Source organism: Endozoicomonas sp. ALB032 (assembly GCF_049310125.1).
Taxonomy (GTDB): Bacteria; Pseudomonadota; Gammaproteobacteria; order Pseudomonadales; family Endozoicomonadaceae; genus Endozoicomonas_A.
This window is the reverse complement of sequence record NZ_JBLYNW010000001.1, coordinates 1,948,186-2,005,856: the sequence shown is the minus strand read 5'-3', so window position 1 is coordinate 2,005,856 and position 57,671 is coordinate 1,948,186. Positions and strand designations below refer to the sequence as shown.

General features: G+C 45.7%; 53 protein-coding genes and 2 pseudogenes (1 of these 55 running past the window's edge). 33 read left to right on the top strand and 22 right to left on the bottom strand.

Annotation, left to right across the window (positions count from 1 at the left end):
* Positions 1–102: 102 nt before the first annotated feature.
* The 3 genes from ACO6VG_RS07065 to rpoZ form a co-directional block, all read right to left on the bottom strand.
* A complete protein-coding gene (locus ACO6VG_RS07065) occupies positions 103–489 on the bottom strand; it encodes a RidA family protein (RefSeq protein ID WP_317144337.1) in 387 nt (128 codons plus the stop codon).
* Between the two features lie 92 nt (positions 490–581).
* Positions 582–2,735, bottom strand: a complete 2,154-nt coding sequence (gene spoT, locus ACO6VG_RS07060; protein ID WP_422136274.1) for a bifunctional GTP diphosphokinase/guanosine-3',5'-bis pyrophosphate 3'-pyrophosphohydrolase — start codon at positions 2,733–2,735, stop codon at positions 582–584.
* A 39-nt stretch (positions 2,736–2,774) separates the two neighbouring features.
* Positions 2,775–3,026, bottom strand: coding sequence for a DNA-directed RNA polymerase subunit omega (rpoZ, locus tag ACO6VG_RS07055; RefSeq protein WP_252177852.1), 252 nt, complete (start codon positions 3,024–3,026; stop codon positions 2,775–2,777).
* 459 nt (positions 3,027–3,485) lie between these two features.
* Here rpoZ and ACO6VG_RS07050 point away from each other — a divergent pair, with 459 nt between their 5' ends.
* Positions 3,486–5,282 carry an aminopeptidase P family protein gene (locus tag ACO6VG_RS07050; RefSeq protein ID WP_422136273.1) on the top strand — a complete coding sequence of 599 codons (1,797 nt, stop codon included), beginning with the start codon at positions 3,486–3,488 and terminating at the stop codon, positions 5,280–5,282.
* Between the two features lie 58 nt (positions 5,283–5,340).
* Here ACO6VG_RS07050 and gmk read toward each other — a convergent pair whose 3' ends face one another.
* Positions 5,341–5,958, bottom strand: coding sequence for a guanylate kinase (gmk, locus tag ACO6VG_RS07045; RefSeq protein ID WP_422136272.1), 618 nt, complete (start codon positions 5,956–5,958; stop codon positions 5,341–5,343).
* A 168-nt stretch (positions 5,959–6,126) separates the two neighbouring features.
* Between gmk and ACO6VG_RS07040 the strand changes: the two genes are divergently transcribed.
* Positions 6,127–8,142, top strand: a complete 2,016-nt coding sequence (locus ACO6VG_RS07040; protein ID WP_422473273.1) for an EAL domain-containing protein — start codon at positions 6,127–6,129, stop codon at positions 8,140–8,142.
* 93 nt (positions 8,143–8,235) lie between these two features.
* On the opposite strand, the gene ACO6VG_RS07035 is transcribed toward ACO6VG_RS07040, so the two are convergent.
* Together ACO6VG_RS07035 and ACO6VG_RS07030 are read right to left on the bottom strand one after the other, a co-directional pair.
* The gene (locus ACO6VG_RS07035; RefSeq protein WP_422136270.1) at positions 8,236–8,526 is read right to left on the bottom strand and encodes a HigA family addiction module antitoxin; all 291 of its coding nucleotides are present in this window, start codon (positions 8,524–8,526) and stop codon (positions 8,236–8,238) included.
* Complete coding sequence (locus ACO6VG_RS07030) at positions 8,526–8,804, bottom strand: type II toxin-antitoxin system RelE/ParE family toxin (RefSeq protein WP_422136269.1); 279 nt, start codon at positions 8,802–8,804, stop codon at positions 8,526–8,528. Before ACO6VG_RS07030 ends, ACO6VG_RS07035 begins: the two co-directional genes overlap by 1 nt.
* Positions 8,805–8,848: 44 nt before the next feature.
* Between ACO6VG_RS07030 and ACO6VG_RS07025 the strand changes: the two genes are divergently transcribed.
* From ACO6VG_RS07025 to ACO6VG_RS06985, 9 genes are all read left to right on the top strand, one after another.
* The gene (locus tag ACO6VG_RS07025; protein ID WP_422473271.1) at positions 8,849–9,112 is read left to right on the top strand and encodes a hypothetical protein; all 264 of its coding nucleotides are present in this window, start codon (positions 8,849–8,851) and stop codon (positions 9,110–9,112) included.
* A 39-nt stretch (positions 9,113–9,151) separates the two neighbouring features.
* The gene (locus ACO6VG_RS07020; RefSeq protein WP_422136267.1) at positions 9,152–9,346 is read left to right on the top strand and encodes a type II toxin-antitoxin system VapB family antitoxin; all 195 of its coding nucleotides are present in this window, start codon (positions 9,152–9,154) and stop codon (positions 9,344–9,346) included.
* Positions 9,343–9,738, top strand: a complete 396-nt coding sequence (gene vapC, locus ACO6VG_RS07015) for a type II toxin-antitoxin system VapC family toxin (RefSeq protein ID WP_422136266.1) — start codon at positions 9,343–9,345, stop codon at positions 9,736–9,738. Before ACO6VG_RS07020 ends, vapC begins: the two co-directional genes overlap by 4 nt.
* A 677-nt stretch (positions 9,739–10,415) precedes the next feature.
* Positions 10,416–10,724, top strand: a complete 309-nt coding sequence (locus ACO6VG_RS07010) for a hypothetical protein (RefSeq protein WP_422136265.1) — start codon at positions 10,416–10,418, stop codon at positions 10,722–10,724.
* A 426-nt stretch (positions 10,725–11,150) separates the two neighbouring features.
* Complete coding sequence (locus ACO6VG_RS07005; RefSeq protein WP_422412405.1) at positions 11,151–11,420, top strand: hypothetical protein; 270 nt, start codon at positions 11,151–11,153, stop codon at positions 11,418–11,420.
* A 30-nt stretch (positions 11,421–11,450) separates the two neighbouring features.
* Entirely contained in the window at positions 11,451–11,978 is a 528-nt protein-coding gene (locus tag ACO6VG_RS07000; RefSeq protein WP_422412403.1) for a hypothetical protein, read from the top strand.
* 68 nt (positions 11,979–12,046) lie between these two features.
* Positions 12,047–12,352, top strand: a complete 306-nt coding sequence (locus ACO6VG_RS06995) for a hypothetical protein (protein ID WP_422139500.1) — start codon at positions 12,047–12,049, stop codon at positions 12,350–12,352.
* 40 nt (positions 12,353–12,392) lie between these two features.
* Positions 12,393–12,875 (top strand): nucleotidyl transferase AbiEii/AbiGii toxin family protein, encoded by a 483-nt coding sequence (locus ACO6VG_RS06990; RefSeq protein ID WP_422136261.1) that lies wholly within the window; start codon positions 12,393–12,395, stop codon positions 12,873–12,875.
* Positions 12,876–12,913: 38 nt separating this feature from the next.
* Positions 12,914–13,516 carry a hypothetical protein gene (locus ACO6VG_RS06985; RefSeq protein WP_422412401.1) on the top strand — a complete coding sequence of 201 codons (603 nt, stop codon included), beginning with the start codon at positions 12,914–12,916 and terminating at the stop codon, positions 13,514–13,516.
* Positions 13,517–13,556: 40 nt separating this feature from the next.
* On the opposite strand, the gene serB is transcribed toward ACO6VG_RS06985, so the two are convergent.
* On the bottom strand, positions 13,557–14,783 hold the full coding sequence (gene serB, locus ACO6VG_RS06980) for a phosphoserine phosphatase SerB (protein WP_422442056.1): 1,227 nt from the start codon (positions 14,781–14,783) through the stop codon (positions 13,557–13,559).
* Positions 14,784–15,204: 421 nt separating this feature from the next.
* On the opposite strand from serB, the gene ACO6VG_RS06975 reads away from it, so the two are divergent.
* Positions 15,205–16,521, top strand: a complete 1,317-nt coding sequence (locus ACO6VG_RS06975; RefSeq protein ID WP_422473269.1) for a hypothetical protein — start codon at positions 15,205–15,207, stop codon at positions 16,519–16,521.
* 101 nt (positions 16,522–16,622) lie between these two features.
* On the opposite strand, the gene ACO6VG_RS06970 is transcribed toward ACO6VG_RS06975, so the two are convergent.
* Both ACO6VG_RS06970 and ACO6VG_RS06965 read right to left on the bottom strand, forming a co-directional pair.
* Positions 16,623–17,324: a hypothetical protein gene (locus tag ACO6VG_RS06970; protein ID WP_422139498.1), complete on the bottom strand. Its 702-nt coding sequence runs from the start codon at positions 17,322–17,324 to the stop codon at positions 16,623–16,625.
* A 545-nt stretch (positions 17,325–17,869) separates the two neighbouring features.
* A complete protein-coding gene (locus ACO6VG_RS06965) occupies positions 17,870–18,598 on the bottom strand; it encodes a hypothetical protein (protein ID WP_422139497.1) in 729 nt (242 codons plus the stop codon).
* 266 nt (positions 18,599–18,864) lie between these two features.
* On the opposite strand from ACO6VG_RS06965, the gene ACO6VG_RS06960 reads away from it, so the two are divergent.
* On the top strand, positions 18,865–19,065 hold the full coding sequence (locus ACO6VG_RS06960) for a hypothetical protein (protein WP_422442055.1): 201 nt from the start codon (positions 18,865–18,867) through the stop codon (positions 19,063–19,065).
* 372 nt (positions 19,066–19,437) lie between these two features.
* On the opposite strand, the gene ACO6VG_RS06955 is transcribed toward ACO6VG_RS06960, so the two are convergent.
* Positions 19,438–20,145 (bottom strand): hypothetical protein, encoded by a 708-nt coding sequence (locus ACO6VG_RS06955; protein ID WP_422473267.1) that lies wholly within the window; start codon positions 20,143–20,145, stop codon positions 19,438–19,440.
* Positions 20,146–20,535: 390 nt separating this feature from the next.
* Between ACO6VG_RS06955 and ACO6VG_RS06950 the strand changes: the two genes are divergently transcribed.
* The 11 genes and pseudogenes from ACO6VG_RS06950 (at position 20,536) to ACO6VG_RS06900 (ending at position 29,117) form a co-directional block, all read left to right on the top strand.
* Complete coding sequence (locus ACO6VG_RS06950; RefSeq protein ID WP_422411934.1) at positions 20,536–20,808, top strand: N-6 DNA methylase; 273 nt, start codon at positions 20,536–20,538, stop codon at positions 20,806–20,808.
* Between the two features lie 61 nt (positions 20,809–20,869).
* The gene (locus ACO6VG_RS06945) at positions 20,870–21,910 is read left to right on the top strand and encodes a virulence RhuM family protein (protein WP_422136251.1); all 1,041 of its coding nucleotides are present in this window, start codon (positions 20,870–20,872) and stop codon (positions 21,908–21,910) included.
* Positions 21,907–22,017, top strand: a pseudogene (locus ACO6VG_RS06940) (cell filamentation protein Fic); the annotation flags it as partial. The gene ACO6VG_RS06945 and the pseudogene ACO6VG_RS06940, both read left to right, overlap by 4 nt.
* On the top strand, positions 22,016–22,150 hold the full coding sequence (locus ACO6VG_RS06935) for a hypothetical protein (RefSeq protein WP_422139493.1): 135 nt from the start codon (positions 22,016–22,018) through the stop codon (positions 22,148–22,150). The pseudogene ACO6VG_RS06940 and the gene ACO6VG_RS06935, both read left to right, overlap by 2 nt.
* Positions 22,151–22,279: 129 nt before the next feature.
* Positions 22,280–22,405 carry a hypothetical protein gene (locus ACO6VG_RS06930; RefSeq protein WP_422136249.1) on the top strand — a complete coding sequence of 42 codons (126 nt, stop codon included), beginning with the start codon at positions 22,280–22,282 and terminating at the stop codon, positions 22,403–22,405.
* Between the two features lie 72 nt (positions 22,406–22,477).
* Positions 22,478–22,828, top strand: a pseudogene (rhuM, locus tag ACO6VG_RS06925) (RhuM family protein); the annotation flags it as partial.
* Positions 22,829–22,991: 163 nt separating this feature from the next.
* Positions 22,992–24,269: an AhpA/YtjB family protein gene (locus ACO6VG_RS06920; RefSeq protein WP_422136248.1), complete on the top strand. Its 1,278-nt coding sequence runs from the start codon at positions 22,992–22,994 to the stop codon at positions 24,267–24,269.
* 91 nt (positions 24,270–24,360) lie between these two features.
* On the top strand, positions 24,361–25,149 hold the full coding sequence (locus ACO6VG_RS06915) for a hypothetical protein (protein ID WP_422411931.1): 789 nt from the start codon (positions 24,361–24,363) through the stop codon (positions 25,147–25,149).
* Entirely contained in the window at positions 25,055–26,956 is a 1,902-nt protein-coding gene (locus tag ACO6VG_RS06910) for a TrlF family AAA-like ATPase (RefSeq protein WP_422473265.1), read from the top strand. The genes ACO6VG_RS06915 and ACO6VG_RS06910 overlap by 95 nt, the downstream gene beginning before the upstream one ends.
* Positions 26,935–28,089 carry an RNA-binding domain-containing protein gene (locus tag ACO6VG_RS06905; protein WP_422473263.1) on the top strand — a complete coding sequence of 385 codons (1,155 nt, stop codon included), beginning with the start codon at positions 26,935–26,937 and terminating at the stop codon, positions 28,087–28,089. The genes ACO6VG_RS06910 and ACO6VG_RS06905 overlap by 22 nt, the downstream gene beginning before the upstream one ends.
* A 17-nt stretch (positions 28,090–28,106) precedes the next feature.
* Entirely contained in the window at positions 28,107–29,117 is a 1,011-nt protein-coding gene (locus ACO6VG_RS06900; RefSeq protein WP_422136245.1) for a hypothetical protein, read from the top strand.
* A 50-nt stretch (positions 29,118–29,167) separates the two neighbouring features.
* Here ACO6VG_RS06900 and hisF read toward each other — a convergent pair whose 3' ends face one another.
* The 5 genes from hisF to ACO6VG_RS06875 form a co-directional block, all read right to left on the bottom strand.
* A complete protein-coding gene (gene hisF / locus ACO6VG_RS06895) occupies positions 29,168–29,941 on the bottom strand; it encodes an imidazole glycerol phosphate synthase subunit HisF (RefSeq protein WP_422139488.1) in 774 nt (257 codons plus the stop codon).
* A gap of 41 nt (positions 29,942–29,982) precedes the next feature.
* Positions 29,983–30,339, bottom strand: a complete 357-nt coding sequence (locus ACO6VG_RS06890; RefSeq protein ID WP_422136243.1) for a DUF4870 domain-containing protein — start codon at positions 30,337–30,339, stop codon at positions 29,983–29,985.
* 66 nt (positions 30,340–30,405) lie between these two features.
* The gene (hisH, locus tag ACO6VG_RS06885) at positions 30,406–31,050 is read right to left on the bottom strand and encodes an imidazole glycerol phosphate synthase subunit HisH (RefSeq protein WP_422136242.1); all 645 of its coding nucleotides are present in this window, start codon (positions 31,048–31,050) and stop codon (positions 30,406–30,408) included.
* 113 nt (positions 31,051–31,163) lie between these two features.
* The gene (hisB, locus tag ACO6VG_RS06880) at positions 31,164–31,757 is read right to left on the bottom strand and encodes an imidazoleglycerol-phosphate dehydratase HisB (RefSeq protein WP_422136241.1); all 594 of its coding nucleotides are present in this window, start codon (positions 31,755–31,757) and stop codon (positions 31,164–31,166) included.
* Between the two features lie 146 nt (positions 31,758–31,903).
* On the bottom strand, positions 31,904–32,647 hold the full coding sequence (locus ACO6VG_RS06875) for a hypothetical protein (protein WP_422473261.1): 744 nt from the start codon (positions 32,645–32,647) through the stop codon (positions 31,904–31,906).
* A gap of 248 nt (positions 32,648–32,895) precedes the next feature.
* Between ACO6VG_RS06875 and ACO6VG_RS06870 the strand changes: the two genes are divergently transcribed.
* The 5 genes from ACO6VG_RS06870 to ACO6VG_RS06850 all read left to right on the top strand — a co-directional run bounded on the left by ACO6VG_RS06870 (position 32,896) and on the right by ACO6VG_RS06850 (position 39,969).
* Entirely contained in the window at positions 32,896–34,638 is a 1,743-nt protein-coding gene (locus tag ACO6VG_RS06870) for an SPOR domain-containing protein (protein ID WP_422411924.1), read from the top strand.
* Positions 34,639–34,746: 108 nt separating this feature from the next.
* Positions 34,747–36,840: an AsmA family protein gene (locus tag ACO6VG_RS06865; protein WP_422473259.1), complete on the top strand. Its 2,094-nt coding sequence runs from the start codon at positions 34,747–34,749 to the stop codon at positions 36,838–36,840.
* A 219-nt stretch (positions 36,841–37,059) separates the two neighbouring features.
* Positions 37,060–38,298: a hypothetical protein gene (locus ACO6VG_RS06860; RefSeq protein WP_422473257.1), complete on the top strand. Its 1,239-nt coding sequence runs from the start codon at positions 37,060–37,062 to the stop codon at positions 38,296–38,298.
* Positions 38,282–39,196 (top strand): metal ABC transporter substrate-binding protein, encoded by a 915-nt coding sequence (locus tag ACO6VG_RS06855; RefSeq protein ID WP_422473255.1) that lies wholly within the window; start codon positions 38,282–38,284, stop codon positions 39,194–39,196. Before ACO6VG_RS06860 ends, ACO6VG_RS06855 begins: the two co-directional genes overlap by 17 nt.
* Positions 39,196–39,969 carry a metal ABC transporter permease gene (locus ACO6VG_RS06850; RefSeq protein WP_422473253.1) on the top strand — a complete coding sequence of 258 codons (774 nt, stop codon included), beginning with the start codon at positions 39,196–39,198 and terminating at the stop codon, positions 39,967–39,969. Before ACO6VG_RS06855 ends, ACO6VG_RS06850 begins: the two co-directional genes overlap by 1 nt.
* 87 nt (positions 39,970–40,056) lie before the next feature.
* Here the strand turns inward: ACO6VG_RS06850 and ACO6VG_RS06845 are convergent, their stop codons facing one another.
* Positions 40,057–42,111, bottom strand: a complete 2,055-nt coding sequence (locus ACO6VG_RS06845; RefSeq protein WP_422473251.1) for a hypothetical protein — start codon at positions 42,109–42,111, stop codon at positions 40,057–40,059.
* A 452-nt stretch (positions 42,112–42,563) separates the two neighbouring features.
* A complete protein-coding gene (gene tnpA, locus ACO6VG_RS06840) occupies positions 42,564–42,968 on the bottom strand; it encodes an IS200/IS605 family transposase (protein ID WP_422136233.1) in 405 nt (134 codons plus the stop codon).
* Positions 42,969–43,083: 115 nt separating this feature from the next.
* Between tnpA and ACO6VG_RS06835 the strand changes: the two genes are divergently transcribed.
* Together ACO6VG_RS06835 and ACO6VG_RS06830 are read left to right on the top strand one after the other, a co-directional pair.
* Positions 43,084–43,977, top strand: coding sequence for an IS110 family transposase (locus ACO6VG_RS06835; RefSeq protein WP_422136232.1), 894 nt, complete (start codon positions 43,084–43,086; stop codon positions 43,975–43,977).
* A gap of 360 nt (positions 43,978–44,337) precedes the next feature.
* Positions 44,338–44,820 (top strand): hypothetical protein, encoded by a 483-nt coding sequence (locus ACO6VG_RS06830; RefSeq protein WP_422139481.1) that lies wholly within the window; start codon positions 44,338–44,340, stop codon positions 44,818–44,820.
* Positions 44,821–45,204: 384 nt separating this feature from the next.
* Here the strand turns inward: ACO6VG_RS06830 and ACO6VG_RS06825 are convergent, their stop codons facing one another.
* The 5 genes from ACO6VG_RS06825 to ACO6VG_RS06805 all read right to left on the bottom strand — a co-directional run bounded on the left by ACO6VG_RS06825 (position 45,205) and on the right by ACO6VG_RS06805 (position 55,735).
* Entirely contained in the window at positions 45,205–46,950 is a 1,746-nt protein-coding gene (locus tag ACO6VG_RS06825) for a hypothetical protein (protein ID WP_422473248.1), read from the bottom strand.
* Positions 46,951–47,486: 536 nt separating this feature from the next.
* Positions 47,487–49,559: a hypothetical protein gene (locus ACO6VG_RS06820; protein WP_422473246.1), complete on the bottom strand. Its 2,073-nt coding sequence runs from the start codon at positions 49,557–49,559 to the stop codon at positions 47,487–47,489.
* Positions 49,560–49,793: 234 nt separating this feature from the next.
* A complete protein-coding gene (locus ACO6VG_RS06815; RefSeq protein ID WP_422473244.1) occupies positions 49,794–51,890 on the bottom strand; it encodes a hypothetical protein in 2,097 nt (698 codons plus the stop codon).
* A gap of 554 nt (positions 51,891–52,444) precedes the next feature.
* Positions 52,445–54,529, bottom strand: a complete 2,085-nt coding sequence (locus ACO6VG_RS06810) for a hypothetical protein (RefSeq protein ID WP_422473242.1) — start codon at positions 54,527–54,529, stop codon at positions 52,445–52,447.
* A 222-nt stretch (positions 54,530–54,751) separates the two neighbouring features.
* Positions 54,752–55,735 carry a TDT family transporter gene (locus ACO6VG_RS06805; RefSeq protein ID WP_422136226.1) on the bottom strand — a complete coding sequence of 328 codons (984 nt, stop codon included), beginning with the start codon at positions 55,733–55,735 and terminating at the stop codon, positions 54,752–54,754.
* Positions 55,736–56,028: 293 nt separating this feature from the next.
* Between ACO6VG_RS06805 and mutY the strand changes: the two genes are divergently transcribed.
* Together mutY and ACO6VG_RS06795 are read left to right on the top strand one after the other, a co-directional pair.
* Positions 56,029–57,129, top strand: coding sequence for an A/G-specific adenine glycosylase (mutY, locus tag ACO6VG_RS06800; RefSeq protein ID WP_422473240.1), 1,101 nt, complete (start codon positions 56,029–56,031; stop codon positions 57,127–57,129).
* 91 nt (positions 57,130–57,220) lie between these two features.
* Positions 57,221–57,671: the beginning of an acyltransferase gene (locus tag ACO6VG_RS06795; RefSeq protein WP_422136224.1), read on the top strand. Its footprint extends 464 nt past the window's final position; the window shows 451 of its 915 coding nt (coding positions 1–451); its start codon is at positions 57,221–57,223; the stop codon falls past the right edge of the window.

Genomic DNA, 57,671 nt, shown 5'->3' with positions numbered 1-57,671 from the left:
TATTTTTAACTGCGAGCGAAAAAAGCCTGCACAGAAAAAAATACCTCAATACTCGATGGAGAGATTCCCTGAGTATAATCCCCCCGGATAGCTATTAAAAAATCACCTCAACTCCAGAATGGCATCAATCTCGACCGGAACACCTTTGGGTAACTCTTTGACGCCAATAGCAGCACGGGCAGGGTAGGGCTGAGTGAAATACTCGGCCATAACCTCATTGACCGCATTAAAATTGCTGAGGTCGGTCAGGAAAATGCCCACTTTTGCCGCATCCTGAAGTTCTCCGCCAGCAGCTTCGGCAATGGCTTTCAGATTTTCAAAGCAGCGTCGGGTCTGCGCCTTGAAGTCTCCCTGCTCCAGTTCCATGGTCTCCGGAATCAGAGGAATCTGGCCGGAAACATAAACGGTCGTTCCCGCCTTAACCGCCTGAGAATAGGTCCCAATGGCCTGAGGCGCATTCTCAGTGTTTATGGTCTGTCTGTTACTCATTATGCGCTCGCTTCTAAACAGAAAAGAGCCAAATAGTAAGGGACAACACGTATTTTTCAAGTCCCTCTGAAGTTTTCGCCCATAAAAGGCTCCTAGGCTTCTCTGCGACGGTTAATGGAGTGAACGCCCTTGATCACACGAAGGCGTTTAATGATTCGGGCCAGATGGAGACGATCCCTTACCTTGATCACCAGCTGAACCATGCAGAAGCTGGCATCACGCTCTTCCATGCTGATTTTTTCGATGTTGCCCTCCACTGCAGTGACACTGGTTGCCAAAGAAGCAATCATGCCTCGGTGGTGCTCCAGCTCTACCAACAACTCGACTGTGAATTCGCCGGAAACATCTTTGTCCCAATCCACCTCCAGTACTTTTTCAGGGCTATGACGAATATCAGCAATGTTTTTACAGCTTTCGGTATGAATCACGATGCCACGGCCTGAGCTGACGTGCCCGACAACCGGGTCACCCGGAATCGGGTAGCAGCACTTGGCAAAGCTGATCACCATGCCTTCCGTGCCCCGGATCGACAGTGGTTTCTCTGAGTCAGAAGTATCGATCTGGTTTTTTTCTGCTTCCACACTGCCAGGCTCCATCAGCATACGTGCAACGACGTATGCCATGCGGTTGCCTAAGCCTATATCTTCCAGAAGGTCATCCACAGTATCGAATTTCAGCGCTTCAATCTGACCTTTCAGAACCTGGTCGTCCATATCATCAAGATGACTCTCGAAGCTGACCAGAGCCTTGTTCAACAGTCGACGACCAAGGGCAATGGATTCATTGCGCCGCTGATTCTTGAGGAAGTGACGTATATTCGATCGGGCTTTTCCGGTCACAACAAAATTCAACCAGGCGACATTAGGTCTTGCACCGGGCGCTGTGACCACTTCTACCGTCTGCCCACTCTGCAATGGTTGACTCAGGGAAGCCAGACGACGGTCAATGCGACAGGCTACACAAGTGTTACCCACATCAGTATGCACGGTGTAGGCAAAATCAACGGGAGTGGCACCCTTGGGTAATTCAAGAATATGCCCCTTGGGTGTAAAGACGTAAACTTCGTCCGGGAACAGGTCGATCTTAACGTTCTCAATAAACTCCAGTGAATCACCGGCATTCTTTTGCAGTTCCAGAACACCTTTAAGCCACTGACGTGTTCGGGCATGACTGCCGGACAGCGCTTCATCTCCGGATTTATAGAGCCAATGAGCAGCAATGCCATTATTGGCCATATCCTCCATTTCCTGGGTACGGATCTGGATCTCAATGGGAACGCCATGCATACCAAAAAGACTGGTATGAAGTGACTGATAGCCGTTGGCCTTGGGGATAGCAATGTAGTCTTTGAAACGCCCCGGAATAGGCTTGTAAAGATTATGGACCATGCCTAACGCACGGTAACAGGAGTCGGCACTTTCAACTATGATACGGAATGCGAACATGTCCATGATTTCGGCAAAGGACTTGCTCTGGTTACGCATCTTTCGATAGATACTGTAAAGGTGCTTTTCCCGTCCTACCACCCGGCCCATCAGGCCGACTTCTTCAAGGCGGGCAGCAATGGCTCTCTGAACCTGACCGACAAGATCCTTGCGATTACCCCGAGCCTCTTTTACTGCCTGACGTATCATTCGGGATCTCATGGGATACATGGCCTGAAAGCCGAGATCTTCAAGTTCAATCCGCAGATTGTGCATACCCAACCGGTTGGCAATCGGCACGTAAATGTCGAGGGTTTCTCTGGCAATCCGACGACGCTTGTCGGGTCTGAGAACACCCAGAGTACGCATATTGTGAAGTCGGTCTGACAGCTTGACCAGAATGACCCGGATGTCCCGTGCCATGGCCAGAGCCATTTTCTGGAAGTTTTCGGCCTGGGCCAGAGTCTTGTTTTCAAACTGCATGTGCGTCAGTTTGCTGACTCCGTCAACCAGATCGGCTACCACTTCACCGAACTGTTCGTGAATGGCAGATTTTTCAATTCCGGTATCTTCGATAACATCATGCAGCATGGCGGCCATCAGACTATGATGGTCCATGTGCATGTCTGCAAGAATCGCAGCTACTTCGAGGGGGTGGGTAATATAAGGCTCACCACTACGCCGGGTCTGACCGTCGTGCGCCTGTTCAGCGTAATAGTAAGCCCTACGAACAAGATTCACCTGTTCGGGATTCAGGTAGGACTTCAAGCGGCCGGCAAACTCTTCAATAGTCAGCAAAGCCCGCTCCTCCTGTGCAGCCATCCAGCCATCCAGAACATCTCCGGGAGAGATCTGGAGGTATTAACCCTCAACGCCAGCCAGAAACATGGCTGCTTCGTCTTCGTCTACCACTTTTTCTTCAACAGACAAAGGGGTTACCAGACCTTCTGCAATTTCGCGTAGCGCCATAACGGTGGGCTTGTCGTTTTCCCACTCCAATTTGGGGTCCTTACCACCAATCGCCAGCTGACGGGCACGCTTGGAAGCGACCATAACCAGCTCAAAGCGATTATCAACATTGTCCAGACAGTCTTCTACGGTTACTCGAGCCACTGCTCACCTCTCAAATTTGATCACTGTGGAAATGCCCTTTCCTATTCGCCCGACCGGGGTTAATGTTCTGCCTCTTTTCGGTCAGACTCCCTGGAAAGAGCACTTTTGTTCCATGGCTGAAACAGCCTGTTTTCCGACCTTACAGTTTACTTTACGACCCGAGTCCAAACAAGCCCGTGACGGGTCAGCAGCCATACTACGGAAGGTCAGTTCATCAGTCATTGGTTATTTATCGGCAACTGATTTGATTGCGTCAGATCAATAGGTCTTTCCGAAGCACATCCTTATAATGACACATCCGCTCTTTTTACTGGACAGCCACGAGACTATGACAAAGGCTAAAGAAGTAGAGATTTTCTACCTTTCGGACTTCCCTTAGAGGTAGTTATGCAGTTATTTATATAGTATCGCCGTCACCTGACATTATTATTTTGCCACCGACAAATCAGAACAAAACTTATGACAATCACGGTTAATCAGCTGACGACTCCGGAAAAGCTGGCAGCATTGCAATCAGTAATGAAAAGCCAGAACATTCACGCGTGGATTATTCCAAGCTCCGATCCACACCAGAGCGAATACGTGGCCGATCGCTGGAATGGTCGTGCCTGGCTGTCCGGGTTTGATGGCTCAGCAGGTACCCTTGTGGTACTTCAGGAGCGGGCGGCCTTATGGACCGATGGCCGTTATTTCCTTCAGGCTGAAGAACAACTGGCGGGCAGCGGCATTGAACTGATGAAACAGGGGCAGACTGATGTGCCGCCAATCAACAGATGGATAGCAGATAACCTTGAAGAAGGTCAGGTCGTTGGCTTTGATGGCAAGGTTGTCAGCCTCAGGTTCGTCAGAAATCTCAAAGGGTCGTTTGATAGCAAAAGCCTCTCCCTTAAAACCGATCTTGACCTGCTGAGTGATATCTGGAAAGACCGCCCAGCCATGCCTGCTGAGTCCGTTTTCCTCCACAGCAATGAGATGGCAGGAAAAACTCGTGAAGAAAAGCTGGCTGAAGTACGGAAAGAAATGACAGCAGCCGGAGCCGATCATGTTCTGCTCACAGCCCTGGACGACATCGCCTGGCTGTTCAACCTGCGTGGTTCTGACGTTGAATGCAACCCGGTTTTTCTTGCTTATGCTCATATTACCAAAAACTCGGCACAGCTCTTTATTGACGAGAGTCGTATAGATAAAAACGCTCTGGGAGCACTGAAAGCCTCATCTGTAGAGTTGAGAGCTTATTCAGCGATTGCAGACAGTCTGTTGTCACTCGACAATGTTGCACTGTTGATTGATCCCGCGACTACCTCTCAGTCGCTGTTTGAGGCTATTGCAGACAGCGTCGATGTTATTGAGACCACCAGCCCGGCCAGAAACCTCAAAGCGATTAAGAATCCCTTTGAAATCAAACGCATGAATGACTGCCATCGTCGTGATGGTATCGCCATGGTGCGCTTTATGCGCTGGCTTGAAGGCCAGATTTCCACGGGAACCCTGACCGAAGTTACCCTGGATGAAAACCTTCAGGCATTTCGGGCAATGGCTCCTGAATTTAAGGGACCAAGCTTTTCGACCATTGCCGGATATGGGCCTAATGGTGCGGTCATTCACTATCGGGCTGAAAAAGACACCTGCCTTACAGTTCAGCCAAAGGGGCTTCTGCTGGTTGATTCGGGAGGCCAATACCCGGATGGCACCACAGACATTACCCGCACCTTTGCCTGCGGTGAAATGACCGAAGAGGAGAAGAAAGACTACACTCTGGTGCTCAGGTGTCATATTAACCTGGCACGGGCTCGTTTCCTGCGAGGTACCCGTGGCATCCAGCTGGACATGCTGGCAAGGCAACCGGCATGGGCTGAAGGTCAGAATTACAATCACGGTACCGGTCATGGTGTAGGATATTTCCTGAATGTTCATGAAGGCCCGCACAGTGTCAGCCAATACTTCCTGGATGTGGCTCTGAAGCCGGGTATGCTGATTACCAATGAGCCAGGTATGTATCGTAATGGCAAGCACGGTATCCGGATCGAAAATATCATGCTGGTTGAAGAAGATATCAAAACCGAATTCGGCGATTTCTACAAACTGACAGACCTGACTCTGGCACCGATTGATACCCGTCCACTGTTGCTCGATAAGCTCAACAGTGGGGAGATTGAGTGGCTGAACAACTATCACGCCAGAGTGAGGCGTGAACTGTCTCCACTTTTGGAAGGGGAAGATCTGAAGTGGCTGACCAACGCCACGGAATCAGTCTGACCAGAGGCAACTATAGAATAAAACGGCAGCCCGATGGCTGTCGTTTTGCTCCTTATGTTCAGTTCAACAAACCTTCAATCAGGCCGGACTTGTAGTGCTGCATCCAGCCAATAGACAAGCGACGGCTCCTGATGATCGTTTGCAGGTCACGCAAAGCCAGATCAAACTCATCATTGATAACCAGGTAATCAAACTCTGCATAGTGAGACATCTCATTCACAGCCTGATTCATACGACGTTCAATCACCTCTAAGTCATCGGTGCCTCGACCGATCAAACGCTCACGAAGCGCTTCCTTGGAAGGAGGCAGAATAAAGATGCTGACGGCTTCTGGCATCAGCTTGCGCACCTGCTCGGCACCCTGCCAGTCAATTTCAAGAATAACGTCTTCGCCGGTATCCAGCTGTTCCCGTACCCAGGCTTCAGAGGTGCCATAGTAATTCCCGAAGACTTCTGCGTGTTCCAGGAACCGGTCCTGGTTCATCAGCTCCAGAAAAACGTCCTTGCTGGTGAAGTGATAGTTCATTCCGTCTGTTTCGCCGGGTCGAATCGGACGGGTTGTGTGGGAAACCGATACCTTCACATGGGGAGTCGACTGAACCATAGCCTTGACCAGACTGGTCTTGCCGGCTCCCGAGGGGGCTGCGATGATATAGAGTTTACCTTTGTTTACCATGATATCTCCAAACGACAGCAGTAAGACTGCCGGGGATTTAAATGAAACACTTCCGATGCACACTAAGTCTTTTGAACATTGCGGAGAATGATTAGAATGCAGTTTAACAGAAGCTAATAAGTCTTCTTTAGTAGAATAAGTTTTTGCAGGGGTTGCAACGAGGCCACCATGAATAATAACAAACAGCCGGTACGCCTGTTGACGCTTGAGACTTCCAGAAACGAGGCAGAGCGTTGGGTTAAACTTTTCCGCAACTCCGGCCTTCCGGCCCGCGTACAACATCTGGAAACTCTGGATGAGCTTGAAGAGGCGCTGAACACTGGCCTTTGGGATTTATTGCTCACGGTTGAAGAAACGCCCATGCTCAATGCCGAGCAGGTTTTGTCCAGCATCAGGAGATTAAAGCTCGATATTCCAGTCATTGTATCTGTTCATGATAATAAACCCGACATGATTAAGCACTGGCTGGAGAAAGGAGCAGGTGATGCCATCCATCACTGTCACGAAGAACACATGTTGCACGCCATTCTCAGAGAAAAAGCGAGTCAGGAACGCCGACAACAATTGCAAAAGCTGCAAAAAGAGCTGAACGACCTTAAGCAGCGTTGTCAACTATTGATGGACAATACTTCACAGGCCATTGCCTATGTTCACGAAGGCATGCACATCGATACCAACCCTTCTTACATCAAACTGTTTGGTTATGAAGACCCGGATGATCTCGCGGGTATGCCTCTGATTGATATGATCGCTTCCCAAGACCAGCCTCTGTTTAAAAATCTGATCAAGCATTTCAAACCGGGCGATGAACAGCCCGCTGTTGAGTGCCAGCTAATAAATGCTGAAGACCAGACGTTTTCGGCAACAGTCCTGTTATCTGATGCAGTGTTTGATGACGAGCCGTGCATTCAGGTCATAGTCAAAGCCAGTGCTCCCGCATCAGCAACAACGACGGTCGTTCATCAGGAAGACGATTCTATTCTGATTCCGCGAAAACACTTTACCTCGGTGCTCAACTCTGAACAGGAGCCGGAAACCCTGGCTTATCTGAGGCTCGATAACTATGACTCGATTCGGGAAAATATAGGCATTGACGGCAGCATAGCGGTTCAGGAAACAATCAGTCGGCTTCTCTGTGAACATGTACCCGAGAGCACGGCCACACACTATGGTGACGAAGTATACCTGATCAATGTCCATGAAAAGAATATTACCGATCTGGAGCCTTTAAGAAAGGCTCTGGAAAATGAACTGATCTCTGCAGGGCAGCAAACTCTCTTCACCACAGCCAGTATTGGCCTGGCTGAGAGTGGTCAGGAATGTGATGGACAAGCCATGCTGGAGCGCGCCCGTCTGGCCTGTCATCTGGCAGCCAGCAGCGGAGGTAATAAGCTCGAATTCTTTTCCCAAAGCGCTATCGATAATCAGAAAGCCTGTAATGGTGATACCGTTGCCATAATTCGTCAGGCTCTTGAAAACGACAGTTTTCGTTTGTTGTTCCAACCTGTGATCAGCGTAGCCGGAGATGGTCCTGGCTATTATGAAGTTCTGTTGCGTCTTCTTGACCAGAAGGGCAGAGAAGTCCCTGCCGGCGAGTTTATCAATGCCGCAGAAGACAGTGACCTGATGCCATTTATTGACCGATGGGTTATCCGTCAGTCCGTGAAGCTGCTGTCCAGAAAGCTCAGAAACGGTGAAGATACTCGACTGATGATTCACATCAGTCAGGCCAGTCTGGATGACGAAGAATTTACTGAGCGTCTGTCTCGCCTACTGCAAGCTGCAGATGTTCCAGGCCATATGATTATCCTGCAAATGGCCGAAAGACTGATTCACCAGCATCTCAATCAGGTTAAGTCTTTCACGGAACGTTTGCAGCCTGTTGGCTGTCAGTTTGCCATGACCCAGTTCTCGGGCGAGTCACGCTCCATGAGAATCATGGAACACCTGGATCTGGTGTTTGTGAAACTGGATTATCTGTTCACGGAAAAGCTTGATCGTAATGACGATGCTCATCTCAGGAAAGCCACGAAAAATCTCAAGAGCCTCAATAAAGTCATTATCATGCCCGGGGTAGAAAATGCCCAGACACTGACCAGCATCTGGCAGCTGGGTGTTGATTATATGCAGGGTCATTATCTGCAACCGCCTCTTGAATCCATGACCTACGACTTCAGCAGCTAGCAGCCTGTGACTTGAAATTGAACGATTGAAAGAGTTCAAAGCCACCCTGATCAATAGCGCCGTAACCGGCAAAATCAAGGTAGCCTCAGGGCATCAGGCAGCATCCGGCTGGTAGGGGGTAACGTCCAGCTCTTTCTGCTTCAGGTGCCACAGGTCATGGGCATTTTGTATCCGCAGCCAGTGGTCGGCAGAGGGTTTGCCAAACACCTTTTCCAAACGCAATGCCATTTCTGCGGTAATCGCCCCCCCACCGTTGATGATTTTGGACAGGGTTTTACGGCTTACGCGCAGGTGTTCGGCTGCCTGGGTAACGGAGAGTCCAAGCGGCTTCAGCAGATCTTCACCCAGAATTTCACCGGGGTGAGCGGGGTTATATATTGCCATCAGTGGTAATCCTCGTAATTGACTATTTCGACACCGGCCTGAGTCAGTCGGAAGGTAACTCGCCAGTTGCCACTGACGGTGACCGACCAGATACCCTGCCGTTCTCCTTTCAGCGGGTGCAGACGGTAGCCGGGAAAATCCATTTCAGAAATGTGCTCTGCTTCGTCCAGGTTAGTGAGAATACGCTGTAATTTTCTGGCATGTTGCGCCTGTATTCCCGAGGTTTTACCGGTACGATAGAACCGCTCCAACCCCTTATGCAGAAAACTGATTATCATAGCTAAAGTGTAACCTCAAAGGTTCCAGTGTCAATTGAGAGATAATGATGGTCAGCCAAACCAATGAGCAGGCACTTGGGGCTGCCATCGAACAGCAGCCTAACGGCATCTGCCTCAAACACTGGAACAGGGTAGCAAAGGATGCTGCCGCCGTTGCGCCGAGCCAGAGTTTCCAGCTGGGTTATACACAGGATTTCGATGCCCGGCATACTGTGGATAAGCTGTGCACAAAAAGAGGTTTTGGGCATTTCTGCAAGGAAGAGGGGGTTCAGGCCAGGGTGTTTGCTGTAATACTCTATCGTCACTAATATGTGTAAATATACAAATAATATACACATTGGTGAATCATGCGCACGAACATAGTAATCGATGATGATTTAATGGCACAGGCATTGAAGGCTACTGGACTGGAAACCAAAAAAGAAGTGGTGGAGCAAGGCTTGAAACTGCTGGTAAGACGCGCTCAGCAACAATCCATCAGAAGCCTGCGGGGCAAAATCCAGTGGGAAGGGGATTTGGATGAAATGAGGCGTCAACGATGATATTGGCGGATACCAGTGTCTGGATTGACTATCTCAATGGCAAGATCACTCCGGCATCGGATTTACTGGATGCCTGTCTTGTTGAGGGTACCCTCGCCATGGGAGACATTGTTTTTCTGGAAATTCTGCAAGGTATCCGGGATGACAAACAGTTCCGAAAAGTAAAAAGCAAGCTGTCGTTATTGGATGAATATACGCTGTTTGGCCCGTCCATGGTCATTAAGTGCGCTAATAACTTTCGGGCATTACGCAACAAAGGGATCACGGTTAGAAAAACCAATGATGTCATCATTGCCACATATTGTATCGAGCAAAAGATACCATTGCTCTACGCCGACAGGGATTTTAACCCCTTTTCCGATCACCTTGGGTTGATATCGGCACTGGCGTGAAAGGAATATGTCGTTTGTGGAGCAGGGTTTAAAAAATAGACTCTGTCAGGCCAGGCTTCTGACTTCAGAGGCTACAGGCAGCCTATAACGACGAGACTTACGCAGAAGCCTCCATCAGCATGGTGACAAACCTGGCGACTTTTAATTCGATAAATTATCAATATCTTCCGGGCGCAGACGGTTCTTGGCTTTGCCTTCACGGTATTCCCGGTCGGTATTAATGAATAGCACATGCTTAGGGTCTGCTGCCCTTTCTTTGCTGGGTTGAGCTTGTACCGCTTTTGGGCTGGTATAAGCAGATTTTTGTTGCAGAGTGCATGTTAACGTTATTGGAGAGATAGCACTCGAAAAAACCGACAACTAAAGCTGATTCGGTTTTTTCGGTTGTTTTACGAGATGGCATTTTTTTGTACTGGCAGGGATTATGGCTCGCTGAATGGGTTGGGCAGCTGGTCAAAACGGCTCAATAGCGTGTGAGTATCCCCATAACAATCATAGGCCATAGCGCAAATACGTCTGGCATGGCCCTCGAAATAGTCGCACCATATAGTCTCACCAGCACAGATGTTTCAAATCTTCCCTATTCGGCCAACAAGCCAACCTGCAAGGGAACAATCAAGAGATACCGTCAATGCTTGAAGTATTAATTTCTGCTACCAATGCCTTTTGCAAGTAATATGAAGGCTGATCTGGATCGGTTACCCAGTCCGGACGGAAAGCGCATTGGCACCCAGCCCATCGCTTCTGGCGATCATGTCATTGCCTGGCAGGTGCATGCGGTTAAGGGCTACCGGAATAGAAAGGAGTACACGGATGTTATTGCAGTAGAAGCCCGCAGCCGCTATGCCATTCTTTTTTCTAACCCGATGTTTTCTGATTTAAACGAGTTTGCTGAGCGATTTACCAAGCGCTGGGCCAGAGAGTCTATCCATATGGCCATAGTAGAGTGGCGCTACCACAGAAGACCAGGCTCAGACCATGTATGACCAGTTTCTGGATAGGGATAAGGTCATCCGGTTTTTCAGAAATACCGACCTAAGCGTCAATGGACATGTTACGGATGCTGAGCAGTGGCTGAGCCAGTCCTATGAACTTTATGGGTTGGAACAACTGAAGGAGAGTGAAGAAACCCTTTTCCTGCTAAAGCAACTACTCTTAACGGGCAGGAGGCATCATTGGCTCTACCAGATAATGTGGTCAGCCTTGATGAGGTACGCAGGCGTAAGAAGGTGTAATAGGCATAAAAAGCATGACTGAATACCAGTATTATGAGTTGGTAGCCGTTGACCGACAGTTGTCCAAAGAGGAGATGGGCTATCTCCGGGGGATTTCCAGCCGGGCACAGATATCGTCTACCCGGTTTTGTAACACTTATATATAACTACGGTGATTTAAAAGCCGACCCGAGGCAGTTGCTGAGCAGATTTTTTGATGCTTATGTTTATGTTTCCAATTTTGGCTACAAGGTTTTTGCCATCAAGACGCCTCGAAATCTTATCGATGAGTCGCTGCTGCTTCGTTATCTGGTGAATGATACCAGCAGTTACACTGGGGTGGCTGGTCACTGGATCATTGAGTTTGCTTATGAAAATGAAGACGGCTACGACGACGATTGGGATGAAGGTGATGGCTGGATGGGCAGCCTGTTGAACATTCGCAATGAGCTGATGCACGGTGACTAACGTTCACTGTATCTGTCCTGGTTATCTCAAATGGACTGGCTGGAGCCAGATTCCCTTTCCCCCGCCATCTCACCCGGCATTGATGATCTTTCTGCCAGCCAGAATGCGTTGTGTGACTTCCTGAAACTCGATGCTCAGCGGGTTGTAGCGTCGGCCCGGGTCAAACCGGATTATGTCAGTGTTCAGCCGGAAGCACTGGTTGATCGGGCTCAGGAGGTGCCCTCCAGCAGTTCGGTCACGGTTGGCCAACTGCTGGCTTCCGCCGAGGAATTGCGGAAAAAGGCCCATGAAAAGGCTATGGAACAGAAGCTGCGGCAACAACAGGAAAAGGCCGCAACTGTGGCCGCCAATGAAGATGCCTGCTGGCGCCGGGTGGAAGAGTTGTTTGAGAAAAGGCGTTCTTCTACGGTGTATTCTGAATTGTCTGCAGAGCTTGGTGATCTTCAACTCATGGCCAAAATGCTCGACAGACAAACAACCTACGATCGGAAGCTGGCAGAGCTAAAACAGCGTTATGCCAAGAAAACCAGCCACTGGCAGGGGTTAAGGTGCCGGTAAACGACCGCTGCTTATTAATCAATTAGATATCACAGACTGCCTTGAGCCCCAGCTATCATTGATTGGTTTTGAAAGGTACGGTTTGCTTTAAAAATGTTCAATCCATTGCCATAGCCTTGCGAAGGGGGGATTACAACTACATCAGTCTGGAATCCGCACTATCGGAATATGGTGCTATTTCCCAGATTCCAGTGGATCGGCTGACCATCATGACTACGGGGCGAAAGGGAGAGTATAAAACCCCTTTTGGGGTTCTTGAATTTACCCACACCCGCCGATCAGTCGCCGATATTCTGGACAGCGCCAGAGCCTCGTTATGCACAAATGAACATCGACAAATGGCAAATCTCAGTAATAACTTCTCCAGGCCGTAAAGATACTCCTCGGCAAAAAATCAAGATTGAAGTCGCTAATGTGCCTGCATACACCAAAAAAGCATTGCCACTGAGAGTGAATTATCCGTTTCTACCCGATGGCTATGGCGACACTTTGGTATTCACTAAAACCCTTGACGAAGTGCTTGCAGACAAGCTGATTGCATTGCCTGCGACACAAAAATACATTCGCTACCGTGATATATGGGATCTGCCCTGGCTTCTGCAACAGGGTGCCGAAATGAATGTTGAGCTGGTGAAAAAGAAAGTGAACGATTACCTGCTTGATGACTTTGGTTATTTTGAACAACGACTGGATCAATTGATTCAGAATATCCCTGAAATGGTATCCGATGGTCGTCTGAAAACGGAAATGCAGCGATTTATACCTTCTGACGTCTATGAACGCACACTGGGTAAGGAAAAATTTTCAGGCTATTTGTCAGGGACGTTAAACAAACTGTTTAGCGGATTGAAGGGAGAGCTTTATGGTAAAGATGAGCCTCCCGAGTTCAGAATGTGATGATGGCCGAATGTTCTTTACTGGAGTAATGATAACAAATGAATAACAGTAACCTGCCAGTCAAGCCTTCTATGGATTACGCTCAATTGCTGGAGGCTCTGAACCGAGCCAGCACCTTCGATCTGTTCCGACTGAACGCCATGATCCACCTGGAGCTGGAGTCGTCAGAGCGCATAGGGCGGATCAAGGCAGCGCTGACCATAGGACAGAAGCTGAGCTATTTTGACAGTAATAGCAATTCGCTTCGCGACTGTGAAGTCTTGCAGCTCAGGCAAAAGCGGGCACTGGTACTGGATTTTACCGATGGTAAACGCTGGTCTGTGCCTTACTACATGCTCAATCTTGAAGGAGCCGATGTCCGTGTTAATCATGAAACCCGGCAGGGGCTGAGTCGCCATGCCATTGCTGTTGGAGATCTGCTGGGTTTTAAAGATAAGCAGGGAGAGGAACATTTTGGGCATGTCCTCCGTCTGAATACTAAATCGGTCACCCTGAAGGTGGCAGAAGGGCAGTGGCGGGTCGCTTATTCACTGCTCTACCGGGTTCTGGATGGGCAGGGTGACCAGGAAGGGGAACTTTTGATTGACGGTGAGAGGGCTGATCAGTGCAGTGAGACGGTGCAGGGTTCATTACTTGAATGAATAAAAACTGTCTTCTAATCATTGAACGCCAGAACCTCGCTTAGCTGTTATCCTGACTCAACATTTGCAGGCCTTTGTCACCGAAGCCTAACAGGTAAAGTATGCTATCCAGACCCAATATTGAGACAGACTGTCTGGCGCTCTGTCTGACCAGGGGCTTGGCCCTGAACGCAACACCCAACCCGGCCACTCCCAGCATGGGCAGGTCGTTAGCTCCATCGCCTACGGCAATGGTTTGCTCCAGAGAAATCCCCTCTCTCCGGGCGATCTGTTGGAGCAAGGTCGCCTTGCGCTCGCCATTGACGATTTCACCTTTGACTGCACCAGTCACTTTGCCATCAACTATTTCCAGTTCATTGGCAAAGATATAGTCGACCCCTAATCGCTCCTGAAGGAAGCGAGCAAAGTAAGTAAAACCACCAGACAGAATGGCTGTTTTATAGCCCAGGGCATTCAGGCTCTGAAACAGCTTCTCAGCCCCTTCTGTTATAGGAAGCTTTTCGGCTATGCCTGCCAGAACCGACTCATCCAGACCTTTCAGCATGGCCAGTCTCTCGCGGAAACTCTCATTAAAATCCAGTTCGCCCTGCATGGCCCTTTCAGTGATTTCTGCCACCCTGTCACCCACACCCGCCGCTTCAGCCAGCCGATCAATAACCTCGGCTTCAATCAGGGTAGAGTCCATATCAAACACCGCCAGTCTGCGATTTTGACGATAGATGTCGTCTTCCTGAAAGGCCACATCCATATCCATCTCCGGGGAGATGTGTAAAAAGTCCGCTCTCAATTTATCCAGATCGGGAGAAACACCCCCGACCGAGAACTCCAGACAACGGCCAGACAGTCGGGTAATCTGATCGATATTCAGCCCATGTTCAGCCGTGATATTGGCAACACCGGCGATTTGTTCTGCCGTTATATTTCTGGAAAGCAGGGTCAGGATGTAACGATTGTTGCCCTGACCGGATACCCACTGTTCATAGTCTTCATCAGAAAGGGCCTGATAATTAAACTGAAGTTCAAGCTCATCAAAGTGAAAACGCAGATCTGTCACCACGGGAAAGGTTTCCAAACCTTCTGGCAATCGAAGGATGATCTGCCATGAAAGAGTCCCCACGGTCAGGGTGTCACGGATAATCGACTGGCGAGTATCAAGCATTTCCAGCCCCCCGTTCTGATGAGCACAGGTGGCCATGATGGTCGTTATTGTGGACATCAGACCGGGCTTGTCTTGCCCTGTCACGTTGATCAGCAGAATCTCTCTCACAGTTCACCTGACTTCTTATCGTTTTGAATGAAAAACGGTGGTAACCAGCCTTGTTCTATCGCTCATGGTGGTTAGACAATGCATTGTAACTCATAGAGCTCATTGCCGTCAGGCAGTGAGGAGCCCTGACGCTTTTTGTCCTATATTCTGATCTGGTTAAAAGGGGGAATCACGTCATGGACAGCTCAAATAAAACACTTTATGAGTCAGAAAAATCTGGGAATTGGAAAACAAGCTACACTGTCGATTTGTTGCAGTAATCCATCAAAGGCAATGGGTATTTACCTGCTCTGCATCAATATCCCCACTCAACATACGACAATCAGGGTTTGTGTAGCATTGCAGGTCGGAGTGATCAATAGTCGGCACCGTTCAAGCATTAGGTGTTTCCAATTTATTTTCTGCTAAGTGGGGTTTTTCAATGCGAAACAGCTTACGGCAAACATTGTTATTTTTTACTTTGATTGCAGTAGGAACAGTTAAAGGAGATTCTCCCCCAACCCCTTCGCCTGAGCCATTATCTATAGTGCTGGGCGATGGTTCCATTATTGTTGTGGGCGATATAATTTTATCCATCCATGGTTTTACTCCGTTTTTTGATTCCCAAAAAGGCTCAGTACTGCTGATTTCAGACATTAACGAAAAAGATACCATCAGACTTCGGGCAGATGGTGGCCAGTCTCTGGTTGTGACTGATCGTTCAGGTCATCTGATCCACATTGATTTGCAGGCTCTGTTAGAGAAGAAGAAGGCTGCTTTTGTGCCTGTTGATGCTTCAATTCAGACTGAAAAAACAGGACAGTTTTTTTCGGGCATCACTATAAAGGCAAAAACATTGCCAACTGGTTTAAACGGCTTGCCGACGAGTGTTTTTTTACAAAGCAGCGATTATCGAAAGAGCAGTCAGCGAGAACAATATTCAGGCAGCCTGACTCCAGATCAGGCTATTTTTTCTCTTGCAGGTCTTGGCAGCAAGGGAAACTCTCCCTTGTCAACAAGTCATGGACTTCTGGGAATAAACGACGACAAATCAATACTCTCTAACTTTCTGGATTATCCGATAACACCAACTTTTGTAGAAGTGACGGCCTTTATGAATTATGAAAACTACGCAGATACTGAAAACGTTAATGACACTATGATTCTGCTGAGGTTCCTGGTGGAGAAATTGAAAACAATAGAAATGCTTCATTCTCTTCTAATGACAGATTTTTCTGAAGACTTTCTTGATAAAGAAGAATTTAATGAAAGATTCTGGGTGGAAGACCAGCATCAATCGCTGAAGCTGGAAAGTCTTTATCATTATTTGGTATCCAGAAAGCAAAGAGAAATAGACAATGCGTCCCAAACTATTGATGGTGCGACCGGGAGCGCTTCGGCAGCGTTGCCAGGGTCTCAAAACGCAGTGACAGCAATGGGTTGTGCGATTGCCAGATTGATTAGAATACTATTCCCGGAAAATACAGATGAAAGAATCAATTCTATCCTGGAACAATCTATTGGACCGGCGGTTACAAGGGAAGAAATATTTTCACGGTTTCATCAAGATGATGAATTGCTACTGGCAGGCATACTAACAGCATCATGTCTTGCAATGCGTCATATGCGACATGCCGAAGAAAGAGCAGGCATAGAAGAGTCAGATGAAGATGAAACCTCAAGCTCGAGCTCAAGCTCAAGCGAGAACAGTGATTTTGAAAGATGGTATGAAAAAAAATATGGTGGCAAACCCAATTGACCTGTTTGGTGATACCTATGAGTTTCTGATCTCAAACTATGCCGCCAGGTAAGTCTCTATAAGTAAACCTTTTCACTATAAGCTGTATTTTCGTCAGGTTATTAGCCAACAGACAAGCCTTTAAGACCATCAAGTAACGATTTGATCTGTAATACCTCAAATTCACATTTTGCAGCTTGATAGACGGGGCCGCCAGGAGCAAAAAGGAGTTCTTCAAATTTGACGCTGGTTTGAATAGCTGGTAACCCATTCATATGACCACATTCGAGTGCACTTTTAATAGCACTATTATGGAATAGAGAGAATAACACCTCATCCCCATAATAAAAGTGCTTATAAATAGCACTAAAACCATCACCGGATTTATGTTCCATAACTTCTGAAATATTGCAAGGTTCAAGATACCCGAGTAATTGGATGACCTTCTCAAATACTTGAATATACTGGCTAGAATCTGTCTTTTCAAAAAGTTTATCGATGGCAATTAGACTTTTTTTAACTGAATCCAAGCGCATTATGATTCTTGACAAAGTTTCCTGAGCTTTTTTGTTTGTTGCGTCTATTTCACTGCTTGTCTGGTTAGACACTACTCTCTGTTCAAGTGACGTGCTGGTGCTGGCAACGGCTCCCAACCTCTGACATGAGTGATCGGGATCAATCCTGTTTACAGCATGACTCAATGAAGAATCAAGATTATCAGCTACCGTTGTAGTTCTGCCAAAACTGACACCCTCTGGTGTTTCCTTCTTAGGCTTTAGCGAAAATAAACCAACAATGCCGGAATTGTTATCTACATTATTCATATTTACTACCTTTTTTAGCTAGCTTCGTTCTCACTTAGCAAGAGCATTAAAAAAATGACTTAATAGTTTTGAGTTAATTTTGGAACAAAGGTTCATAACATTGAAGTCAGTGCAATTAACAAACCTGCGAATAAGGCATGATCTATTCGATGATTTTATATTTACGGTAAGTCAGGCCACTTTCAGACAGTTACTTGTCATTTTGTAGTATTTTGGCGCTCCCAGACCTCTTCCGGGCGAGGCTTTCGGCGAAGGTAGACTGTCCCTTTTTTACTGACAGAGCTATCGAGATCCTTGCTCCGCCTATTGCTGATTGCAATAGCCAAATCTCTGAGTGGCAGCGTATTGTTAGAAGAACATCATTTTCAGGAATGCCTCAATGACCAGAGCCCCAACAAACTGTTTTAGCTGTTATTGCAGGGTCATTGATTTTACCCCGCAGCTGTCTTTGATTTACTCACCCTATTCAACTTTGAGTACTGTGCAAACCATATCAAACAAAACGAGTAAGCTGTAGCTCACTATAAACTGCCTTTTCGCTCAGGTTATTCGTGGACAGGTAAACCTTTAAGACCATCAAGTAACGATTTGATCTGCAATACCTCAAATTCACATTTTGCAGCTTGATAACCGGGGCCACCAGGAGCAAAATAGAGTTCATCAAATAAGGCGCTGGTTTCAACAACTCTAGCTCCCAGCTTCACAGGATTACGTGTATCACCAGGACTGACAGTATTCTGCAATAAAGAGAATAACATCTGACCCCTATAATAAACATTAAAATCAACAGTACTAAAAAAATCATCACCGATTTTAACAGAACCTGCCCCAACATTAAATCTTACAACTACTGAAATCTTGCAAGGTTCAAGATGCTGAAGTAATTGGATGATATTCTCTAATACTTGGATATCCCGAGTATGGGCTGTATTTCTACAATATTCATCCTCGGCAATTATTTTTGTTTTAAAATCATCTAAGTGATTTATAATTTTTGACACAGCCATCTGGGGTCTTTTTTTTGCTGCGTCTATTTCGGTGTTCGTCTGGTTAGACACTACTCTCTGTCCAAGTGACATGCTGGTGCTGGCAATAGTTTCCAACCTCTGGCTTGAGTGATCGGTGTCACTTCCGTTTACAACATGGCTCAATGAAAAATCAATTTTGTCAGCTGCCATTGTGGTTCTGCCGAAGCTGACACCCTTTGGTGTTTCCTCCTTAGGCTTTAGTGAAAATAAACCAACAATTCCGGAATTATTATCTGCTTTATTCATATTTAATACCTCTTTAGTTAGCTTCATTCCCACTTAGTAAGAACATTTGAGATTGATTCAATAGTTTAGAGTTGGTTTTGGCACAAAAGTTCATGACATTGAAGTCATTGCAATTGAATAACCTGCGAATAAGACCTGATCTATTCGATGATTTTATATTTACGGTAAGGCGACTTTACAGGTAGTTCCTTGTCATTTTGTAGTATTTTGAGTCTCCCAGCCCTCTTCTGAGGGTGTCGCAAAACTCTCTCCGGCGTGGGAACGCGTTGACTCCCGTCATTGCAAGCTTCATTCTCGTCATTCCCGGCTTCATTCTCGTCATTCCCGCGAAGGCGGGAATCCACACTGACTCTCCACCAGAACCATACTGCCCGGTGTCCCCCTGGCCTTGTCATCCCCGAGAAGGCAGAGATCCACCATTGGCGCTGGATTCCCGCCTTCGCGGGAATGACGACTTCAGAGCGTGAGAACGAGCTGTTGAAGTTTTGCGACACCCTCTTCTGGGCGAGGCTTTCGGCAAAGGTAGTAAGTAGACTGCCCCTCTTTTACTGGCAGAGCCATCGAGATCCTTGCTCCGCCTATTGCTGATTGCAATAGCCAAATCTCTGAGCGACAGCGTATTGTTAGAAGAAGATCATTTTCAGAAATGCCTCAATGACCAGCTCCCAGCAGGCTGTTTTCAGCTGTTGGTGCGGGGTCATCAATTATACCCGGCAAATGTCCGCTCACCCTGTCCAGCTTTAAGTACTGTGCGAGCCATTTCAAACAGAATGGCAAAATATAGCTCACTATAAGCTGCTTTTTCGTCAGGTTATTAGCGAACGGACAAGCCGATAAAATCAGCTGCTCTGAAGTCTCTCAAACTCACTTTTTGCAGTTTGATAACCAGGAGCACCAGGAGCACCAGGAGCACCAGGAGCAAAATAGAGTTCATCAAATAAGGCGCTGGTTTCAATAACTTCAGCTCCCTTCTTTAAAGAATAACCTTTACCACAAGGCATGAAAACATTATGGTGTAAAGAGAATAATACCTCAGACCCATAATAAAAATTAAAATCAGTAGTACAAAAAGAATGATCACCGAATTTAACAAAGCATGTGGAATCACAGCATTCTGCAAATTCTGAAATATTACCAGGTTCAAGATGCCCAAGTAATTGGATTACATTCTCAAATACTTGGATATCTGGGTTATGAGCTGTATTTCTACAATATTTATCCTTGGCAATTAGTCTTTCTTTCATACCATCCAAGTGATCTATGATTGCCGACACATTCTCCTGAGCTTTTGTTTTTGCTGCGTCTATTTCGGTGTTCGTCTGGTTAGACACTACTCTCTGTCCAAGTGACGTGCTGGTGCTGGCAATAGTTTCCAACCTCTGGCTTGAGTGATCGGTGCCACTTCCGTTTACAACATGGCTCAATGAAGAATCAACTTTGTCAGCTGCCATTGTGGTTCTGCCGAAGCTGACACCCTTTGGTATTTCTTCCTTAGGCTTTTGCGAAAATAAACCAACAATTCCGGAATTCTTATCGACGTTATTCATATTTAATACCTCTTTAGTTAGTTTCGTTCTCACTTAGCAAGAACATTTGAGATTGATTCAATAGTTTAGAGTTGGTTTTGGAACGAAGGTTCATAACATTGAAGTCATTGCAATTAACAAAGCTGTGAATAAGGGCTGATCTGTTCGGTGATTTTATATTTACGGTAAATCAGCCCACTTTTCAGACTGTTGCTTGTCATTTTGTAGTATTTTGACGCTCCCGGCCCACTTCTGGGCGAGGCTTTTCAGCGAAAGTGATAAACTGAACTCTTTTTTACTGACAGAGCTATCGAGACCCATGCTCCGCCTGTTGCTGATTGCAGTAGCCAAATCTCTGAGCGGTAGCGTGCTGTCAGAAGAACCTTATTTTCAGGAGTGCCTCAATGACCAGTGTCCAACGACGTTCGTGGCTCAGTAGTTGGCTGTGATTTTAAAAAAGAGACCAATAACAATGTGCTGACGGATCAACATATCCAGCAGATTATGGCGTTCTTCGACAGCAAGGACGATGTGGAGCATGTCGCAAAGTCGGTCAGCCTTGAGACGATCGCTGACAATGACTACAACCTGTCGGTCAGCAGTTATGTAGAAGCCAGGGATACCCGGGAGAAGGTTGATATTACCCAGGTGAATGCTGAGCTGAAAACACGGTTGGCAAAATAAATCAACTACGCTCGGAGATTGATGCCATTGTGGCTGAGTTAGAAGGTACAGAGGTTAAGGCATGAGAAAAGACAACAAAAAATTCGTCCGCAACTCCACTGCGGAGTTTCTGATTTTTACAGCCCAGTCCGAAACGCAGAGCATTGAAGCTCGTTATGAAGATGAAACCATCTGGCTGTCACAAAAACTCATCGCGCAACTCTTTGGGGTTGATGTGCGAACAGTGAATGAACATTTGAAAAATATCTTCCAAATGGGCGAATTACAAGAAAATTCAGTTATCCGGAATTTCCGGATAACTGCCACAGATGGCAAAAAGTATAATACCAAGCACTACAATCTGGACACGATCATTTCTGTGGGCTACCGGGTGAACTCTGTGCGTGCTACTCAGTTTCGCCAATGGGCTACCCAAGCCCTGAGAGACTTTGCCATCAGGGGTTATGTCATCGATAAAGAGCGTATGGAAAATGGCTCCTTTCTCGGGGAAGACTACTTTGAGAGACTGCTGGAAGAAATCCGCGAGATCCGCCTCAGCGAACGCAGATTTTATCAGAAAATAACTGATATTTACTCGACCAGCATCGATTACAACAAGGATGCTCCTATCACCCGAGAATTTTTTTCAAAGGTTCAGAATAAACTTCATTACGCAATTCATGGCCACACTGCAGCTGAACTGATCAAAGAACGCGCAAATAGCGAAAAAGCAAATATGGGGTTAACCAGCTGGAAAAACTCACCCGATGGCAAAGTCCTGAAAACTGATGTCTCTGTTGCGAAAAACTATCTTAGTAAAGAGGAGATGGATGGATTGAGCCGAATCGTCAACGCCTACCTTGAACTGGCGGAAGCACGTGCCCTGAGAAAGATGCCCATGACCATGGAGGACTGGGCCAAAAGACTGGACCAGTTCCTCGAATTCGATGACCGTGAGATCCTGCACAACTCTGGAACAGTATCAAAGCAAATTGCAAAGGACTGGGCAGAAAGTGAATTTGAAAAGTACCGCATTGTTCAAGACCGTCTGTTTGAAAGTGACTTCGACAAAGAGATAAAAAAAATAGAAGCCTCCCAAAAGAAAAATGGAGGCAAGCCATGATTCCGGTCAATAAATTAAACATCACCGACCAAATAGAACTGGCCAAAGCAGAAGAAAAGCTCAGCAAGCAAAAAGCCAAACAGCTCTTGGATTCTGGTGATATCAATGGATAAATTCGACACCCTGACCCACTCCATCACCGAAGGCTTACCCCGAGAAATTGAGCTGCGCCAAAAGCAGTACGAATACTACCGTGACCTGCTGCTAAGCTTCCCAAAGCCAGAAGAGAGGGCAGCCTGACATGAGCCATAAAAACCTGAGCCTGCAAGACCAAACCACCAAATTCCTGCTTTATACCGCTCCCGGTGGAGATGTAAAGGCAGAGAGGTCCTGCTGAACAATGAGACCCTATGGCTAACCCAGAAGCGTATGGCTGAACTGTTTGGCGTGGGTGTTCCAGCTATTTCCAGGCATCTGGAGAATATCTACTCCAGTGGCGAATTGGATCAAAAAGCAACTATTTCCATTTTGGAAACAGTTCAACAGGGAGGGTAAGCGGGAGGTAAAACGCAAGCTCGAGTACTACAACCTGGATGCCGTCATTTCCGTAGGCTAACCCAAGCCACACAGTTCCGCATTTGGGCGATAGCCTTAATCAAGGAATACATCATCAAGGACTTTGCCATGGATGATGAACGTTTAAAAAATGGCCGGTATTTTGGTAAGGATTACTTTAAAGAGCTGCTGGAGCGGGTGCGTTCCATCCATGCCAGTGAGCGGCGTATTTACCAGCAGATTACCGATATCTTTGCCGAGTGCAGTATCGACTATCATCCCAAATCAGACACCTCTCGTTTGTTTTATGCCCATGTGCAAGACAAATTTCATTTTGCTATTACCGGTCATACGGCAGCGGAAATCATCGCTTTAAAAGCCGATGCCGACCAACCGCTGATGGGCACTAATGACCTTATTTAAACAAACGTGCGTGTTTGAAAGTCAGGTTTTAACCACATTCTCTGTTAGAATCGTGCCTATTGGCACCCAATGCGTACTTCAATGCACAAAGCTCCGCGTGATCGGCACTCTGGCAGAACAGTTCAATGGAAGCGCCTGACATAACACCTTAGGAGGCTCGGCCTTGTCATTGCCGAAAAAAATCATCACCCTGTTTGCCAGACAATCAGAAGCTCTGTCCCTTCGCCAACAACTATTGTTGCTGTTTGGCGTGCTTTTCACAGCCCTGACTCTGTCTACCGGCTTTCTGGTCAGCAGCGAGCTGGAGTCTGCCAGCCGTCATCAGGCTGACTCCATCGGAAGCCTGCTGAGTGCCCAGACAGCCAGTGCGGCCACCGATATGCTGGTCACAGGAGACAGGCTCAGTCTCAACGTATTGCTGGGACAGCTGGTGCAAAACCCTTACGTGGCCAAGGCCGCCATATACAGCATTGATAATCGTGAAATAGCCTCTTCAGAGAGCGATGAGGTCGGTGAGAAGGGTGAAACTTATTCGTCACCGATACACTATCAGGACGTAATTGCAGGCTATGTCCGCCTGCAACTGGACAGTGAGTTACTGACCCGAAATTCCGGCGATGCTCTGACACTGATCATTACGATCAGCATCATTCTCCTGATCAGTGGATTGTTGTTGCTCTCCTTTTTCGCCTCCAATATCACTTCCCGACTTAAGCTTATTGAAAGGCAGTTGCATTCTATTCTGCAATCCCCGGCCAATCCGGTCTCCTTTAGAAATGAAGTACTTCGACTCTCTGGTTTTGTGGAAAAACAACTGACTGAAAAACTGATGGACTCCATTGAGCCGGAACCCGAGGAAGAGGAAAAAGAGGAAATCTCGGCCATTATCAGTGTCCGCAATAAAAACCTGTCCCGATTGCGGCAACTGCTGGCCCCCCACGATCTGATGAACATTATTGAGACTCAGAGCGAAGCGCTCAGGTGTGCCACTCAACATTACCAGGGCGAGTTAAGTTACACACCAGATGGCACCGGGTATATTCACTTTTCCAGTCTGGAAAGTGCTTCTTTTGCCATGGATGCCCTGAGTTGTGCCCTGTTAATACAAAGTCTTAACAGGGTGGTTGGCGAGCAGAACATCGCTTCGCTGGAGATGGGATTGGGTATCTGTATCAGTGACGGTATCTGTGATTTCCCCGGTAGCGAGCATCCCTCACAATCCGACAATGCCGCCAGTCATGCGTTGATGCTGGCGAGTCTTCCTGACTCGGAAGGTATTCACATGTTTCGTGATCAGCTCAACTGGCTGCCAGCCGGAGAGCCCGAAATAAAACTCAGTGAACAGGGCGAAGATATTGTGGAGGTCACCGGTTTACCTGCAGAACAGCAGCAAGCCATTGCACAGGAGGCTTATTCCATCAGCCGGGAGCTGGAGCGATAGTCAACGCCTACTGTTTTCTTCGCTCATAGCTGTTTAGAATCTACTCAGGAGGGTGGTCAATGACTCTAAACCGATTTCAAAATGGCAGTCAATGGTTTTAAAGGCCGATTTTCATCTGCACACACGCGCAGATAAAGAATTCAGCTATAAGGGTGAAGATAATGATTATCTTAATCAATATATAGAAGCCCTGCTGGTTGCAGACATTGGTCTTGGAGTCATTACCAACCACAACAAATTTGATCTGAATGAATTCAAAGCTCTGCGCAAAAAAGCCAAAAAGTCCGGCATTGGTTTATTGCCGGGTATTGAGCTGTCAGTCAAAGATGGACAATCAGGTGTACATACTCTGGTCGTATTTTCTGATGAGTGGTTTAACAACAAGGAGCAAACTAACCATATACAAAGTTTCTTAAGCCTGACGTTTGCGGGTATTGCCAACTTTGAAGATGAAAATGCTCGCTCTAACCATGACTTGGTAGACACTGTTCGGGAATTGGATAAATTCCAAAAAGACTATTTTTTGGTTTTTGCTCATGTCGAAGCACCCAATGGTTTGTGGGGTGGACTATCACCCGGGCGTGTTAAAGAATTATTTGATACTACTGCTGTTCAGCACAGAGCCCTGGCTTTCCAGAAGGTTCGGTCCCGCGATACTCGAGATAAGATGAAGCAAGCATTGGGTAAGCTCTATCCAGCGGAAGTCGAAGGAAGTGATGATAAGCAGCTGGCGGATATGTCCGCCAGAAAAGAGTCCTGTTTTTTAAAGCTGGGGGCTTTTAGTTTTGAAGCAGTCAAGTGCCCTCTGGGACAAGGAAGCCAGGGTTCGCCCTGTGCAACCAGGATACACTCACTCATATATCCGGAAAGTCAGCTTTGAAGGTGCTGGCACCTTGGGTGGTACAGAGATATTTCTTTCTCCTGAACTGAATACTTTGATAGGCATTCGAGGTAGTGGGAAGTCATCCATTCTTGAAGGAATTCGTTATGCGCTGAACATTTCCTTTGGAGCAAAAGCATCCGATATTGATTACAAGGAAGGACTGGTTAAGCACCTGTTACATAGTGGTGGAAAAATCACTATTGATGCCATCGACCGTCGCGGACAGCCCTACCAAGTTCGCAGAATTCTAGGTGAAAGACCCGATGTTTTTGTTAACGGGCAATTACAACCGGGAGTCTCTATCCGGGAAACCGTCCTCCATCAGCCTATCTATTTTGGTCAAAAAGATCTTTCCAGTACTGGAGCAGGATTTGAAAAAGATCTGATAGAAAAACTGGTAGGTGATGCTCTCGTACCCGTGCGTGAAAAAATTAAACAGGGTCAACACAATGTGCTGGATGCAATTCACCAGATCAAGAGGCTTAACCGGGCGGTATCTCAAAAACAGGAGTGGACACAAAAACAGCAAGATGCCCAGTTTCAACTGAAATTTTATCAGCAGCACGGTGTGGAAACCAAACTACAAAAACAGATTGACTTTGACCGCGATGAACGAAAAGCACAACAAGTTGTTCTTGGTGCTGATAATTACCTGTCTGAATTGAACCGTTTTATAGCCAACTTTGAAGATGAGCTAAAAAATCAGGTTCTCTATAAGTCACCACAGAACAAACCGTTTTTTGATGACTTTTTTACTACCTATCAAAGCCTGTTAGCTGGCTTTGATAGCATAAAGCAGGTAGTTACCGATAGTCAGGTTACGTTGCAACAATTACGAGAAAAGCTTTTCGGCTTTAGTGAGCAAAAACTATCTCTGAAAGAAGAGTTTGCAGAAATAGAACGAAAGCTTGCGGGAGAACTCAAGAAAGCCGGTGCACAGGCCATCAGTCCACAGGAGTTTAAGCAATTAAAATCCTTATTGGATCAGGCAGAGCAAATGCTACAAGTGTTAGCCAAGAGTGAGCAACAATACAGCGATCTTGGTGAAACTCTTGGGAAGGAGTTGGATGGCCTCGATAAATTATGGTCAGAGGAATATCGTGCTATCGAACAGATCCTCGATAAGATCAACCTTGTTGACTCTCCTTTGAAAATTCGATCCGATTTCAAAGCCAGTAAAGCCGCTATGCTTAAGCATATTCAGGACTTGTTCCGTGGGAGCCGTATTCGTGAGATAACGCTGCAAAGTGTTGTCGATGAGTTTCAGGACTTTGGCGCTATGTGGCGTGAAAAAGATCAACTAAAATCTCTTCTGGGTGGCTCGTTTGATACGTTCTGGCAGTACTTTGAAGATAAACTAGACAGCTTACTTACGTGGCAGGTGCCTAATACTTACACCATTGAATATCACAACAAACCTTTGGCTCACCACTCTTTAGGTCAGAGGGCTTCTGCGCTCATGCTCTTTGTTCTAAGCCAGCGAGAAAACGACGTTGTTATCATAGATCAGCCAGAAGACGATCTCGATAACCAAACTATCTATGATGATGTCATCAAGTTAATACAGGAGTTAAAACCAAAAACTCAGTTTATCTTTGCAACTCACAACGCAAACATACCCGTATTGGGGGACGCCGAACTGGTCATTGCCTGCGAATACCTCGATGATAAAGTCCAGCCCAATAGCGGAAGTATTGACTGCTGCAACATACAGCAACGAATTGTTAGCGTCATGGAAGGTGGAACAGAAACCTTTGAGAAACGTAAACAGGTATACGAAGCATGGAAACCGCAGAACTCTTAGGCATTATTGCCAATGGTGAAGATTCCAGACACCAGTTTAAAGCAACTATAAACAACGTTAATTCGTTGGCATTAGAAATGGCCGCTTTTAGCAACTCAAAGGGCGGTCATATTATTATTGGCGTCAATGATGATGGCACAATAACAGGGCTCTCTGATGCTCAGTTACGAAAAATAAATCAAGATATTGCCAATGCGGCAACAAACAACGTAAAGCCAGCAATCAACCCAATTACCCAAAACTTTTCCCTTCCTGGTGGAAGGGTATTGGTATTAATTGTAGCGGCCGGTTTAGTCAAACCCTACATGGACTCAAATGGTTACATTTGGGTAAAAAACGGTTCTGATAAGAGAAGAGTCACAGCCCGCGAGGAGCTTCAGCAGATGTTTCAGGAAGCAGGGTTGGTACATGCTGATGAGTCTTCGGTGCAAAACTCTTTTACAACTGAGCTTGATGAAGAATTTTTTGACACTTTCTTTGAACGAGAATACGGAGAGTCTGTAGATAAACAGCACATTTCTCGTTCACAGTTATTAGAAAACATGAATTTTGCAAAAGATGACTTGCTGAATATTGCAGGTACATTACTGTTTTCCACTCGCCCACAAGTTCGACTGCCTGTTTTCATTGTCAAAGCGGTTGCCTTCCCTGGAAAAAATATTGAGGACAATCAATATATTGATAGTCAGGATGTTAAGGGCAAACTAACCGATATTTTTCAGCAGTCTCTGGGGTTTGTGCTGTCGAACATCAAGCACATTCAAAAAGATCAAGGGTTTAACTCCATTGGTGAGCCTGAAATACCACGTATTGTTCTTGAAGAACTCATCGCCAATGCGTTAATACACAGAGACTACTATATCTCAGCACCTGTAAAATTATTGGTATTTACTGACCGCATTGAAATTATAAGCCCAGGACATCTGCCGAATAACCTGACGGTAGAGAACATAAAAATGGGCAACTCTAATGTTCGCAACCCCGTCCTTGCATCATTTGCCCCCAGATTGCTGCCATACCGAGGTCTTGGTAGTGGCATCAAGCGAGCAATCAAAGCCTACCCAGATATAGATTTTATTGATGATCGAGACTCAAATATCTTCAAGGTAACTATTTTTCGTAAAGGGTGCTGAATACTTACGGAGAGATCATGAAGTCCAATCTAGCCATAGTTAAAACAGCGATAGCGATAGCTATTAGTTTGAGTTTATACGCCTACGGCAGCGGTAATTACTCACAAAACACGACGCAGACGACAACGCTTGCTCCAACTCCTATATCTGAAAACCAACAAACTCTGGCTATGGTGTTTCCAAAATACACGACTGTGTTTGGTATTAAAGTTCGGGGCACAGAAAAAGTACCCGATGAAAAGCTGCTTCATGCTGCGAAAATCCTGGCTGAATACCTCGATAACAATGACGATGGCCTTATCGACAATCAGCAAGTGGTAGATATGTTAGTTGCACAAAAAGCCACTTTGGCAATGATAGCTGACGATTCCGAACTACAGCCTGTAAGGGATAAAGTCGGAAATAAAAAGAAACTACCCAATCTGCAAGACCTGAAAGCAAGCGAAACACACCCAAATGGCGCGGACAGAGGTGTATTTGATGGCGCCCTCGAAGAAGTACTGCATTTGATCACCCATCTTGGCTACAGCAAAATTTATCCTGAAGTGTTTGGCGAGCGACACGGTTCATTGATTGCCGATGCCATGGACAAAGCTCGTGGTGGTCGGTTTGATACAATCCCGGACAGTTACCCTAAACACGCCTGGTTCACTTATGAGGATGAAAGCTGTAACTACAGTTGCATGATCACTGAATATACTTATTTTGCACTGACTTCGATGCTCGGCGGTCAAGAGTTTCCCGGTCGATTGGAAAAAATCCAAAATGAATGGACATTAAACACCAGAGCTAAAGTACAATCAGGTGACCCTGATGTTTACAAAATTCTGACTAATCGGGCCTATTCACTGCCCAGTGTATTACCAGACGGTCAGTACAACTCGGCCCATTTCGAGATAAAAATGGGTGCTGATGAGTCAACAGTGGTCAGCACAGAAGCCCATGATTCTGCGACAAAAGCAGAACAAACGTCAGTCGTGCTGCTGGTCGCTGTAATGATCATTTTTGGAAAAGTGATGCTGTACTGACTCTAAAAATGCGGGAAGGAAAAAGTTTAATTTCTTTCCTTCTTACTATTTCAGACTCTCATCTCAATGCCATGCCTGGCCATGTAAGCTTTGGCCTGGGGAATAGAGTATTCAGCAAAGTGAAAAATACTCGCAGCCAGAACAGCATCTGCCTTACCTTCCTTCACAGCTTCAACCAGATGATCCAGATTTCCGGCACCACCCGAGGCAATAACAGGAATGTCCAGAGCATTGGATATGGCTCGGGTTACGCCAATGTCGTAACCGTTCTTTACTCCATCCTGATCCATACTGGTCAGAAGAATTTCGCCAGCTCCCAACTGTTCCATTTTCCTGGCCCACTCAATCGCATCAAGTCCGGTTGGTTTTCGGCCGCCATGGGTAAAGATCTCCCAGCGTTCAGGCTCACCTGACAGGCTGACCTTCTTGGCATCGATGGCAACAACAATACATTGGGAGCCAAAACGATCGGCAGCTTCCTGAACAAATTCAGGATTAAAGACAGCAGCCGTATTAATACTGACTTTGTCGGCACCGGCATTGAGCATGGTACGAATATCTTCCACCTTGCGAATGCCGCCGCCTACCGTCAGAGGGATAAACACTTCGCTGGCCATACGCTCAACGGTATGAACCATGGTGTCGCGGTCTTCATGGCTGGCGGTAATATCCAGAAAGGTGATCTCATCTGCACCCTCTTCGTTATAGCGGCGAGCCACTTCAACGGGGTCACCGGCATCACGGATATCAAGAAACTGGACGCCTTTCACTACTCTGCCATTGTCAACATCCAGACAGGGAATAATTCTTTTCGCTAAGCCCATTGAGCGGCCTCTCTATTTTTTGCAATAAACCGATTAAAGACTCAGTTGACCAGACGTAGGCATACCGGATATCGGTACTCATCTCCCCGACTGGCTTTCATGCTGGCCCGGATCACAAAAATCAGGGCAAAAACCACCGCAAACGGAATCAGGGGAAGAAAGAGCAGCCCGATCAGAACAGCATTCAGTAATCCCCAGATGGCAATCACCAGAGTCACCGTGATCTGGAAATTCAGAGACTCTTTGGCATGATGGGCAATAAACATAGACTGATCTTTTTTCTGATACCAGATCAGAAAAGGGATCAACAGGTTCGTGCCTGGCAGGACACAGCCAAACAAGGTCAGAATATGGGAGAAAACAGCCCAATTCTTCTCATTGGAATCGGGCTTTTTCATAAATGGTTGCAAAGCGTCTATGTCCATTTTTTTAAGCTCGAACGTATTTTAAGTGTCGAGCCCCCTCTAAGGATTCCAGTTCAAAAAGTTCTCAAGCAGTTTCAAGCCGCTGTCAGCGCTTTTCTCAGGGTGAAACTGCACCGCAAAGATATTGTCCCGTGCTAAAGCCACATCAAAATCAACGCTGTAGTGACAACGACCAACAGCCATCCCATCGTCATTTGCATGAGCATGATAGCTGTGGACAAAATAGAAGCGGGCATTATCTTCGATGCCTTTCCACAAAGGGTGGTCACGATGTTGCTGAACCGGGCTCCAGCCCATGTGAGGAACTTTCAGTTTTTCACCGGCCTCATCCACCAGCCCCTTGCCAAAAAATTTTACTTGCCCGGGCATCAGACCCAGACAATCAACGCCACCATTCTCTTCGCTGTGATTCAACATGACTTGCATACCAACGCAAATACCCAGAAGCGGGCGCTGGCTTTCGACCACTTCCCGCACCACATCATCTACGCCTTTGGCACGAATTTCTGCCATACAATCACGGATAGCACCGACACCGGGAAGCACCACATGATCGGCCTGCTGAATAATGTTCGGGTCAGAAGTCACCTTGACACGGGTATCGCTGCTGGCCACGTGTTCCAGAGCTTTACTGGCAGAGTGAAGGTTACCCATCCCATAATCGATGACTGCAACTGTCTTCATTTTTTTAACTCACCTGACAGCTTAATGAAAAACATACCGACTGCATCACCCTGTCTGTTTGAAGTGGACTCAAAGCTTTTTTTCGCTCATGGCTGTTTTTTGCTCATGGCTGATTACAGCGATCCTTTGGTGGATGGCATCTGGCCAGCCATACGAGGATCCAGTTCCAAGGCCATTCTCAATGCCCGGCCGAAGGCCTTGAAGACCGTTTCTATCTGATGGTGAGCATTGCGACCGCGCAGGTTATCAATGTGCAACGTCACATTGGCATGATTAACAAAGCCCTGGAAGAACTCGTAGAACAGGTCGACATCAAACTTGCCAATCATGGCCCGGGTAAAATCGACATTAAACTCAAGGCCGGGACGTCCGGAAAAATCGATGACGACTCTGGAAAGCGCCTCGTCCAGCGGTACATAGGAGTGCCCGTATCGGGTCAGACCTTTCTTGTCACCAATGGCTTTGGTGAACGCCTGCCCCAGGGTAATACCGATATCTTCTACGGTATGGTGGTCATCGATTTCGTTGTCACCCACAGCCTTGATATCCAGATCCATCATGCCATGACGGGCAATCTGGTCCATCATATGATCAAGAAATGGCACACCAGTGTCGAACTGGCCTTTACCACTGCCATCCAGATTGATATCAACCCTGATCTGGGTTTCCAGCGTATTTCTTTCAACACTGGCCTTGCGCTCAGCCATGATAATCTCCAATTATATCTATTCTGTACATAGAGTCTGAGCTGTTATTACTACCAGACTCAAATAAAGACCATTCAAACCTGAATGCTTGCTGACTCCCGGACCTCAATCCGGCCATTATACGGAGCAGCTATCAAGCAGGCGAGCTATTCATCTCGTACTTTTTCAAAAAGTTCTGCTTCCAGCCTCTCAAGCAATCTGTCTATCTCCTTTCGTTTGTTCTGTATCAGCCTGCCACCGGAAGGCCTTTCACGGTCATTGGCCCAGTTCTGCGACCAGCCTACAGTAAAATCCACACATTGTTCAGCAAACTGAGGCAGTGAAAATGCCCTGGACTGTTCCACACACCCGGTAAGGAAATTATCGACATCCGACTGCTGGATTGGGTATTTGCCAGCCGTTCTCTTCATACTCCCGGGCTTGAGGACATAGATCCAGATTTGCCCCTTCCCGGGTAGCTGGCCACCAGCCATTGTCTTGAGTTGTCTGACACTGATGAGGGTTCTGCAGTTCAGAGTTTCATTGCGATCCAGGCTGCTGATCTGATGACCGGATGATGCCAACAACAAGCCATTGAATAACTTCCCTTCTTTTGGGGTAACACCCGGAACGGTCTTTGTCGGTGATTTTTCAACGACTCTGGCAAACCAGCCCCGCTGATAACCGCTGACCCAGACAGGGAACTCAGCCTTGTCTTTGTTGAGCTTCTTCTCCCTGGCTGCTTCCAGCATCAGCATGTCTGAAGCAACAAGGTATTGCTTTTGAGTGGTATCAACCCTCGGGAAACACGCCAGGTCCAAAGCCCATGAAGAGACGGGCAAAGCCAGGCAGAACATTGTTGCCAGCCATCGTTTGACTGACATTATCCCAAAAGCGTCCATTGTCTCCATAACCCGTTCCCAACGTATTCAGGCGGCAGAGGCCGATTTTCCCCAGGCAGAGTCACGCAAACAACCTCACCACCATATTAGTCGCTGAACTGCCGCACCATAGCGAGGGTTGAACATTTCCCGGGGTCATTGCTTGCTGTTCGATGAGCCAGACAACACTTGGCGACTGAAAAATTAATTCAACACAAGACTTGCAATTATTTTTCAAACCTGATTTGTTAAAAGCAATGATCAGAAGGATCTGATTCATGTCAGCTCGAGTGCTGTTTATGGAAAAAAACATCAGGCTCGGAGTTGTTGCTACCCTGGCAACACTCACCGCTTTTTCGGCGGATGCCCTTTTATTGCCTCCAAAACCCTTGACACTGAGTTCATCATGGGATTGTCGCTCCGATCAGAACAGCGACTGGCTATGCCGAAGCAGCCAGACAGATCGTTACGAACAATCTCTGGAAACCGCTGCTTATTCTGCTTCAAATAGAAATAACGGGTACCCGGAAACTATTTCTCAGCAGCACTATGAGCCTGTCAAAGCGGAGCCAGACAACCAGTTCAAACAGGAGTTTGTGCAGCCGGACTATCCTCGGCAGGGTAACAACTACTCCTACACCTATCAACAGACGACTCCAGAACAACAACTCCGGCAGAGAGTCAACGAACTAATGGGCTCGGAACATGGGAGTTTTGTTATCCAGTGGCTCGCAACCCATACCGAAGAACCATTAAGGGATCTACAGCGTCGTTTCCCGGTCCTGCAGCAAGCGACGATTGTCCGCTATCAGCGCAAAAACAAAGATTGGTTTTTATTGCTGGACGGACCATTCAAAGATAGCCAGTCAGCAATGACAGCCCTCAACAGTCCTCCCCGGTTGTTGCTGACCGACAAACTCTATCCCTGGACACGGTCTCTGGCCAGCATTCAGAAGCTCAACCTGATTATGCCAGGTGAACTCAGAGATCCCGGTGACCCCTCACAGCCACTGAACGAACAGCGTTATGCCTACAATAATCCTGTAAAGCCGGACAATAATCGATTGTTTGCCAGTATCGCTCCCGCCTATCCAAAATTGCAGCAACAAGAAACCCATCGGGATTACAACGTCGATTCTCAGCAGACATCTGAGCCACCATTTCACTCGTCCTATCAGTCCGAGCCTTATAAAGAACCAATGGATTTGAACTACAGTGCTCCTCGTTCGCAGCGTTATACCCGGACGACTCCTGAAAAGGAGGACTTTCAGACAAAACTGCACTACCAGCAGAGCTACCTGAATGAGGGTTATTCAACGTATTCGGTCCAGGAAGAGACCAACGAATATCGTCGTCCAAAAGAAGCCAGAGAGTACCAGCAACCGGCCAGACATGACATTCTCAAAGCTTCCCGGCACAGTTACGCTATCCAGTGGCTGGCTGGAACCCGAAGAGATACGCTCGAAAGAGTCCGCAGGCGGTATGCACAGTTGAGTGACACCCAGATCATCCACTATCGGAAAGGATATCAGGACTGGTTTTTACTCGTGGGTCCTCCCTATACCAGCAAAGATCAGGCTAACAGAGCACTTTCCAGCCCGGAGCTGGCCCGTATTTCTATACGCCTCTCCCCCAGAGTCCGATCGGTTAATGAACTACAAAGTCTCATTACAGGGAAGTCAGAAAAGACTCAGCAGATAACCTCCCGAAAGGTTACTCAACCGCAAGGGACAATCATCAGTGGGCCGGGAAACAGCTATACCATTCAGTGGTTTTCAGCCAACAAGCCAGAAGCCATTGAGAAGCTGAAAAAACGATTCCCGGAATTGAAGTCTGCAGTTACGGCGCGATACCGAAAAAACCAGAAAGACTGGTATGTCCTTTTGCAAGGTCAGTTCACCAGCAGTAAAGAAGCTCTGGCTGTTCTCAATTCACCTCAACTGAAAGACGCTGTCCAGGTCCTCTACCCCTGGACCCGCTCGGTAAAATCCCTCAAGAAACTACAGGCCCGGGAAAGTTAGGGGGGGGACAATATTTTCACCCCCCTTACCAACTCCTCAAACACTTGCGGTACACTATCCTGACCAAGGAATAACAATATTTTGTACCCAGAGATCCCGAGGTCTCCAATGAACCGTGCAATTAAACTCATCGCCTTTTTGGTGGCTGGCATCATAATTCTTGTTGTTGCTGCTGCCCTGATTCTTCCGAAAGTGATAGATCCCAACAATTACCGGGATGACATTTCCAAAATGGTTTACGACAATACTGGTTTGACGCTCACGATTGACGGCCCTATTGGCTGGTCGGTCTTTCCCTGGCTGGGACTTTCCCTTGAACAGGTGAATGTTAAAGGGGCAGACAACTCCGAGCTGGCCAGACTGGGGACAGCGGAAGTCAGTGTTAAGCTGCTACCTTTGTTAAGCAAAAAAGTAGAAATGCAAACAGCCAGGCTGATAGGGCTGGATCTTAATCTGGTCAGGAACGAGTCCGGCCAGGGCAACTGGGAGGTTTCCAGAAAAACAGGTAGCGAGCCTGTTGCAACAGAGACCACAACAGTTGTATCGCCCGAAGGTACCACCGAATCTACACCTCTGGAATTGGATATTGCCAATGTCAGTGTTGAAGGACTGGTGATCCGTTATGACGACGAGAGCACAGGTAAAACCTACCTGGTTGATCAGGCCGGGTTGGAAACCGGGGCAATTCGCAACAATGAGCCTTTTGACTTTAATCTGAAAGCTCGTATCAAGAGCAGTGAACCCGATCTGACACTGATGACTGGCATCACGGGTGTTCTGAAGTTCAGCCTCAAAGAGGGCACCTATGATCTGCAGGATCTCAAAATATCGGCCAACCCGGCAGCAGATAATCTTGTCGGGACAAGCACCGAAACCCTGCAAATTGTCGGCGCCCTGAACGTTCAGCAACAACCGTTGATGGTGAAAGGCCACCTGGATGTCACACAGTTCAATCCAGGCAAGTTTCTGAAAGAGATCAAGATCCTGCTTCCCCCCATGGCAGATCCCGGGGCAATGACCCAGCTGGCTTTCAAGAGCAGCTTTAACACCGATGGTAAAAGCTTCTCTGCAGACAAACTGGATCTGACGCTTGATGGTTTCAATCTGGATGGTTTCTTCAAAATCGGAAACCTGCAACAACAGGACATGACTTTTCAGTTCAAGGGCGGTGACCTGAACCTGGATCGCTACCTGCCACCTGCCTCCGAACAGACAGAGACCAAAGAAGAATCAAAAGGCAAGTCTGAAGGTGTGCAGAGCACAGAGCCTCCGACCTTTGCGTCAGGTACTGTGAAAGAGCTTCAGCCCAACCAGGCGCTGCCACTGATTCCGGAAGACGCCCTGCGTCCTCTGAACGTCAAAGGCTCTCTGGAACTGGCTTCCCTGACCGTGGCAAAACTCACTTTTAACAAGCCTTCAGTCCAGCTTACAGCCCTGAACGGACAACAAGATATCAAGCTGGCTTCCGGCTTCTACGAGGGCACCATTGATCTGGACGGCAAGCTGGATGTTCGCAAACAGGGTAATCCTGAAATTCAGACAACAGCAGATCTGAACGCTATAAATCTGCAGGCTCTGGCTCAGCCCATACCGGCTTTGAAATCCATTGAAGGTAAGGTCAATGCAGACATGAACCTGACAACCCATGGCCAGCTTCAGAGTGTCCTGATCAGTAACCTGAACGGAAAGGTTGACTTCAATGTCGATAAGGGAGCCTTTACGGAGGCCAACTTTGACAAGATGGTGTGTGAGGGAATTGCCAGAATACGCAAGAAAGATCTGCAGAAAAAAGACTGGGGTCATACCACCCGGTTCACCCAGCTCGGAGGCAGTTTCACCATCAGCAACGGGGTAGCCAGCAATAAGGATTTGACTGCTGCTCTGACCAACCTGAATCTCAAGGGTGACGGCGCTATCAATCTGGTCAAACAGACTATGGATTTTCATGTGGGCCTGAACATCAGTGGCGACCGTGCTCCCGATAGTGACCCAGCCTGCGAGGTCAACGAAGACTACGTCAATGTCGCCTGGCCGGTTCGTTGTCAAGGCAAGCTGGGACAGCAGGAGTGTGGTATTGATACCAAACGTCTGGCCGACACCATTGCTTCACTGGCCAGACAAGAAGTGAAAAAGCGTGTGGAAAAAGAGATTGAGAAGAAAGCCGGACACCTGAAAGATGCCCTGAAAGGTCTTTTCAAATAAAAAAACCGTTTTTCCAATGCTTCCTGCTCTATTGCCCCCCGCTCATCCGTGTCGGTATCAGTGGGGGGGAATGCGAGAAGCTGTCAGCCGAAGGTGGATTCACAGAAGTAATAGAACTTGAGAATGCAAATCGTTATGTTATAACATTTACAAAATAACAAGCATTGACTAGCTTTATATCACCCAACGCATTGAGCATTTTCACACTAGGAGCCTTCTGTGCCTGCAGTAAACCCGCCGGTTATTTCTACTGACTTCCACTCTCCAGCAACCAAAGTTACTCCCTTTAAAGGAGCTATCCGCAAAAAATCAGCTTACAGCCGAATGGCAAAAGCGCTGATTCTGCTAGCAGCGTCAGCCACCGCAACTGTTCATGCTGAAGGATTCAGTCCAAATTTCAGCCTTATTCTGGACGGCCATTACAAGTCAGCTGACAGCGCTCTCAGCGAATATGAAAAGGGCTTTGGTCTGGGTCATATTGAACTGGGTGTCAGTGCGGCTATTGATGATCTTTTCTACGGCAAGTTCACCGGTGTTGTGCATCATCACGGCGGCGAAACCGAGTTCGAAACAGAAGAGGCATTTATCCAGACTCTGGCTCTGCCTGGCGGTTTTAGTGTTCGCGCTGGTCGATTTCTGTCTGACATCGGCTACCTGAATAGTCAGCACGCTCACACGGATTCATTTGTTGAAAGGCCTGCCGCTTACCGGGCAATGCTGGGGTCACACTACTATGACGACGGTGTACGCCTGAGTTATGTAATGCCTACCGATACGTTCTGGACGATCGGTACCGAAGCTTTTAGTGGTAAAAAGATGCAGGCTGCAGATTTAACCGATCCAAAATCAGTGGGAGTCTACACCGCCTTCACCAAAATTGGTGGTGATTTTAATGAAGAGCACAGCTGGCAGCTGGGTCTGAGCTATCTCAGAAATGACAACGGCGCCAGCATCAGCAATCATGACCATGAGCACGAAGACGATGAAGATCACGGACATGAAGAAGATGAGGGCCACAGCCACTCTCATAACGCCCAATTTACCGGCAAGAACACCTATATTGCCGATGCCGTATGGAAGTGGGCTCCTGATGGTAACTTCAAGTACCGCAGCCTGACCCTGACAGGGGAATATCTGCAAACACAGGATCTCAGCGACACCTTTGAGGGTAATGAAAAGAATAAAGGCTTCTACCTGAGTGGCGTTTATAAGATGACGCCTCAGTGGGCAGTGGGTGCTCGTTACGGGGAGTTCAGGGGCTTCGAAGCCCACGAGGACCATTTCGACGAGAAGAAGCTGCAAGAAACTGAACTTATGGTGTCCTGGAGCCACTCTCACTTCTCCACAGTCAGACTGCAGTACACTCATCAGACAGGTGACGGTTTCGAAAACACCAACAACATCGTAACCCTTCAGTATGTTATGTCCCTTGGAGCTCATGATGCGCACACTTTCTAAACTGTTGCTGGCATCCGCTCTGGCCTTTCCAGCATCCAGTCATGGAGCATTGACCGTATTTGCCTGTGAGCCTGAGTGGGCTGCATTGTCTGAAGAGCTCGCTACTGATACAAAGGTTTACACGGCAACAACGGCCCGACAGGACCCTCACCACATTCAGGCTCGTCCGGGACTGATCTCGAAAATAAGAAAGGCAGACATAGTCGTTTGCTCAGGTGCTGAGCTGGAAACCGGCTGGCTGCCGGTTCTGCAAATGAAGTCAGCCAACCCAAAAATTCAGACCGGAGACAAAGGGCTGTTCTTTGCTGCTGATCAGGTAGAGACCATCGGTAAGCTTGAAAAAGTAGATCCAACCATGGGCGATGTTCATCCGGAAGGAAACCCTCACCTGCATCTTGATCCTTATCGACTGCAGAAAATCGCCCTGGCCCTGGCAGAACGCATGGCAGAGCTTGACCCGGGGAACAGGGATGAATATCTGGCAAACGCAAAAAAATTCTCAGAAGTCTGGGAGACCAATATCAAGCGCTGGGAAAAGGAAGCCGCTCCACTGAAAGGTAAAAACCTGGTGACCTATCACAGCAACTTTGACTATCTGCTGGAGTGGCTGGGTGTGAATGTTGTTGGTGACCTGGAACCCAAACCTGGTCTGCCACCTTCAACCAGACACCTGGCATCCTTGTTGGAGCTTTCTAAAAAGACGTCTATCGATGCCGTCGTGTACGCCTCCTATCAGGACAAAAAAGGTGCGGACTGGTTAAGTCAGAAAGCCGGTGTGCCCGCCACAGAGTTGCCGATGACGGTCGGTGGCAGCAAACAGAGTAAAGACCTGATCAGCTTGTATGACGATCTCATTCAAAAGCTGCTGAAAGTGACAGGCAAACCGGAAGATTCATAATGGAATGGGCTCTTCTTGCAATCATGATGCCTGCCCTGGTGGCAGGCATCATTGTTTTCAGTACACACCTGGTCCTGGGAAGACAGGTTCTGAAGCGTGGTATTGTCTTCATGGATCTGGCTATTGCCCAGGTCGCGGCTATGGGTGCCATCGTCGCTCATATCCTGACGATGACACAGGCTCACCGTCATGTTCCCCACGATGGCTCCGCAGGATTAGGAGCTTTAATGCCCTTTGCCTTTTCCATTGGTGGTGCTGGCCTGATTGCATGGCTGGCCAAATACTCAGAGAAAGAGCTGGAAGCGATTATTGGCTGCATTTATGTGGTCTCTGCTGCTTCTATCACTCTTCTTATGTCCAGTGATCCCCAAGGCGCGGAGCATATTTCCAGAGCCCTGAACGGTCATATCCTCTGGCTTGGCTGGCAGGACATGGTGGTTCCGGGATTGGCAAGTTTGGCTTTTCTTGCAGTGACAATCATGAGACCAGAAATCCTTGATGGCAGACTTTTTTACCCGCTCTTTGCCCTGATGGTCACACTGAGCGTCAAAATGGTGGGTGTCTATTTGGTATTCAGCGCCTTGATTATGCCCGCTCTGGCTGTCAATCAGTTGTCTGGAAAGAAAGCTCTTGCTTTCGGCTATATGGCAGGATTAACAGGTATGATTCTGGGACTGGTGCTATCGAGTCTTTATGACTTTCCTGGTGGTGCGACAGTTGTCGTTAGTTTGACAGCTGTCTGTGTACTGTTCAGAGTATTGAGCAGGCGCTGATAGCCAATGAAAAAGCGCCAGAAGGACTCACCTTCTGGTAGCCTGACTTTTTAGCCCATAACCTGAGGTCGGCATAAATAAGGCCACTTACGGAAGATCCCGTACTTCGCCCCAAAAACAGCGATAATCCTTCGGATTCAGCCCTAATTTCCTGAGGTAATCTATGGTTTTAAGCTTAACTTCAACTGCCGTATAGTCTTTGCATGATTTAATATCTTCTGGGACAGGCTGCAAGGGGATTTTATCCTTTCTGCACTGATGAAGGTAGCCAAACCAGGCCTGTAAAAATTGGTTAATCAACTTAATTTCCTGTACCGTTTTCGGGCAACGGAAAAACCGAAATTCCAGTGTTGATAACTTCTCGACTTTTTCTGCTCCGGTAATATGCAATAAAGACATAGCCATATACTTTTCCATACAATAATTACCAATTGGACCTAGCCCCATTTGTATGGTCGTCATATGAACAAGTTGGCTATAAAAATGGGCAAATTGATCAAGCCTGTCTTTTTTTTCCGAATCAGTGCTCGCTTTATGGCTTGTTTTTTCAGTATGATTTTCTTCTATTCTTTTATTGTAACGGTCAATAATTCTATTTAACCGCTTTACGGCAAATGGTTTTGTGTCTGGATTATAATCAGCAAATGTTTTATACCATTTAGCTTCATCCTGCTGTAAGATTCGATCATTATTTCCAAACGCCCTCAATAGAAAAGGATTTCGCTGGATCTCAGATTCCATGGCCATAAGCACACCTGTGTCACCCTGAGTAGCACTCATCGCATCGACGTGTTTATGGCCGGAGCTATAATCAATGAATCCTTCGTTTCGCATTAAATCAGTTACTTCAATCACCTTCTCAAAAGATAACTCCGCGAGTTGATCATCAGAATGATAAGGCGTGCAGTTTATTTCAAACCACCGCCGTGAGTCATAAAAAGGGATCACTGTAAATTTACTGTTAAATCCATAGCGTACACGACGTTGTCCGTCAGTACCTTGATCAGTTAACTTTTTTTCTGATAATCGAGATAAAAAAATCTTACGATGATCACCATAACGAAGAGAACAATCATCTTTTAGATCATATTCAAGCTCTTCACCAAATTTAAGGTTTGGTCTGTTTGCCAAATCCACTCCATTGTCATTCGGTAAAGAGCAGTTATCAAACAGGGTATCGACAATGCCATCACAGCGCCGCAAAAAAATAAAATCCATAACATCTCGATTAAAAAACTCTCTTAAATCACTTTTGTTTCTGCGTAAAGCAATGGTTAACAAGTTTCTGTCTTTGTAATCTCCAGAACCACTATCAATAATTGTCTGCCTGAATTTCACAGCAAAATCAAAGATAATACCCAGCTCAGAAAAAAGGCCTCTTGAAGCAAAAAGAGTTTCGAAAAATGGAAATATATCCTTCATTAATTGCTGGTAGGTAAATTTATGATTACAATACCCAATATATGGAGTCACATCATCCGATAGATTCTTTTTTTTGTTGAGATAATCAACTAACATGTCCACCAGACTATAACATAATCCACGCAAATCTCTTTTTGATTCCGCTGCTGCCCCTTCGGTAAAAATAGTAGTCAGGAAAGACTCTATCTCCTCAACCCGCCCCAAGCTAATGGTTTTACCCGCCACGTATTTATCGGGGCTGCTTTTAACAGTAAAACACCGATCATGGACAAGCCCCTCCTGGTATAAAATAAAATCGATAAAAATCCCTATTAATTCGTCTCTTTGATCACCTCTACAGCTTTCTTTTTCGATTACGTTGTATCTCAGTGTATGTATGAGGTTTTCAATAGTATTTCTAAAATGCCCAGCCACTGCCTCAGCTGTAAACTTCTCGCTGACTCTGGCTACATTCATTACCTCAGCACTATCCGTAGTAACGCAATGGGAAACTTTTCGCTCGGGAATAGTCTGATTGACGATCTGGTGACTGCAACCTAGCGCAATAGAGCCAAGCCTGCTTATCTTATTTACCTGTGCAAAGGATTCATCATCAAACTGCAAATTTCTTGAAAAACTTTTAAATACTTTCTGTTCTGAATCAAAACAATCATCATTCTTTTCATCAGGACTGCTTTCATAAAGTCCGCAAGCATCTGTTCTGTTAGAATTTATATTCATTGTTCACTCCATTGAACGTATTTGATTTCTTAGCTATGTAGATTTAGACTATTAATTCTTGAAAAAGTTCCAGAACGATAATTCATATTACTCAATGCCGATCCGCTGCATGAGGCTGATGAGCTGCTTCACCCCAAAATCAGGAAGCGCTCTTATCTAACCAGACAATCAATTTACTGATGTTGTCATGCTAACCAGATCGTGATGCTGCTATCTAAAGCATTCCCATATAGTTGCAGGCGCCACCCCTCATCTCCGAACACAATATAATACAAGAAGCCCAAAAATAAACATTGAACAGAAAGCGATTGTTAAGTTATCAAGCTGAGTTTTTTTGCTGTCGCAACTCATTTCTAACGAGTTCAAGTTCAGAATTAGTTTGCTGACCGGAAAGAGCGTCAAGCCCAGTACTTCTAGTGCTGGGAAGGATAGCTCGGAGTCCAATAGGACTCCTAATGCGGTCTATCCTGTTGTTCGATGTATTGTTTAAGAACTTCAATCGGTGCACCACCTACGGAACCCGCAAAGTAGCTTGGACTCCATAAAGCATTTTTCATATATGCAGGCTTTATCAACTCTGGATGGTATTGCTTCAATCTTCGACTTGAAACACCTTTCAGACTGTTTACCAGTTTTGATACTGCTACTTTTGGTGGGTAGTTTACCAGAATGTGTACGTGGTCTTGCTCGCCGTTAAATTCTTCCAGTTCTACTTCAAAATCAGAACATACGCTTTGGAATATTTTTTCAAGTGTTTTCAGGTTTCCGTCTGTAAATACTTTGCCTCTGTACTTTGTGATAAAAATTATGTGTGCATGCAGCATAAAAACGCATCTTCTACCCTTTCTTAATTTCATTAGACCAACCTTGGAAATAGCTATTAAAGTCTTTATAACTGCCTTTCACCACCCCGATTGATATTTGCCTAAAATCTGTTGTCAAAGAAATAAACAGACATTCAGGTGCACCAACATGCCTCAAGCTCAATACCAGTCTAAGAACCTCAACCACCTTGGCTTGGTTGCCGCTATGTGTCGGGAGTTAAAGAACTATGGGCATACTGTCAAGCTGATTTCACCTCAATTTGTCAAGCCTTATGTCAAGACCAACAAAAATGACTACAACGATGCTGAAGCGATTGCAGAAGCAGCTTCACGGCCCAGCATGCGTTTTGTACCTGTTAAAACGTCAGAGCAGCAGGCCTGGCAACTTCTGCACCGCTATCGTCAACAAGCGGTTGATCAGAGAACTGCCCTGGTTAACCAGATCCGGGGGTCACTATTGGAAGAAGGTATTGTGGTTGCCCAGGGTATTGGTAAAGTTCGTGCACAGCTTCCACGAATTCTGGAAGATGCTGAAAATGGACTCCATTCGCTGACTCGTGAGCTGCTACATGGTTTATCAGAAGAGTTGGCCAGTCTTGACAAGCGTATTCAACAGTATGACCAGAAAATTCAGGAGCTGGCTGAAAACGACGACGAATGTCGTCGAATGATGACTATGCCGGGTATCGGAGCCATCACTGCCACAGCATTGAAGGCAGCCGTTGGTGATGCGACGTATTTTAAATCTGGTCGACACCTTGCCGCATGGTTGGGATTAGTTCCAAGACAGCATTCCACAGGCGGTAAGTCAGTCCTGCTGGGCATCAGTAAACGGGGTGATAAATACCTGCGCACATTATTGATACACGGCGCACGTTCGGTACTCCACTGCCTCAAAAATAAGGATGACCGCTGTAAAAAATGGGTTAGCCAACTTAATGAGCGCAGCAATCACAACGTTGCCGCCGTTGGTCTGGCTAATAAAATGGCTCGGATTGTCTGGGTCATCATGACCCGAAATGAAGTTTACAAGGCTGCATAATGAGGTAAAGGCGGCAGCGGCAAAGTAAAGCATAAGCTTAATCAAAGGGGAACCCCCCCGCAGATTGCGATGAGCATGTACAGTTGATGGCAAACAGGTAAAAAAAAACCGGCAACCTGAAACCTGATAGGAGTCTTGGCCCTTGAGGCCGTCGGACTGATAAGGCCAGGTTGCGCGGATACCCATCAGGGCCAGAGGGTTAGACCTCATGAATAGGCCGTATATATGATTGCAGTTATCTTTGTTTGCTAATTAACAAAACAGGCTCTTGCAAAACGGGGCGGACCATATAAGGCTCCTAGCAAAAACACCAGAGTGTCCTAGTATAACTATTGTCGTTACACGGCAGTAGGTTCGATTATGTTGACGCAAAAGACAAGCCAAAGCTTTATGCCAGCGTTGTTGATGGTTGTGTTCTTACTATTTCCCCTGGATGCTTTCTCCGATGGTATCAGGCAAATAGAATTCTTACAGAAAATCGGGACTGATAAGGATCCCTATGTAGTTACGGCAAAGTGGGATTCATCGGGGATGTGCGTTGACTATGTCTTGCCGCAGTATATTCAGACGATTCCGGGCTATGAGAACGGACAAACTATGAATATTCATTACCTGGATACGAGTTACTGTAGCGAATTGTCGGGCGCTGCACAGCTGTTCGAGGTGAAAAGCAAAGATCATTCCGGGAGATCGGCTCGACTTTGGTGGGAGAAAGAGATTGGCAAGGATCCCCGTGCAAGGGTAGACGAAGGTGCAGATCCAAACGGATTAGTTTGGATTGACAATACCGATAGCAACAAAATTAAAGTCTGGGTCAGTTATGATCGCAAGGAGACTGACTGAGAATAGACTGCCCTGCGTGGCAACTGCTCCTGCGTTGCCCTAGCTCCAGCATCCATGCAGTCGGTGGCGGCAGCAAATTGGTCTGAAAATCTGCTTTTGTTCGTCAAATAGTTCTCTATTCTCCTCACGAAACCAAATTTTCATCCTCAACTAACTGCCGTCCTCGCTACGGTGTCGCCTGTTATTACGCAAAGTTGTTGTTAACAAATTGCTGATCTTATAAAACGCATCACCACTATCAATTGAATCGCTGACCCACTACGTAAGGCTGTTGATCGAGATGGAATGATTCAGCAGAGATGGAATAAATGAAGGGGTTGGGAGCCAATAACCCCCACGCCAGCGTTAAAACTGACTTTAAAGCTCATAACCTGAGTTTTACATTCAATCGGTCGCTGACGGAATATCCCTTACTTCACCCCAAAAGCAGCGATACTCCTCCGGATTCAGCCCTAATTTACTGAGGTATTCAATGGTTTTAAGCTGAACTTCCTCTGCCGTATAGTCTTTGCAGGATTTAATATCTTCAGGGACAGGCTGCAAAGGGATTTTATCCTCCCTGCATTGATGAATGTAGCCAAACCAGGCATGTAAAAATTGGTTAATCAACTCAATTTCCTGTACCGTTTTCGGACAACGGAAAAAACGAAACTCCAGCGTTGATAACCTGTTGACTCCGCGTGCTCCGGTAATATGCAACAAAGACATAGCCGTGTACTTTCCCATTATTTCGGGATCAATAGTCGTCATATGAACAAGCTGGCTATAAAAACGTGCAAATTCCTCAAGCCTCTCTTTTTTTTCCGAATGAGTGCCCCCTTTATGGTTTGGCTTTTCAATATAATTTTCTTCTATTTTTTTATTGTATCGTTCAATGATCCTGTTTAACCGCTCTACGGCAAATGGTTTCATGTCTGGATTGTAATCAGCAAATGTTTTGTACCATTTCGCTTCATTTCTCTGCAGGATACGATCATTATTTCCAAACGCCCTCAGCAAAAAAGGATTTCGCTGGACCTCAGACTCCATCGCCAGAAGTACACCAGTATCACCCTGAGTAGCACTCAAGGCATCGACGTGTTTATGCCCGGAGCTATAGTCAATCAATCCTGAGTTACGCATTGTATCAATCACTTCAATCACCTTCTCAAAAGATAATTTCGCGCGTTCATCATCAGGATGGTAAGGCGTGCAATTTATTTCAAACCACGCCGACGTGTCATAAAAAGAGACTACGGTAAAGCGATCATCAAAACCATGGCGTACACCACGTCTGTCAGTGATAGTGCGACTACTCATCCCTGTTTCTTTTAGTAGAGATGAAAAAATATGACAAAGCCGACCCTCTGTATCGGAATCTTCATTTTTAACATCATATTCAAGCTCTTCACCCAATTTAAGGTTTAATCTGTTTGACGGCTTCGCTTCATTGTCACCCCCAAAACAGGAGTCATCAAACATTGCATTGACAATAGCATCACAGCGCCTGGAAAAAATAACATCCATAACATGTCGATTAAAATACTCTCTCATATGACTTCTGTTCTCACGCAGACCAATGGTTAACTTGCTAGTTCTGCAAGGTTCACGCGCACTTTCAACCAGTTCCTGCCTGAATTTCACGAAAAATTGAAAGACAATACAGAACTCAGAAAAAAAGCCTGTTCCATTAAGAAGATTTTGAAAAAATGGGTATATCTGCTTAAGCAATTTCTCGAACCTGATTTTATGCCAAGAGTTATCAAAAGACACAATCTTTGGGTTAACATCATCCAGTTCGTTTTCCTTTTTTTTAAGATAATCAACCAGCATGTCCTCCAGACTATAAAGCGTTCTAGGGCAATAAGCTTTTGATTCCTCTGTTGCCCATTCGGTAAAAATAGCATTCAGGTAAGACTCTATCTCTTCAGCCCGATCCTGGCTCATGGTTTTACCCATCAGGTATTTATCTGGGCTGCTTTCATCATTAAAACGCCGATCATGGACCAGACCTTCCTGAAATAAAATAAAGTCGATAAAAATCTCTGTTAATTCGTCTACTTGAAAGAATGCATAGCCTTCACTTGTGATTTTTTTGTATATCACTGAATGTATAAGGTTTTCAATGCTAGTCCGGAAACGCTCAGCCACTTCCTCTGCGGTAAACGTCCCGTTGACTCCGGCTACATTTATGGCTTTACAATCATCAGAAGTAACCCAGTGAGAAACTTTTCGCTCGGGAATAGCCTGTTTGGCAATCGGATGGCTGCAGCCTGGCGCAGTAGAGCCGAGCCTTCGTATCTTATCAACCGGTGCGGAGGATGTATCCTCAACCTTTAGCTTTCTTGAAAAACTTTTGAATACTTTTTGTTCAGAATCAAAACTTTCATCAGTCTTTTCAGCAGGGCTTCTTTTATGAAATCCGTAAGCATCTGCTTTGGTAGTGTCTATATTCATAAATTCTTCTATTGAACACATTTAATCCTTTAAAGCTTGAGTGCATTAGACTATTAATTACTGAAAAAATTCCGGAACGATGATCAATATTACTCGCTGACCCGCTACGTGAGGCTGTTGATCGAGATGGAATGATTCAGCAGAGGTGAAATAAATGAAGGGGTTGGGAGCCAATGACCCCCACGCCAGCGTTATAATTGACTTTAAAGTTCATAACCTGAGCTTTGCATTCAATCAGGCGCTGAAGGATTATCCCTTACTTCACCCCAAAAGCAGCGATACTCCTCCGGATTCAGCCCTAATTTACTGAGGTATTCAATGGTTTTAAGCTGAACTTCAGCTGCCGTATAGTCTTTGCAGGATTTAATATCCTCAGGGACAGGCTGCAAAGGAATTTTATCCTTTCTGCACTGATGAATGTATTTAAACCAGGCTTGTAAAAATTGGTTAATCAATTCAATTTCCTGTACCGTTTTCGGACAACGGAAAAAACGAAATTCCACCGTTGATAATTTGTTGACTTTGTTTGCGCCGGTGATATGCAACAAAGACATAGCCATATACTTTTCCATGATATCAACATCAATATAACCAAGCCCCTTCTGTATGGTCGTCATATGAACAAACTGGCTATAGAAATGGGCAAATTGCTCAAGTCTCTCTTTTTTTTCCCAATCAGTACGCCCTTTATGGCTTGGCTTTCCAGTATGATTTTCTTCTATTTTTTTATTGTATAGGTCAATGATCCTATTTAACCGCTTTACGGCAAATGGTTTTGTGTCCGGATTGTAATCAGCAAATGTTTTGTACCATCTGGCTTCATTCTTTTGCAGTATACGATCATTATTTCCAAACGCCCTCAGCAAAAAAGGATTTCGCTGGATCTCAGACTCCATCGCCAGAAGCACACCGGCATCACCCTGAGTAGCACTCAAGGCATCGACGTGTTTATGCCCGGAGCTATAATCAATCAATCCTTTGTTACGCATTGTATCAATAACTTCAATCACCTTCTCAAAAGATAATTTCGCGCGTTCATCATCAGGATGGTAAGGTGTACAATTTATTTCAAACCACGCCGTCGAGTCATAAAAAGAGACTACGGTAAAGCAATCATCAAAACCATAGTGCACACCACGTTGGTCGGTGATAGCCTGATTACTCATCCCTTTTTCTTTTAGTAGAGATGAGAAAATATTACAAAGCCGACCCCGTGTACGGGAAAAATCATTTTTAACATCATATTCAAGCTCTTCACCTAATTTAAGGTTTGATCTTTTTGACGGCTTCGCTTCAGTGTCAGTCTCAAAAGAGGAGTCACCAAACATGGCATTAACAATGTCATCACAGCGTCTGGAAAAAATAACATCCAGAACATGTCGATTAAAATACTCTCTCATATGACTTCTGTTCTCGCGCAGACCAATGTTTAATTTGTTGGTTCTACAAGGTTCACGCGCACTATCAACCAGTTCTTGCTTGAATTTTACGAAAAAATTAAAGACAACACCGAACTCAGAAAAAAAGCCTCTGCCATCAAGAAGGGTTTGAAAAAATGGATATATCTCCTTCAGTAATTTCTCGAACCTGATTTTATGCCAAAAATTACCAGAGGACACAATCTTTGGAGCAACATCATCCTGTACGTTTTCCTTTTTTTTAAGATAATCAACCAGCATGTTCTCCAAACCATAATCTACTCTAGGCCAATAAGTTTTCGATCCCTCTGCTTCCCATTCGCTAAAAATAGCATTCAGGTAAGACTCTATCTCTGCTACCCGCCCCTGACTCATGGTTTTACCCGCCACGTATTTATCAGGGCTGCGTTCAACAGTAAAACACCGATCATGGACCAGACCTTCCTGACATAAAATAAAATCGATAAAAATCTCTGTTAATTCCTTTGTTTGATCATATTCATAGCTTTCCCTTGCGATTTTTTCGTTTATCGGTGAATGCCTGAGGTTTTCAATGGTAGCTCGGAAATGCCCAGCCACTTCCTCAGGCGTAAACGTCTCGCTGACTCCGACTGCATTTGTGGCCTCACAATCATCAGAAGTAACCCAATGGGAAACTTTTCGCTCGGGAATAGTCTGATTGGCAATCTGATGGCTCGAACCTGGTACAATAGTACCGATCCCTCGTATCTTCTCTACCGGTGCGGAGGATGTATCCCTAACCTGTAGCTTTATTGAAAAACTTTTGAAAACTGTCTGTTCCGAATCAAAACTTTCATCAGTCTTTTCAGCAAGGCCGCTTTTATGAAATCCGTAACTATCTGTTTTCGTTGTATTTATATTCATAAATATCTCTAATGAACACATTTAATTCTTTAAAGCTCTAGTGCTTTAGACTACTAATTTGTAAAAAAATTCCTGAACGATGATTCATATTACTCAGTGCTGGCCTGCTGCATGAGGCTGATGATCGGGATGGAATGATTCAGAAGAAGTGAAGTAAATCAGGAGGTTGGGGGCCAATCACACCAGCGCCAGCATTAAAAACTGAGACTATAGTTCATAACCTGGGTTTTACATTCAGTCGGTCGCTGGCGGAATATCTCTTACTTCGCCCCAAAAACAGCGATAATGCTCCGGATTCAGCCCTAATTTAGTGAGGTAATCAATGGTTTTAGCTTGAACTTCCTCTGCCGTATAATCTATGCAGGATCGGATATTTTCAGGAACAGGCTGCAAAGGGGTCTTATCCTTTCTGCACTGATGAAGGTATTGAAACCAGACTTGCAAAAATTGGTTAATCGACTTGATTTCCTGTACCGTTTTCGGACAACGGAAAAAACGAAATTCCAGCGTTGATAATTTTTTGACTCCTCTTGCTCCGGTAATGTGCAGTAAAGACATAGCCATAAACTTTCCGCTGACATCGGCATCAATATAACCTAACCCCTCTTGTATAGTCGTCATATGAACAAACTGGCTATAAAAAGTTGCAAATTGCTCAAGCCTCTCTTTTTTTTCCGAATCAGTGCTCTCCTTATGGCTTGCCTTTTGAGTATCGTTTTCTTCTATTTTTTTATTGTATCGGTCAATCATCTTATTTAACCGCTTTAAGGCAAATGGTTTTATGTCTGGATCGTAATCAGAAAATGTTTTATACCATTTAGCTTCATCGTTCTGCAGGATACGATCATTATTTCCAAATGCCCTCAGCAAAAAAGGGTTTCGCTGGACCTCAGACTCCATGGCCAGAAGTACACCGGTATCACCCTGGGTAGCACTCAAGGCATCGACGTGTTTATGCCCGGAACTATAATCAATCAACCCGTCGATGAGCATTGAATCAGTCACTTCAATCACCTTCTCAAAAGATAATTCTGCGAGTTGATCATCAGAATGGTAAGGCGTGCAGTTTATTTCAAACCATCTCATTGAGTCGTAAAAAGGGTATACGGCAAAGCTATTATCAAAACCATAACCATAAGATGCATCAGGTCCGCAAGCATTAGCATCGTGATAAATCATACCTTTTTTTTGGAGTCGACATGTAAAAGTAGCAACAGGCCGATACTTTGAGCCAGAAGGTTGATTTTTTATATCATATTCAAGCTCTTCACCGAATTTAAGATTTAATCTGCTTGCCGGTCTCACTTCATTGTCAGTCCCAAAAGCGCAGTTATCAAACATGGCATTGACTATACCATCACAGCGCCTGGAAAAAATAACATCCATAACATCTTGATTAAAATGCTCTCTTATATCATTACCATTGAGGCGTAGAGCAATGGTTATAACATTATTGGTTTGACACGGTTTACATGCACTATCAATGATTTCCTGTCTGAATTTTTTGACAAAATCAAAGATCACAACCAGCTCAGAAAAAAAGCCATTTCCAGCAAGAAGGGTTTGAAAAAATGGAAATATAGCTTTCAGCAATTTCCCGTAAGTAAATTCAATGAGGCAAAAGTCATTTTTACAGTCAGTCTTTGGGATAACATCATCCGATGCGCTTTCTTTTTTGTTAAGATAATCAACCACCATATCCCCAAAACTATAATACATTCGAAGTTCATAAAATTCTGATTCCTCTGCTGCCCGTTCGGTAAAAATAGCATCCAGGAAAGACTGTATTTCTTCAGCCCTCCCTTGGCTTATGGTTTTACCTGCCAAGTATTTATCGGGACTGCTTTCAATGGTAAAACAGCGATCATGAACCAGGCCTTCCTGGCATAAAATAAAGTCAATAAAAATTGCTGTTATTTCTTCTCTTTGATCAATTTCATGATATCCCGTTGCGATTTTCTCGTATCGCAGCTTATGTATGAGGTTTTCAATGGTATTGCGAAAACGTTCAGCCACTTCCTCTGCGGTGAACGTCTTGCTCACTCTGCTTCTTGCTTCGTCTAAGGCCTTAAAACCATCAGTAGTAACCCAATGGGAAACTTTTCTATCGGAAGAAGTCCGACTAGTCTCTCGATCACAAAAATGTGGCTGATTACAAGCAAGTACGCGCATCTGCTTTATCAATGCAGAAGATTTATCTTGAACCCATCGCTTTCTTGAAAAGCTCTTGACTTCTCTCTGCTCTGAATCATAACTCTCATCAACATTTTTTTTAGCAAAACTGCTTGCATAAAGTCCATATGCATCTGTTCTGTTAGAATTTATATTCATTGATCACTCCATTGACCGTATTTAATTTTCTTAGCTATGCGTTTTAGACTATTAGTTTCCAAAAAAATTCCACAACCCTGCCAATAATGACAGATTTCGTGTTTGATAACGGTCTTCGGGGATTAACAGCCAAACCTGAATACACTCCGGAACTGGCCGTTGAAAGAGGATCATACTCCTGAAAAAAGACTGGCAGAATACAAGGATCAAAACCAGTCATTTTCTGTTCAGGTTAAATGCTGATTACACTCAGGCGATGATGGATCTGGGCGCAATGATTTGTACCCGAACCAAATCTTCCTGTCTGATTTGCCCGTTAGAGCAGAATTGTCTGGCCCATAAAGCCGGGGAAGAAACCCGCTACCCAGAGCCAAAACCTAAAAAAGACAAGCTGGAACGATGATTCATATTACTCAGTGCTGGCCTGCTGCATGAGGCTGATGATCGGGATGGAATGATTCAGAAGAAGTGAAGTAAATCAGGAGGTTGGGGGCCAATCACACCAGCGCCAGCATTAAAAACTGAGACTATAGTTCATAACCTGAGTTTTACATTCAGTCGGTCGCTGACGGAATATCTCTTACTTCGCCCCAAAAACAGCGATAATGCTCCGGATTCAGTCCTAGTTTACTGAGGTAATCAATGGTTTTTAGCTGAACTTCAGCTGCCGTATAGTCTTTAGAGGATTGAATATCTTCAGGGACAGGCTGCAAAGGAATTTTATCTTTCCTGCACTGATGAATGTATTGAAACCAGGTTTGTAAGAATTGGTTAATCAACTCAATTTCCTGTACTGATTTCGGGCAACGGAAAAAACGAAATTCCAGCGTAGATAACTTGTTGACTCCGCTTGCTCCGGTAATATGCAACAAAGACATAGCCATAAACTTTCCCATTATATCGCCACCAATGAAACCAATTCCCTTCTGTATAGTCGTCATATGAACAACTTGGCTATAAAAATGCGCAAATTCTTCAAGTCTTTCTTTGTTTTCCGAATCAGTGCTCACTTTATGGCTTGGCCTTTCAGTATAATTTTCTTCTATTTTTTTATTATATCGGTCAATGATTCTATTTAACCGCTTTAAGGCAAAAGGTTTTGTGTCTGGATTATAATCAGCAAATGTTTTATACCATCTGGCCTCATCGTCCTGCAGGATACGATCATTATTTCCAAACGCTCTCAGCAAAAAAGGATTTCGTTGGATCTCAGACTCCATCGCCAGAAGCACGCTGGTATCACCCTGAGTGGCACTCATAGCATCAACGTGTTTATGTCCGGAGCTATAATCAATCAATCCTTCCTTGCGCATTGAGTCAGTAGCTTCAATGACCTTCTGAAATGATAGTTTTGCGCGTTGATCATCTGTATGATAAGGCGTGCAGTTTATTTCAAACCAATCCTCTGAGTCATAAAAAGAGACTACGGTAAAGCTATTATCAAAGCCAAAGTGTGGGCCACGTTTGTCATTGGAAGCTTGTAAAACCATCCCTTTTTCTTTGAGTAGAAATGAAAAACCATTACAAAGCCGACCCCGCGTACGAGAAAATTTATTTTTTACATCATATTCAAGTTCTTCACCAAATTTAAGGTTTGGTCTGTTTACCGGTTCCACTTCATTGTCAGTTTGAGAACAGCCTTCAAACATGGCATTAACAATACCATCACAGCGCCCTGAAAAAATAACATCCATAACACTTCGATTAAAATACTCTCTCACATCACTTTCGCTAAGCCGCAGACCAATGGTTAACATATTGCCGGTTTTACACGGTACACAAGCACTATCAATCAATTCCCGTCTGTATTTTGCGGCACAATTAAACACCAAAACTAACTCGGAAAAAAAGCCTCTTCCTGCAAGAAGGGTTTGAAAAAATGGATATATCTCTTTCAGCAATTTCTTGTAAGTAATCTCATAAATATGAAAATCATATGTAACCTTAATCTTTGGGGTAACATCATCCGGTACGTTCTCTTTTTTGTTAAGATAATCGACCAGCATGTCACCCAGACTATAACGTAACCTGGGCTTATTAAATTTCGATGCCTCTGCTGCCTGTTCGGTAAAAATAACATCCAAGTAAGACTCTATCTCTTTAATCCGCTCCTGGCTCGTAGTTTTACCCGCCACATATTTATCGGGACTGTTTTCAACGGTAAAACACCGATCATGGACCAAACCTTCCTGGCATAAAATAAAGTCGATAAAAATTCCTGTTATTTCTTCTCTTTGATCATCTTCATGATATTCCATTGCGATTTCGTCGTATCGCAGCCTATGTAAAAGGTTTTCAATGGTATTTCGAAAACGCTCAGCCACTTCCACTGCGGTAAACGTCTCGCTCACTCTGCTTCTTGCTTCATCCGGGACTTCAAAAGCATCAGTAGTAACCCAATGGGAAACTTTCCTCTCGGGAATAGTCTGACTAGCCTTTCGATGACTACTATCTGGCAGAATACAAGCAAGCCCTCGTATCCGCTTTGTCAATGCAGAGAATTTATCTTGAACCCATCGTTTTTTTGAAAAGCTCTTGACTTCTCTCTGCTCTGAATCAAAACTCTCATCAACATTTTCTTTAGCAAGACTGCTTTCGTAAAGTACGTGAGTATTTGTTCTGGTAGTGTTTATATTCATAGGTCACTCCATTGACCGTATTTAATTTTCTCAGCTACATATGTTTTGGACTATTAATTTCCAAAAAAATTCCACAACCATGCCAGTAATGACAGATTTCGTGCTTGATAACGGTCTACGGGGATTAACAGCCAAACCTGAATACACTCCAGAATTTGACCGTTGAGAGAGGATCATACTCCTGAAAAAAGACTGGCAGAACACAAGAATCAAGCCAGTCATTTACTGTTCAGGTTGTGCCATTTGCGGCCTGGGCTTCAGGTAAAACAGGGTATAGCGAATAACAACATAAGCCACAATGGCAGTAGCCACCCAGAGTTCCATGAGCCCCAGCTGAAAAAAGAGATCAGCAAAGACACCATTTACCCTGCCTTCCAGCTTAAGCAGCGCTGTGGCACCAATCACCATTGGGAAGGTGAAGGCTGCATAGCCCGGTGAAAATGGCAATCTCAGCAGCTTGATAAAAGCCATATACACCATTGCCGTCATAAAAATAGCCAGTGGCGTCAGAATACTGATCATAATCAGGCTGGGGTTATCAGTGATGGTCAGGTATCCCGCCAGAGACAGACTGGCAGGTGCCCCCATAATGGCAAAAGTAGGCAGCGCCGCATCAGGAATAGCGTTCTTGAAGATCAGGCGATAGAACATGATGGGCAGCTTTACGAAATAGCAGAACATTCCAAAGATAAACAGCAGCCTGACCAGCGACTCAAAACCCATACCCGTACTGGTGACCGCAGCCACTATGATACCAACGGGTGGTACAAACCAACTGGGCACCATATGCTCAATATCAAAGTCCCGAATCCTGTGAGTCACAAAACCTGCCAGTAATATCAGATGTGTCAGCACGGCTGCCACCCAAAGCAAGCGTGCCGCAAATTCGGAAACGGGCATGAGTGCAGAGGCGATCACCATAGTCGCCATGGCGCAGGTTGGCATAACACTGCTGATGACGGGATGTGAAAGATCTTCACGAATCAAATGCGGGTGCAAAATAAACTTCAGCATCACCTTGAAGACCAGAATAGCGGCGATAACCGCAGCGGTCAGCTTCAGCCCCTGGGACTGGTCGGGCATGACCAGAGACCAGGCAGCACCAAGGCTGGCAATGCCTAGAGCCAAGCCTCCAAGAGGAGTGGGTACACGGCTTAGTCTTGTTACCAGACCAGCCGTGCGGCCTGGATTTGCAGTCTTATTCATCTTGCTTATTACCGAGAGTGTCTGTCATCGCACATGGCTGTTTGAGCAGCTTTTAAAAGGCATGTGAATAAAATAACCTGTTTGGTGAATAAGAAAATTCAAACTTTTAAATAATTAAGATCAGTAAGTCTTATACTTAAGAAGGCCATATACTTCCGATAAAAACAGCCTGCGCCAGAAAAATGATTAGGTTAAAGTGCAGAAGATCATGTTTCCCTCTTCGCAGTGCAAGCAGATACAAAAACTCTTTGAAATCAGATTGAGCGGCATTTCATTGCACTTTTCATAGTAGAATGCACGACTCAATTTTCAAACCCAGACTCCCTGATATGTCGCCAGATAGCAATAATGAAGCCTTCAGCCTGCAAATACTCCAATGGTTTGATGGTCATGGCCGCAAGAACCTGCCATGGCAGAAAAACATCAACCCCTACCGGGTCTGGATCAGCGAAGTCATGCTGCAACAAACCCAGGTCGCTAGCGTTATTCCGTACTTTGAAAACTTTATGGCGCGATTTCCCAAGGTTGCAGACCTGGCTTCAGCGGAGATCGATGATGTACTCCATTTGTGGAGTGGGCTGGGGTATTACAGCAGAGCCAGAAACCTGCATAAGGCGGCCAAAATGGTCATGGACACTTTTGCCGGTGAGTTTCCACGTTCTGTTGCTGAATTAACTCAGTTACCAGGGATTGGTTTATCCACTGCCGGAGCGATAGCATCTATCAGTATGGGTATTCGTGCTCCGATTTTGGACGGCAATGTCAAAAGGGTTCTGGCCCGTTATCAGGCCATTCCTGGCTGGTCCGGACAGTCCGCTGTCGCAAAACAACTCTGGAGTATTGCTGAAGAGTATACTCCACATCATCGCAATGCTGATTACACTCAGGCGATGATGGATCTGGGCGCTATGATTTGTACCCGAACCAAACCTTCCTGTCTGATTTGCCCGTTAGAGCAAAATTGTCTGGCCCATAAAGCCGGGGAAGAAACCCGCTACCCAGAGCCCAAACCTAAAAAAGACAAGCCGGAACGATCGGTAAGAATGTTAATGGTAATTAACGAGTTTGGAGAGGTTCTGTTGGAAAAAAGACCTCCTACGGGTATTTGGGGAGGACTTTGGGGGTTTCCGGAAATCCAGATCGAGGAGGTGCTGTCTGAAGCTGCTCAAAACATGACCGGATTGAGTCTGCAAGATTTTGAAGAGTGGCCGTCATTTCGACACACATTCAGCCATTATCACCTGGATATCACCCCCATCAAATCTTTTACTGCCAAAGCCTCTGCAGTAGCGGATGGCGATCGATGGCACTGGTTTCAACCTGATCAGCCGTCCGAGCTGGGGCTGGCTGCTCCGGTCAGCAAGCTGTTAAGTAAAATCAGGATGAGCCTGTAAAGGCGATAAGCAATATGAAATTACCGGGTTAGAGTTGAAAAAAATTTCGAGTTAAACTACGCAACCCCAATGAAACAATGCCAAGTCCAACATGATCCGTAGATTTAAAGAATACGTCACAGGGTGTTTATCTGTCTCCCTTTTGATCATCAACACCCTTTTTCTCAGCCTGCCGCTGCTCTGTTTTTCTCTCTTAAAACTCGTCGTCCCTCTAAAAAGCTTTCGTCGCCTTATGGGACGCATAGCCCACTCTGTGGCGGAGCTGTGGATCAGCATCAACTCTCTCTGGATCAGAGCGCTATCAGGAACCCGTCTGAATATCAGCGGCCTGAAAGATCTGAACCCCAATGGCTATTATCTGGTCACTGCCAACCATCAAAGCTGGGCTGATATTTTGCTGATGCAACATCTGCTCAACAGAAAAATCCCCTTGATGAAGTTTTTTCTCAAACAGGAGCTGATCTACGTTCCGGTCATAGGTCTCTGTTGGTGGGCTCTCGACTTCCCGTTTATGAAACGTTACAGCAAAGCTTATCTTGAAA

Bases quoted from the DNA above. Each gene is read 5' to 3' on its own strand.
- ACO6VG_RS06985 (WP_422412401.1), top strand. From the start codon at position 12,914: ATGAATAACAGTAACCTGCCAGTCAAGCCTTCTATGGATTACGCTCAA.
- vapC (WP_422136266.1), top strand. From the start codon at position 9,343: ATGATATTGGCGGATACCAGTGTCTGGATTGACTATCTCAATGGCAAG.
- ACO6VG_RS07050 (WP_422136273.1), top strand. From the start codon at position 3,486: ATGACAATCACGGTTAATCAGCTGACGACTCCGGAAAAGCTGGCAGCA.
- ACO6VG_RS07025 (WP_422473271.1), top strand. From the start codon at position 8,849: ATGATGGTCAGCCAAACCAATGAGCAGGCACTTGGGGCTGCCATCGAA.
- ACO6VG_RS06930 (WP_422136249.1), top strand. From the start codon at position 22,280: ATGGCTGAACTGTTTGGCGTGGGTGTTCCAGCTATTTCCAGGCATCTG.
- ACO6VG_RS07020 (WP_422136267.1), top strand. From the start codon at position 9,152: ATGCGCACGAACATAGTAATCGATGATGATTTAATGGCACAGGCATTG.
- tnpA (WP_422136233.1), bottom strand. From the start codon at position 42,968: ATGAAATTAAGAAAGGGTAGAAGATGCGTTTTTATGCTGCATGCACAC.
- ACO6VG_RS06890 (WP_422136243.1), bottom strand. From the start codon at position 30,339: ATGAAAAAGCCCGATTCCAATGAGAAGAATTGGGCTGTTTTCTCCCAT.
- ACO6VG_RS06965 (WP_422139497.1), bottom strand. From the start codon at position 18,598: ATGAATAAAGCAGATAATAATTCCGGAATTGTTGGTTTATTTTCACTA.
- spoT (WP_422136274.1), bottom strand. From the start codon at position 2,735: ATGGCTGCACAGGAGGAGCGGGCTTTGCTGACTATTGAAGAGTTTGCC.
- ACO6VG_RS06805 (WP_422136226.1), bottom strand. From the start codon at position 55,735: ATGAATAAGACTGCAAATCCAGGCCGCACGGCTGGTCTGGTAACAAGA.
- ACO6VG_RS06905 (WP_422473263.1), top strand. From the start codon at position 26,935: ATGGAAACCGCAGAACTCTTAGGCATTATTGCCAATGGTGAAGATTCC.
- ACO6VG_RS06970 (WP_422139498.1), bottom strand. From the start codon at position 17,324: ATGAATAATGTAGATAACAATTCCGGCATTGTTGGTTTATTTTCGCTA.
- ACO6VG_RS06955 (WP_422473267.1), bottom strand. From the start codon at position 20,145: ATGAATAACGTCGATAAGAATTCCGGAATTGTTGGTTTATTTTCGCAA.
- ACO6VG_RS06830 (WP_422139481.1), top strand. From the start codon at position 44,338: ATGTTGACGCAAAAGACAAGCCAAAGCTTTATGCCAGCGTTGTTGATG.
- ACO6VG_RS06870 (WP_422411924.1), top strand. From the start codon at position 32,896: ATGTCAGCTCGAGTGCTGTTTATGGAAAAAAACATCAGGCTCGGAGTT.
- ACO6VG_RS06835 (WP_422136232.1), top strand. From the start codon at position 43,084: ATGCCTCAAGCTCAATACCAGTCTAAGAACCTCAACCACCTTGGCTTG.
- ACO6VG_RS07010 (WP_422136265.1), top strand. From the start codon at position 10,416: ATGAAGGCTGATCTGGATCGGTTACCCAGTCCGGACGGAAAGCGCATT.
- ACO6VG_RS07065 (WP_317144337.1), bottom strand. From the start codon at position 489: ATGAGTAACAGACAGACCATAAACACTGAGAATGCGCCTCAGGCCATT.
- ACO6VG_RS06915 (WP_422411931.1), top strand. From the start codon at position 24,361: ATGGTTTTAAAGGCCGATTTTCATCTGCACACACGCGCAGATAAAGAA.
- ACO6VG_RS06945 (WP_422136251.1), top strand. From the start codon at position 20,870: ATGAGAAAAGACAACAAAAAATTCGTCCGCAACTCCACTGCGGAGTTT.
- hisH (WP_422136242.1), bottom strand. From the start codon at position 31,050: ATGAAGACAGTTGCAGTCATCGATTATGGGATGGGTAACCTTCACTCT.
- ACO6VG_RS07000 (WP_422412403.1), top strand. From the start codon at position 11,451: ATGGACTGGCTGGAGCCAGATTCCCTTTCCCCCGCCATCTCACCCGGC.
- ACO6VG_RS06865 (WP_422473259.1), top strand. From the start codon at position 34,747: ATGAACCGTGCAATTAAACTCATCGCCTTTTTGGTGGCTGGCATCATA.
- ACO6VG_RS06875 (WP_422473261.1), bottom strand. From the start codon at position 32,647: ATGGAGACAATGGACGCTTTTGGGATAATGTCAGTCAAACGATGGCTG.
- ACO6VG_RS06975 (WP_422473269.1), top strand. From the start codon at position 15,205: ATGCGAAACAGCTTACGGCAAACATTGTTATTTTTTACTTTGATTGCA.
- ACO6VG_RS06900 (WP_422136245.1), top strand. From the start codon at position 28,107: ATGAAGTCCAATCTAGCCATAGTTAAAACAGCGATAGCGATAGCTATT.
- ACO6VG_RS06845 (WP_422473251.1), bottom strand. From the start codon at position 42,111: ATGAATATAAATTCTAACAGAACAGATGCTTGCGGACTTTATGAAAGC.
- hisB (WP_422136241.1), bottom strand. From the start codon at position 31,757: ATGGCTGAGCGCAAGGCCAGTGTTGAAAGAAATACGCTGGAAACCCAG.
- ACO6VG_RS06810 (WP_422473242.1), bottom strand. From the start codon at position 54,529: ATGAATATAAACACTACCAGAACAAATACTCACGTACTTTACGAAAGC.
- ACO6VG_RS06935 (WP_422139493.1), top strand. From the start codon at position 22,016: ATGGATAAATTCGACACCCTGACCCACTCCATCACCGAAGGCTTACCC.
- ACO6VG_RS07030 (WP_422136269.1), bottom strand. From the start codon at position 8,804: ATGATAATCAGTTTTCTGCATAAGGGGTTGGAGCGGTTCTATCGTACC.
- ACO6VG_RS07035 (WP_422136270.1), bottom strand. From the start codon at position 8,526: ATGGCAATATATAACCCCGCTCACCCCGGTGAAATTCTGGGTGAAGAT.
- ACO6VG_RS07040 (WP_422473273.1), top strand. From the start codon at position 6,127: ATGAATAATAACAAACAGCCGGTACGCCTGTTGACGCTTGAGACTTCC.
- ACO6VG_RS06820 (WP_422473246.1), bottom strand. From the start codon at position 49,559: ATGAATATAAATACAACGAAAACAGATAGTTACGGATTTCATAAAAGC.
- hisF (WP_422139488.1), bottom strand. From the start codon at position 29,941: ATGGGCTTAGCGAAAAGAATTATTCCCTGTCTGGATGTTGACAATGGC.
- ACO6VG_RS06815 (WP_422473244.1), bottom strand. From the start codon at position 51,890: ATGAATATAAATTCTAACAGAACAGATGCATATGGACTTTATGCAAGC.
- mutY (WP_422473240.1), top strand. From the start codon at position 56,029: ATGCACGACTCAATTTTCAAACCCAGACTCCCTGATATGTCGCCAGAT.
- ACO6VG_RS06850 (WP_422473253.1), top strand. From the start codon at position 39,196: ATGGAATGGGCTCTTCTTGCAATCATGATGCCTGCCCTGGTGGCAGGC.
- ACO6VG_RS06855 (WP_422473255.1), top strand. From the start codon at position 38,282: ATGCGCACACTTTCTAAACTGTTGCTGGCATCCGCTCTGGCCTTTCCA.
- gmk (WP_422136272.1), bottom strand. From the start codon at position 5,958: ATGGTAAACAAAGGTAAACTCTATATCATCGCAGCCCCCTCGGGAGCC.